Annotated in this window: 36 protein-coding genes and 1 pseudogene (2 of these 37 only partly in view); 8 read left to right on the plus strand and 29 right to left on the minus strand. The window is 54.6% G+C overall.

Annotation, left to right across the window (positions count from 1 at the left end; genetic code table 11):
- The 15 genes from opp4C to hepB (ACFQ88_RS33080) form a co-directional block, all read right to left on the minus strand.
- A protein-coding gene (opp4C, locus tag ACFQ88_RS33010) for an oligopeptide ABC transporter permease (RefSeq protein WP_379461271.1) crosses the window boundary here: on the minus strand, positions 1-690 show its 5' portion. Its footprint begins 252 nt before the window's first position; the window shows 690 of its 942 coding nt (coding positions 1-690); the start codon lies at positions 688-690; the stop codon falls past the left edge of the window.
- Between the two features lie 13 nt (positions 691-703).
- On the minus strand, positions 704-1,660 hold the full coding sequence (locus ACFQ88_RS33015) for an ABC transporter permease (protein ID WP_379461273.1): 957 nt from the start codon (positions 1,658-1,660) through the stop codon (positions 704-706).
- Positions 1,661-1,745: 85 nt separating this feature from the next.
- Positions 1,746-3,467 carry an ABC transporter substrate-binding protein gene (locus ACFQ88_RS33020; protein ID WP_379461275.1) on the minus strand — a complete coding sequence of 574 codons (1,722 nt, stop codon included), beginning with the start codon at positions 3,465-3,467 and terminating at the stop codon, positions 1,746-1,748.
- A 349-nt stretch (positions 3,468-3,816) separates the two neighbouring features.
- Positions 3,817-8,040 (minus strand): discoidin domain-containing protein, encoded by a 4,224-nt coding sequence (locus ACFQ88_RS33025; RefSeq protein ID WP_379461277.1) that lies wholly within the window; start codon positions 8,038-8,040, stop codon positions 3,817-3,819.
- Positions 8,041-8,172: 132 nt separating this feature from the next.
- Positions 8,173-9,504 carry an ABC transporter substrate-binding protein gene (locus ACFQ88_RS33030; RefSeq protein ID WP_379461279.1) on the minus strand — a complete coding sequence of 444 codons (1,332 nt, stop codon included), beginning with the start codon at positions 9,502-9,504 and terminating at the stop codon, positions 8,173-8,175.
- 59 nt (positions 9,505-9,563) lie between these two features.
- Positions 9,564-10,886 (minus strand): ABC transporter substrate-binding protein, encoded by a 1,323-nt coding sequence (locus ACFQ88_RS33035; protein ID WP_379461281.1) that lies wholly within the window; start codon positions 10,884-10,886, stop codon positions 9,564-9,566.
- Positions 10,887-11,013: 127 nt separating this feature from the next.
- Positions 11,014-12,417: a sulfatase family protein gene (locus ACFQ88_RS33040; RefSeq protein WP_379461283.1), complete on the minus strand. Its 1,404-nt coding sequence runs from the start codon at positions 12,415-12,417 to the stop codon at positions 11,014-11,016.
- 91 nt (positions 12,418-12,508) lie between these two features.
- The gene (locus ACFQ88_RS33045) at positions 12,509-14,014 is read right to left on the minus strand and encodes a PHP domain-containing protein (RefSeq protein WP_379461285.1); all 1,506 of its coding nucleotides are present in this window, start codon (positions 14,012-14,014) and stop codon (positions 12,509-12,511) included.
- A gap of 87 nt (positions 14,015-14,101) precedes the next feature.
- Complete coding sequence (locus ACFQ88_RS33050; protein ID WP_379461287.1) at positions 14,102-16,042, minus strand: heparinase II/III family protein; 1,941 nt, start codon at positions 16,040-16,042, stop codon at positions 14,102-14,104.
- 3 nt (positions 16,043-16,045) lie between these two features.
- Positions 16,046-18,352, minus strand: coding sequence for a heparin/heparin-sulfate lyase HepB (gene hepB / locus ACFQ88_RS33055; RefSeq protein WP_379461289.1), 2,307 nt, complete (start codon positions 18,350-18,352; stop codon positions 16,046-16,048).
- Between the two features lie 89 nt (positions 18,353-18,441).
- Positions 18,442-19,755 carry an ABC transporter substrate-binding protein gene (locus ACFQ88_RS33060; RefSeq protein ID WP_239629853.1) on the minus strand — a complete coding sequence of 438 codons (1,314 nt, stop codon included), beginning with the start codon at positions 19,753-19,755 and terminating at the stop codon, positions 18,442-18,444.
- An 88-nt stretch (positions 19,756-19,843) separates the two neighbouring features.
- On the minus strand, positions 19,844-21,889 hold the full coding sequence (locus tag ACFQ88_RS33065; RefSeq protein WP_379461291.1) for a heparinase II/III domain-containing protein: 2,046 nt from the start codon (positions 21,887-21,889) through the stop codon (positions 19,844-19,846).
- 156 nt (positions 21,890-22,045) lie between these two features.
- A complete protein-coding gene (locus tag ACFQ88_RS33070) occupies positions 22,046-23,182 on the minus strand; it encodes a glycoside hydrolase family 88 protein (protein ID WP_379461293.1) in 1,137 nt (378 codons plus the stop codon).
- Positions 23,183-23,327: 145 nt separating this feature from the next.
- Entirely contained in the window at positions 23,328-24,785 is a 1,458-nt protein-coding gene (locus ACFQ88_RS33075) for a sulfatase family protein (RefSeq protein ID WP_379461295.1), read from the minus strand.
- Positions 24,782-27,085 (minus strand): heparin/heparin-sulfate lyase HepB, encoded by a 2,304-nt coding sequence (hepB, locus tag ACFQ88_RS33080; RefSeq protein WP_379461297.1) that lies wholly within the window; start codon positions 27,083-27,085, stop codon positions 24,782-24,784. The genes ACFQ88_RS33075 and hepB (ACFQ88_RS33080) overlap by 4 nt, the downstream gene beginning before the upstream one ends.
- Before the next feature lie 500 nt (positions 27,086-27,585).
- Between hepB (ACFQ88_RS33080) and ACFQ88_RS33085 the strand changes: the two genes are divergently transcribed.
- From ACFQ88_RS33085 to ACFQ88_RS33095, 3 genes and pseudogenes are all read left to right on the plus strand, one after another.
- Positions 27,586-28,809, plus strand: coding sequence for an ROK family transcriptional regulator (locus ACFQ88_RS33085; RefSeq protein WP_379461299.1), 1,224 nt, complete (start codon positions 27,586-27,588; stop codon positions 28,807-28,809).
- 171 nt (positions 28,810-28,980) lie between these two features.
- A pseudogene (locus ACFQ88_RS33090) lies at positions 28,981-29,450 on the plus strand (formylglycine-generating enzyme family protein).
- 565 nt (positions 29,451-30,015) lie between these two features.
- On the plus strand, positions 30,016-30,507 hold the full coding sequence (locus ACFQ88_RS33095) for a DUF2798 domain-containing protein (protein WP_239629859.1): 492 nt from the start codon (positions 30,016-30,018) through the stop codon (positions 30,505-30,507).
- 77 nt (positions 30,508-30,584) lie between these two features.
- Here the strand turns inward: ACFQ88_RS33095 and ACFQ88_RS33100 are convergent, their stop codons facing one another.
- Together ACFQ88_RS33100 and ACFQ88_RS33105 are read right to left on the minus strand one after the other, a co-directional pair.
- Positions 30,585-31,100, minus strand: coding sequence for an SRPBCC domain-containing protein (locus ACFQ88_RS33100; protein ID WP_379461302.1), 516 nt, complete (start codon positions 31,098-31,100; stop codon positions 30,585-30,587).
- A gap of 28 nt (positions 31,101-31,128) precedes the next feature.
- The gene (locus ACFQ88_RS33105; RefSeq protein ID WP_239629861.1) at positions 31,129-31,473 is read right to left on the minus strand and encodes an ArsR/SmtB family transcription factor; all 345 of its coding nucleotides are present in this window, start codon (positions 31,471-31,473) and stop codon (positions 31,129-31,131) included.
- 275 nt (positions 31,474-31,748) lie between these two features.
- Here ACFQ88_RS33105 and ACFQ88_RS33110 point away from each other — a divergent pair, with 275 nt between their 5' ends.
- Together ACFQ88_RS33110 and ACFQ88_RS33115 are read left to right on the plus strand one after the other, a co-directional pair.
- Positions 31,749-32,402: a YdcF family protein gene (locus ACFQ88_RS33110; protein ID WP_379461305.1), complete on the plus strand. Its 654-nt coding sequence runs from the start codon at positions 31,749-31,751 to the stop codon at positions 32,400-32,402.
- Positions 32,403-32,458: 56 nt separating this feature from the next.
- Complete coding sequence (locus ACFQ88_RS33115) at positions 32,459-32,938, plus strand: hypothetical protein (protein ID WP_379461307.1); 480 nt, start codon at positions 32,459-32,461, stop codon at positions 32,936-32,938.
- Positions 32,939-32,956: 18 nt separating this feature from the next.
- Here the strand turns inward: ACFQ88_RS33115 and ACFQ88_RS33120 are convergent, their stop codons facing one another.
- The 4 genes from ACFQ88_RS33120 to ACFQ88_RS33135 form a co-directional block, all read right to left on the minus strand.
- Positions 32,957-33,310, minus strand: coding sequence for a hypothetical protein (locus tag ACFQ88_RS33120; RefSeq protein WP_379461309.1), 354 nt, complete (start codon positions 33,308-33,310; stop codon positions 32,957-32,959).
- A gap of 232 nt (positions 33,311-33,542) precedes the next feature.
- Positions 33,543-35,615 (minus strand): LamG-like jellyroll fold domain-containing protein, encoded by a 2,073-nt coding sequence (locus tag ACFQ88_RS33125; RefSeq protein ID WP_379461311.1) that lies wholly within the window; start codon positions 35,613-35,615, stop codon positions 33,543-33,545.
- Positions 35,616-35,853: 238 nt separating this feature from the next.
- Positions 35,854-36,510 carry a YheC/YheD family protein gene (locus ACFQ88_RS33130; RefSeq protein ID WP_379461313.1) on the minus strand — a complete coding sequence of 219 codons (657 nt, stop codon included), beginning with the start codon at positions 36,508-36,510 and terminating at the stop codon, positions 35,854-35,856.
- A 160-nt stretch (positions 36,511-36,670) separates the two neighbouring features.
- Positions 36,671-39,058, minus strand: a complete 2,388-nt coding sequence (locus ACFQ88_RS33135; protein WP_379461315.1) for a hypothetical protein — start codon at positions 39,056-39,058, stop codon at positions 36,671-36,673.
- Between the two features lie 220 nt (positions 39,059-39,278).
- On the opposite strand from ACFQ88_RS33135, the gene ACFQ88_RS33140 reads away from it, so the two are divergent.
- A complete protein-coding gene (locus ACFQ88_RS33140; protein WP_379461317.1) occupies positions 39,279-40,103 on the plus strand; it encodes an AraC family transcriptional regulator in 825 nt (274 codons plus the stop codon).
- Positions 40,104-40,346: 243 nt separating this feature from the next.
- Here the strand turns inward: ACFQ88_RS33140 and ACFQ88_RS33145 are convergent, their stop codons facing one another.
- On the minus strand, positions 40,347-41,261 hold the full coding sequence (locus tag ACFQ88_RS33145) for a LysR family transcriptional regulator (protein WP_379461319.1): 915 nt from the start codon (positions 41,259-41,261) through the stop codon (positions 40,347-40,349).
- 198 nt (positions 41,262-41,459) lie between these two features.
- Between ACFQ88_RS33145 and ACFQ88_RS33150 the strand changes: the two genes are divergently transcribed.
- Complete coding sequence (locus tag ACFQ88_RS33150) at positions 41,460-42,908, plus strand: MFS transporter (protein ID WP_379461378.1); 1,449 nt, start codon at positions 41,460-41,462, stop codon at positions 42,906-42,908.
- A 118-nt stretch (positions 42,909-43,026) separates the two neighbouring features.
- Positions 43,027-43,938: an NADP-dependent oxidoreductase gene (locus ACFQ88_RS33155; RefSeq protein WP_379461321.1), complete on the plus strand. Its 912-nt coding sequence runs from the start codon at positions 43,027-43,029 to the stop codon at positions 43,936-43,938.
- A gap of 95 nt (positions 43,939-44,033) precedes the next feature.
- Here the strand turns inward: ACFQ88_RS33155 and ACFQ88_RS33160 are convergent, their stop codons facing one another.
- The 7 genes from ACFQ88_RS33160 to ACFQ88_RS33190 form a co-directional block, all read right to left on the minus strand.
- Positions 44,034-46,946 carry a GAP1-N2 domain-containing protein gene (locus tag ACFQ88_RS33160; protein ID WP_379461323.1) on the minus strand — a complete coding sequence of 971 codons (2,913 nt, stop codon included), beginning with the start codon at positions 46,944-46,946 and terminating at the stop codon, positions 44,034-44,036.
- A complete protein-coding gene (locus ACFQ88_RS33165) occupies positions 46,943-48,211 on the minus strand; it encodes a TRAFAC clade GTPase domain-containing protein (RefSeq protein WP_239629871.1) in 1,269 nt (422 codons plus the stop codon). The genes ACFQ88_RS33160 and ACFQ88_RS33165 overlap by 4 nt, the downstream gene beginning before the upstream one ends.
- Before the next feature lie 302 nt (positions 48,212-48,513).
- A complete protein-coding gene (locus ACFQ88_RS33170; RefSeq protein ID WP_379461325.1) occupies positions 48,514-49,146 on the minus strand; it encodes a hypothetical protein in 633 nt (210 codons plus the stop codon).
- A 101-nt stretch (positions 49,147-49,247) separates the two neighbouring features.
- The gene (locus ACFQ88_RS33175) at positions 49,248-50,534 is read right to left on the minus strand and encodes a vWA domain-containing protein (RefSeq protein WP_379461327.1); all 1,287 of its coding nucleotides are present in this window, start codon (positions 50,532-50,534) and stop codon (positions 49,248-49,250) included.
- Positions 50,535-50,579: 45 nt separating this feature from the next.
- Positions 50,580-52,958 carry a hypothetical protein gene (locus tag ACFQ88_RS33180; RefSeq protein ID WP_379461329.1) on the minus strand — a complete coding sequence of 793 codons (2,379 nt, stop codon included), beginning with the start codon at positions 52,956-52,958 and terminating at the stop codon, positions 50,580-50,582.
- Between the two features lie 25 nt (positions 52,959-52,983).
- A complete protein-coding gene (locus ACFQ88_RS33185) occupies positions 52,984-56,373 on the minus strand; it encodes a tubulin-like doman-containing protein (protein WP_379461331.1) in 3,390 nt (1,129 codons plus the stop codon).
- A gap of 69 nt (positions 56,374-56,442) precedes the next feature.
- On the minus strand, positions 56,443-57,671 hold the 3' portion of the coding sequence (locus ACFQ88_RS33190; RefSeq protein ID WP_379461333.1) for a vWA domain-containing protein. 538 nt of this gene lie beyond the right edge of the window; the window shows 1,229 of its 1,767 coding nt (coding positions 539-1,767); its start codon lies off the right edge, out of view; it ends in the stop codon at positions 56,443-56,445.

A 57,671-nucleotide genomic window follows, 5' to 3' on the forward strand; every position in this document is an offset into this window, starting at 1 on the left:
GATGACCGGCACGGCGTTCAACACCAGATGGACGAGCTTGCGCCGGTCCCGCAGCCCGAGGCATTCGGCCGCCAGCATGTAAGGGCGCTCGCGGAAGGATAAAATCTGGCTTCGCACCATTCGCGCGAGCGACGGCCAAGACATGAAGCTGATCATCAGCATGACCATGTAGATCCGGTATTCGGACGGCACCTTCAAATCGGATAAAATGGCGCCGATAATAATCAAAATCGGGATTTCGGGCACGGCAAGCAAAATGTCGGCCGCCCGCATCACCACCGTGTCGACAACCCCGCGGTAAAAGCCTGCCAAAGCGCCAAGCAGCGAGCCAAGCGTGACGGACAATACCATAGACACAAGTCCGACCAGCAAGGAAATTCTCCCCGCCTGCATGAGCCGGGTAAGCACGTCTCTCCCGAGATTGTCGGTGCCGAACCAATGCGACAGGCTTGGCGGCTTGTTGATCAGCGATACGTTAACTCTGCCCTCGGTATGGCTGGAGAACAAGGGACCGATGAAGCAGAACAAGAACACGAGGAGCAAAAAGAACAATCCCGACATAGCCAGCTTGTTTCTTCCGAGCCGCCGGTACGCCGCTCTCCAAGGCGAAGAGGACACCGCTTTATCGCGCCGCTGCCGATTCAGCTCTTTCACCCCGCGCTGAAGCAGCTCCGTTGATTCCAATGCCATGAGAACACTTCCTTTACTTTAAACGGATACGCGGGTCTGCCACGGCATACAGCCAATCGGCCAGCAAATTTCCGACGACGGTCAGCAGCGCCAGAAACATCGTGAAGCCCATCAGAACCGTGTAATCGCGGTTGGATATAGCCTCCATGTGGATGTAGCCTACCCCCGGCCACGTAAATATCCGTTCCGTAATGATAGCCCCCGAGAACAAGCCGGGCAGCTCCAGTCCGAGCAGCGTTATCGCCGGAAGCAGTGCGTTACGAAGCGCATGCTTGTAAATGACGGCTCGCTCCTTCAAGCCTTTGGCTCTTGCCGTCCGTACGAAGTCCTGCTTGATGACGTCCATCATATTGGCGCGAAAATGTCTCGTCAGCGAACCGACGCTGAGCATCGTCAGCACCGTCGCAGGCAAAATCATATGCCGAGCGACTTCCCAAATACGCGCCCAGCCGGTCGTCTGGCTGCCCGTATCGAGAATGCCCCCGATGGGCAGCCAGCCCAGGTCGACGGCGAACCATTTGATCATCAAAAGCCCGATGAAGAACGACGGGAACGACATCGCCCCGAACACGGCGAGCGTAATAAGCGAATCGTACCAGGAGTACTGCCGTACCGCCGAGAACACGCCGATGAAGACGGCGATGATCCACGTCAGCACGAGAGATACGCTCGCAATAAGAAACGAGTTGACGACGTATTCTTTCAGCAGTGCCATGACCGGCTGCTGGTACTGCAGTGAATAACCGAAATCGCCGTGCAGCGCATTGCCGAGCCAGATGAAATACCGCTGCAGCATCGGCTTGTCGAGGCCGTAGATCGCCTTCAGCTCAGCCGCCCGCTCCGGCGTCAGCGTGACATCCGAATCGATGTAATCGCCGGGCGCAAGCGCAAAGACGAAGAAAATAAGGAGGGAAGCGCCGATCAGCGTTGGAATGAGATGCAGTATTCGTTTTACCATGTAATGACGCATGATGGCTTCCGCCTCCTTTTTTTACTTATGAACGACTTTCTATATAACTCTAGTCCGGGAGACCGCCTCCCTAGCCCTCTGGCGTTTATTGGATTTTGAGCTTAGGAATCGAGCGGTTCAAAATCGATACCGGGTCCGGATTGATCCCTTCGATTCGGGCATTGTGCGCCGATAAAATCTTCAAATACGACAGCAGCAGTACAGGCGGGTCGTCCTTCAGCTGTTTGTACAGATCGTGATAGATCGGGATCCGTTTGTTCGTATCGAGCGTCTCCGTTCCTTGATCGATTAATTTATCAATCGCCGGATTGGAATATCCGCTTACGTTGTACTTGCTGTGAAAGCTTTTGACGCCGTCATATGGATCGGAGAAGTTGGTCGATGTGAACGATGCGATGTCGAAGTCGCCTTTTTTCCGTTTGGCCAGAAGTGCGTTGAAATCGAGAATTTCCGCTTCCACGGCGATGCCGATATCCTTGAAATTTTCCTTGGCCAGAGGAATCAGCACATCGTCGATGTTGTAGCCTTTGCGCCCCAAGTATTGCAGCTTGAGCTTTTGCCCGTCCTTCTCGCGGATGCCGTCGGCGCCTACCTTCCAGCCGGCTTCATCCAACAGCTGCTTCGCCTTTTGCGGATCGAACGGATACGGGGTGACGTCCTTCGTATAAGCCCACGATGCGGGGGAGACGGGAACGTTCGCGACCTCGCCGAAGCCTTGGTACAAAATATCGGTGAACTTTTGCCGGTCGAGCCCGTAATACAACGCCTGCCGCACCCGCTTATCCTTCAAGAGCTTGCCTCCGCTGTTAAAATCGAGATACACGTAGGACGTAGCCGTAAACGTATTGATATTGGCAAAGCCGATCGCCTTCAGCTGATCGTAATTGTCGCGGTTCGCCGTAAAACGGTCGAAGTCGGTTTCGCCCACCTTCAAATATTGCAGGTTCGTCTCGTTATTCGTAATTTTGAAAATGAAGTTTTCCACCGCCGGCTTGCCCGCATAATAATTCGGATTGGCAACGAACCGGACTTCCTGGCCTTTGACGAACTTATCGAATTTGTACGGTCCGGCTCCCAGCGGCTTGTCGTGCAGCGTCTTGATATAATCGAGATTACCCTGCTTGTAATCTTTGCCGTAGTAAGCTTTGGACAGCACCTCGCCGCCGATCAGAGGAAGCGTCAGCGTGGACACCTTCTCCGTAACGATCTGAATCGTCTGCGGGTCGACCACCTTGATGCCTGCGACGCTGTCCGCCGTCTTTTCCTTATAGGCTTTGCCGCCCTTGATGTTCGCCTGCGCGATATCGACCCTCCCGTCATACGCAGGATCGTGAAGCAGGGTTAGCGTGAACGCAACGTCTTCCGCCGTCAACGGAGAGCCGTCGCTGAATTTCAAATTCGGCTTCAGCTTGAACGTATAGGTCAGCTGATCGGGCGAAGTCTCCCATTTCTCCGCCAGCTCGGGAATCGGCTTGCCGGTTTCGTCCTTTGTAACCAGCGATGCGAACAATACGCTCGTTACGTTGCCGTCCCAACCGTTTTGATAAAAGTAAGGGTTAAAAATGCCCTCCGGGGTCTGGGTCCCCGAGATAAACGTGTTTGTTCTCTTCTTGGCCGTTTCCGGATTTTTCGATAGATCGGACGCTTTGACGAGTCCATCCTGTACGCTGGTCAAGCCCGTGCTGCCGGCCGTTTCCGCTTTCGGTGCCGAATCGGGCTCCGTCGCTGCTTTATTGCCGCCGCACGCGGATAAAACCAGCGCTAAGGCCAGTACCGGTACGGTGATGCGCATCCATTGCTTGTTCATTGCAATCAGCCCCACTCTCTATGTAAGTCATGTTCATATTCAATACCATACTATACATACCTACTAAGTCGGATTAATGAGTGCGACAAACCCGTTTCTGTGTCCTCCGGCATATTTCCCGTGCCTCCGTGTCTCCATTCGTTATGGTTGACAAACCGTCTCCGGGAAAAAGGGACCCCCTCTCGCCTGAGTCTGAGCCCGAAACCACGGATGCAAATGCATCCTTCCTTTAAGCAGACAGCAAAAAAGGAGACCAACCACTTGCTCGTCAGTCTCCGTTTGTACGGTAGAAAGTATAGTATTCTTATGTGATTTATATGGTATCATCGCCAGGCAGGTGTGTCAACCGTTATTTTGCCGGTTCGTTTCCTTTGTCCTTCTTATCATCCTTGCTATCCTTATCGTGCTTATCGTCTTTATCTTTGTCTTTATCTTCCTTGTCTTTTTTATCGTCCTTATCCGTTTTATCTTCCTTATCCTTCTTGGGCTTGCCTTGGGAATCGCCCGCAGTAACAACAGCCGTAAAAGACGTGCTGGCGCTAAGGCCGCCAGCGTCGGCGGCGCGAACCGTAATCGCAGCCTGGCCTGCGGCCACCGGACTAAGCGTCAGCTGGCCGCCGTTCATCGACACGGTCACAACCGATGGATTGCTCGAAGCTGCCTCAAAGGTCAGCATCGGCACCGCATCGTCGACGTCGGCAAAGCTGCCGTATACGTCATAGGTTACGCTGCCCCCGCTCAATGGAAGCGAACGGTCGGGGAGCGGCGAGACAACGGATGGTGCGTGGTTCACCGTAAACACGGCCAGCTCGTTGTAGCTGTTCCAACCGTTGACCGAATTGCCGTAGCCGGTCACCCGGACATAGCGGGCCGGCTTCTCCGCAAACCCGAAATACTCCATATTCGAGGTCGTTCCGCTGCCGGTGCCGATAAGCACCTTCTCCCATGTCTGCCCGTCCTGGGATACCGCGATGTCGAACTTGGAAGTGCGAGTCGCCCCGTTATAAAACGCGATGCCGACGCCGTTGACCTGCTTGGAGCTTCCCAGATCGAGCTGGATCCATGGGGTATTATCCGCCGACCACCGCGTGCTCATGTCGCCGTCAATCGCATTGGCGGCAGGGTTGCCCTCCTGAGACGCACTGGCAGTCACTCCCTGTACAGGGAGCTGGATATAGGGGACCGGCTTCGTTAATACGGGCTGAGAAGCGAACTGCACTACGTACTGCTGCGTGCGCTCGGCATATACCCCATCGGTGACCGTTACGGTGGCCGGGTTCAAGGAATATACGTTTTGCACGACGCTTACGAGATCGCCCGGTTTGGCTGCAGAAGCTCCGACTACAGGAAAGCTTTGCGTTCCGAACGGCACGTTTACCGTGTAGCTGTATACGTTTTTGTTAAAGCCTGCAAGCGGCTGACCGTCTAACGTCAGCTGAGACAGCTGCGGAACCGTCTGAATGTCGCCGTCCGGAATGCTCCAGCCGCTTAACGGAACATAAGGAGCGGCTCCAGGCACAGTCTCGCCCGCTGCCAGAGGCGTCAGCTGAACCGCCATGCTCAGATCCTGCACGCCGGTCAGCTCTATGGCCAGCTTGCGGATGCCCGCGTTCGCGTCCTGCCCCGCCGGATTCGGCGATACCGGAAGCGGCTTCGCATCCATCACCTTGAACGCTGCGCCTGCGGGTGCCTGACCGGAGAAGCTCATGGTCACGCCAAGCCGTTTGCCGTCCTGCGTGAGCACGGCCGATTTGCCGTCGGCAGCTATGCTGATATCCGCCTTCGTATGCATGAACCACCATATCGTCGATGGCAACTTCGCGTGAATTTCATCCTGCACCGTCAGGGCTTTCCGGTCGCTGCCGAACAGGAGACCGCGTTTCGCCGACGCGGCATTCTTCGCGTAGGCCGGCGTCATATCGACGACGGCTAACCCGCCTCGCGGCTTCGAGTCATACCGCTCGATGCGGTTAAACGAGTACTGGTCCTGCTCAAAGGTGCCGTCAGGGTTAAGGACCAGCGTATTGTGCCCTTCCGGCATTAACCGGTAATATTTGAACCGCTGGTTGTCGTAGTCGAAGTAGTTCGGCAAGTTGTAATCGTCGCTGCCTAGATCGATGGCCCACTGCACGCCTTCGGCTTCGAAGACGAAATTGCCTACATCGGAATGGGCATGGCTCGAGTTGCCCTTACCGCCCATAATTCCGGCGAAATATGCCGAGGTGTCGTTCCACTTGCTGCGGAAGGCGGCAAGCTCCGTATTGCGGAAATACATATCGAGCGGGATCGATACGTTCAGGTTGACCAAATTCGGGTCATACCAGATCATGTCGTATACGCCCCCGGCCTGCTTGGCCTCCTGCATCAGCAGCATCCGTAATCCGGCCACATCGGGATTGTTCAGCTGCTTCGCCATCCAGAACAGCTCAGGTGCCCGCACCTTGAAGCTGGAGGAATCGCCGAAGTTGAACGCCCCTTTCGGGCTGAGCACGTAATTGATGAAATAGGCTGTTTTATAAAAGCCCGGCGTCTCCGAATGCCCGTACGTTTTACCGAGCGCGGTTTGCAGGGAAGACATGTAAGTAACCAAATATTCGACCGTATAGCGCCAGTAGCCCGGCCCTTCGCTCCAGCCTCCGTCGGGATTGAACTCAAGCAAAATGAAATCCTCCAGGGAACGCAGCGACTTCGCGGCGATGTCCCCCGCTATCGCCTCTTCTTCGTCCCCGATAGCCAATGCTCCGAGAAGAATGCCTCCGTTGCAGACGGCGTTCCAATTGCTGATCTTCTCATTGTCCGACAAGCTGACCCACCACGCGTTGGCATTGTGCGCTGCTACCGCTTTGGACAGCCCCTTGTCGCGGATTGCCGTACGAGCCAGGTCCCGCTGCTGCGGGGTCAAATAATCATACAACCAATCGTATCCTATGGCCATGCCCGCCGTCAGCTCCGACGTATTGAGGAACTCGTTCTGATCATTCCAGTCGGGGATGGAGGCGGCCTTCATCATTTCGTCGACGGCGCGCTGGGCGTATTTCGTTTCCCCGCTTAACAAGTACATGAGCGCCGTTCGCTCGATGAACGGACGCGCGTCCTTCGCCGACTCCATCCGTCTGCCGTCCGGAAGGTCGTACTGTCCGACCGGCGTCGCCACCACGGTATCGGCGCTCTTGCGGAGATCGCCGTACCATTTGGCCAAGGTGGCGTCGGTCTGGATTTGATTTTGCAGCGCAGCTACGCGATCGGACGTAATGAACAGCCTCGGATGCTGCTGGTTCGGATTGTGCTGCTTCAGGTCGGCGATAATGCTCGCCGCACTCGGACGGTCGTAGACGATGCGGCGGATCGCCTCCTTCGTCAGCTTCGCCAGCTCGCTGCCGTCAGGAAGCGGATTCGCCGTGCTGACGAGCACCAGGTCATCGTTCGCCAATACGTGCTGCCCCATCGTCTTGGCGAACAGATCCGGCGAGACGAAGAGCGTCGAGCCCGATAGGCGCAGCGGAGCATCCAGCGTGACCGCGCTCCCAGCGCCCGTCACCTCGGCGCTGCCGACGGTCAACGTGATCGCGCTGCCGAGCAAGCCCGCCTTTGGCCCCAGCGTGACCGTACCTGCCGCCTCATTGCGGCTGTGCGGAACGCCCAGCTGGTCCGCTGCAAACAGCAGCGGAATGAGCACGCGACCGTTGTCCGCCACCGGCTTGACGGTCGGATCGGCGGCATCGAGCGGCTTGCGCTGCAGGTAGGCGTACGCATTCGGGAAGCCGGCAAGAAAAGCCAGCGACTGCTTCAGCCTTGCCTGGGCATACGCGTCGTTGGCGTTGCCCGTCCCCGGACCGGGCGTCGTCGATTCGAAGTACGACTCGTCCAGCGGAACGAGGCTGTCGTACACTCTGGCATCGTCGAGCCAAAATTCGTTGGCCGTGCCGGTCTGCGCCTTCGTATAGCTGCGGAACGAAGCGATATCGTTGATTGTGGCGGCATTACTGTAGGTGCCGTCCGTAATCTTTTTCACCCCGTCGACGTAGACGTCCATCGTCTTGGATGCCGTCTTCACGATGACGGTCAGCCGGTACCATGTATCGGCCGCATAGGCGCCGCCGGCGATTTTTACGCCGCCTGCATACATATAGCCGTCCGCTTTGAATTCAACCAGCGCCGACTGCACATTCGTGCCCGACTTGATCTGAATGAGCGGAGTGTAAAATTTGGCGCCGTTATATTTCACTTTCAGCTCGATAGCCACGTTGCCCGTAAGAGGCGTGCCGAACGATTTGGTCATGACCAAATCGGATGCGGTTCCGCTGCGCAAGCGCAAGCTTTTGCCTTCCCGGCCCGACACCTCCTCGCCGACGATCATACCCCCGGACGTTAAGCCCGAAACCGACCAGCCCGCAGGCGCGCCGGAGACGTGAGCGTCGAACTTGTCATTAACGTAAATGGCCGGAGCATCCGCTGCCTCCGCATAGACTGTATTACCACCCGTCCATAAAATCATTGGCAAGCCGCTTAGCACTACGGCTGCTGCCAGCACAACGAGCAAACTCTTCCTCCATACCTCTTTAATACTTAACATGAATCGCACCCCGTTCCCCATCATATTAGGTTAAATTCCATCGTAGGGTGTTCTTCCTCCAATCCGAATACATTCGGTCCTGCAAAAAAAGGAGAGGTCTTCGTTCCGCCCCCTCCTTGCTGTCCGAATGCTTTATTTCTTTTTCGCCTTCTCGGCCTCGATATCTTTGGCCAGACCCTCGTTCGCTTCCCTGACTGCGGTTACGCTGTCCTTGGTGCCCCGGCCGATATCGCCGACGGCGGTGTTCAGACGCTTCCAGGCCAAGTCGTTATACTCCGTTAAAGGAGCAGGTGCCGCATACTTTTGCGGGAAAATGGCGTTGATGTTTTTGCCCTTGTATTTCGGCAAATCCTGTGCGAACGTTTTCTTGATTTCCGGATTTTTCAGCGCAGATTCGACGCCCATCTTGGAACGGATCGTCTGGAATTCGTCCGAAATGAGCGCCTGAATGACATCCATCGCTTCTTCTTTGTGCTTGCTTGTTTTGCTGATATAAATATATCCCGGATACGCCTGAGGCCCTACTTGGCCCAGCTCCTTGAAGTAGGGCAGCGTTGCGTAATCCCAGTTCAAATCGTCCGGGAAGTTGAGCGCCGCATTGGAGAAATGGGACCACATGGCCAACGTCCGGTCTTTGGCGAACATATTGGACTGAGCCGTGGATGCGAAAAATCCTCCGGCAAGCGGCTTGCCGTCCGGCGGCGGGATCAGCTGATAAAACCGTTTCAGGTTGTCCAGAAACGTCATCATCTTCGGATCGTCGAACATCGGTTTCGACGTTTTCGGATCGACGAACGGAGCAGAAAACTGGTTCGTCTTCAAAAAATGCTCCGGAGAAGCCAGGAAACCGTAATATTGGGTTCCGTTGTCGCTGCGCGTCACCTGCTTGGCGAGATCGTAAATCTCATCCCACGTCATGCCGTCCTTAGGATACGGTACGCCGAACTTATCAAAGATGTCCTTGTTGTACATAATGACCGGCGATGTATTCGATAGCGGAAGACCGTAAATGCCCCCGCCTGCAATCTCTTTCTGCTGCTCTATCGTGAACGGCTCGAAGCGGTTCAAATCGACGTTCTTCTTCTTGATCAGCTCCGTCATGTCATACTGGAACTCGTTGCGGAGCAAGTTGAGATGCGTATGGCCGATGGAGAAAATAAGAACGTCGAACTGCTGCCCCCCGGTGATCAGCGTATCCATCGATTTGTTGGACGGCACGGGGACGAATTTCGGCGTAATATTAGGAAACTTCTGCTTGATATAGCTGCCGTAGTTGTTCATGAAGTCTTCTTCTTTCCAATCGGCGTTGCCGGTTTGGTAGAAGACGAGCTCCACAGGCTCTTTGCTGCTTGCAGCGGAGTTTCCCGCCGTTTCCTGCTTGGCTCCGCCGCATCCGGCCAGCAAGCCGCCGGCCAGTGCGGTTACCGCCGCCACTTTTCCTGACGCTACAACCCACGATTTCATGTCATTACCCCACATTTCAATATATTTTTATATACCGTTCCGCTCATAACAAAGCAGCGTTATTTTTGCTTTTCGGCCAGTATTGCCTTGTTGATCGTTTCCTCCAGATCGCGCAGCGCGGTATTGACGTCTTTTTTGCCGGTCAGCACGTTGTTGAATTCCTTGTTGAGAGGCGTCGTAACCGGTACGGTAACCAGCTTCGAATCTCTTGCAGACACCGCCTTAACCGGCTTGTTGACGTACAAAGCCTCGGTATGCTTGCCCTTCAGCCTGGAGAACTCCTGACCGAACGCTTTCTGAATCGCCGGGTTGTTCAGCACCGTCGCTTTGCCCGACTTGCTTGCCTGCATCTGCACTTCATCGGACAATACGAACTCGAGCACCTTGAACGCTTCTTCCTTATGCTTGCTGGCGCTGAGGATATAATAAAACCGCGGATTGATCTGCGCGTTCGTTCCCGGCGCCTCCTTCATCACAGGCAAAGAGACCATATCCCAGTTCGTAAAATCGTCGGGGAAGCTCTCGGCCGCTGCCGTAACATCGGCGTGCATGGCGGATACGCGGTCCTTCGTAAAGCTTGCCACTTCCTTCACCCGGCTTCGCTCGTCCATCGGAACATTCATGGGCAGCCTGTAAAACTTTGTTAGCGTCGTAAAAATCGATTTCCAGGCATCGGTATTCACGGCCGACCGGTCCTCCGCCGGATGCAGGTACGGGGCGCCGAGCTGATTGTTGTCCAGCAAGTAGATAAAATTCATCGTCATGCCGCGATACTGGATTCCATCCTCGAACCGGGTAAGCTTTTGCGCCAAGGCATAAGCGTCGTCCCAAGTCATCCCGTCCTTCGGATACGGAATGCCGAACTTATCGAAAATATCCTTGTTGTAGTAAAGCACAGGCGTAAAGCTGTTGACGGGCAGTCCGTATAAGCCTGCGCCGTAGCCGGCCGATGCGTTCTTGATGATGTCGAGATAGGCGGGATCGATGCGGCTCAGATCGAATTGGTTTTTTCGGATCAGCTCCGTCAAGTCGTACTGCAAATTGAATTTGACCAATTTCTCGTTCAGAGCCGATATGCCTTGGTAATAAATGTCCGGACTCTCCCCGGCCAGCACCAGATCCTGAATTTCCTTGCCCTGCTCCGCCCCTTGGAACTCGAAGGAGATGTAGGGATATTTCTCCTTCACCTTCGCCTCCACCTCGGTGCGGAACTTTTCCTCGTAATCTTTGTCCCCGGTATAAAATTTGAGCGTTACCGGCTCGTGCTTCGCAGTATTGCCGGCCGGCGCATCCGGCGCCTTGGATCCGCTGCAAGCGGATACCATCGTCATGGCCATGATAGCGGACAGCGCAGCAAATCCGGTCCGTTTGCCAGTTGCCATGCCTCAATCTCCCCATTCGCGTCAGTCTCTTGATAAACCTCACATTGACTTCCTCTAAGTATGCAAGTTCACAAAATCCGCTGTTGGAACAGAAGGTAGGTGTTGAAAACTTGTCAGCGTATTATACTTATCTCGCCGCTTCTACATAAGGCGTGTCTTTGACTTCCAGCTGAAGCCGGTGCAATTCGTCCGTAAGCTGCCGCACCGTATCGGCATAGGCCGGATCGGAATACACGTTGCGCATCTCGGCCGAGTCCCGGCGCAGATCGAACAGCTCCCACTCCGGCGGCTTCGGATCGTCGATCGCACCCGTCGCTCCCAATGCTTCGGCATAATAATAAATGAGCTTGTAGTCGTGCGTCCGCAAGCCGTAGTGGGCGTACACTCCGTGCTCGGTCAGGTGCATCCAGTAGCGGTAGTACATGGAGGTGCGCCAGCCTTCCGGCAGCTCACCCTTCATCAGCGGTCGCAAGCTCAACCCCTGCATCCATTCCGGTACCGACAAACCCGCATAATCCAGGAAGGTCGGCGCGAAGTCGACGTTCAATGCCATCGCGTCCTGCACGGAGCCCGGCGCAATTTCGCGCGGATAGCGGACGATGAACGGCATACGCAGCGATTCCTCGTACATGAACCTTTTGTCGAACCAGCCGTGGTCCCCGAGGAAAAAGCCTTGATCGGACGTATAAATGACGATCGTATCGTCTGCGATGCCTTCAGCATCCAGCGTGTCGAGCAGACGTCCGACATTATCGTCAATGGAAGCGACGCAGCGCAAGTAGTCTTTAATATAGCGCTGGTACTTCCAGCTTTTCAACTCGCGGCTGGTTTTGCCCTCCGGCGGGTCGGCTTTCAAATCGCGGTGCTTCAGATCGCGGTCGATTCTCATGATCGCCGCCTCCGCCGCAGCCGCGCGGTTGCTGTAATCGTCGTCGAAGGTAGGAGGCTCCGGGATCACTTCGTCTTCATACAGGTGTGCGTGCTTCGCGTCCGGAATCCACGGGCGATGCGGTGCCTTGTGATGGCACATAAGGAAGAAAGGACGGTCCTTATCGCGCTTGCTTATCCAATCGATCGAATGATCGGTGATGATGTCCGTAACATAGCCTTCGTACTGCTTCTCCGTTCCCATCTCGATGAACGTCGGGTTGTTGTAATCTCCTTGGCCTGGCAGCACGCTCCAATAATCGAAGCCGGTAGGATCGCTGCTGCCGCCGTGGCCGAGATGCCATTTGCCGATAATCGCCGTCTGATAACCGTCCTGCTGCAGCAGCTTTGATACGGTCGGCTGGCTTCCGTCGAATTTGTCCGCCAGCGTTTGCACGCCGTTAAGATGATTGTACAGACCGGTCAGTATGGTAGCCCGGCTCGGCGCGCAAATGGCGTTCGTGCAAAAGCAATTGTCGTAGCGCATTCCTTCGTTCGCAATCCGGTCGAGATTCGGCGTCTTATTGATGCGGCTGCCGTAGCAGCTCATCGCATGAGCGGCATGGTCGTCGCTCATGATGAACACGATGTTCGGTCGGGTCATCGTTGGCATTCTCCTTTGCTAATTGGCTGATAGAATCACAATCGCGTGCAGCGTATGCTGTACTCCCCGAGATCCGGTCGGGTCGGTCGGGTCAAGCAAGCGCATAAATAGGCGAAATCCAGGCACACTGGCCGTTAACCTGCTTCACTTCCACATGATACACGTCGCAATCGGATTCGACATTCGTATCCGTCCAAGCTTCCTTTACCGTGTAAGCCTGCTGCGGAATCGCGCGATGCAGTACAATCGCCTCGGAGTTGTACGGATGCAGGTGCTTGGTGCGGTTGCCTTGGAGCAGCTCTCCTACGGTTGCCGTAACCTCGGTACCGTTCAACTGCACGCGAAGCTCCGTATCCGTCCCGCCTTCGATTTCCAAGATGAGCGCAGCGGTGTGCGAATGCATCGTCGTAGGGTTTTTGAACGTCATGCAGCTCCACTCCACGCCGGATTCCGTCTGCCCGATGAGCTTGTTGCCGAGCTCGTTCATCGCGGGGTCATCCTTCATTTCCGGTGTTGGAGCGAGCACGCTGCGGCCGCGGAAGCACGTCTCTACGGAGAGCAGCTTGCCGCAATTCAGTGCAGCTTCCCCATGCCAAGCGAAGCCGTTCTTGCTGTTGCCCCAGCCCATCTCGATTCTTACTTTATAAATGCCGCTTGCTGCGCCGTCGGTGCCGCCTGAAGCCAGCAGCGATTCGCCGTTAATGACTTTATGCGGCTGCAAATTTTTGTACACGACGATTTTGTCGATCTGATCGCAGCCTGTAACGTCCAATTCGAGATGGCGTTCGCGGGCTTGCACCTCGCTGCCCATAGGCTGGCCGTTCATTGTGAAGCGGCATTGGATTTTGTCGCCGGTCACCGCGTACGTTCTGCGGGCGAGAATCGCTTCCCAGATCGATTCCCTCGTCTTCGCATCGGCCAGAACCGCAAGCCGTCCGTCGCCGTAAGAGCCCGGATAGCCCGCATGATGGTCCGTCGAGCCGACGAAGCCGAACCGGTGCTTGCGCCGCAGCGCCTCGGATACGCTGCTGCGGGAATCGCGCGGTCCCATGTCGTGGTAGTACGGGTACATGCCTTGATCGGACATCCCGCTGCCGTGTTTGGAATATACCTCGACAATCGGGCTGATCGCCGTATTGAAGCTGTCCCAGTTGCCGCCGCGATAGCCCGGCGTATAGCCGACATGATGCGGCACGGCGATGACACGGCGAGGAGCGAGCTTCGCTACGATGGCTGCGGGCGACTCCCCTTCTACGAGAGGAAGATCGTCGTCCGGCGATACGAAATGGTGGTCGCCGTACTTGCTGGAATGCGCTTCGTAGCCTTGGAAGGTGACGAATTCCCCGGGAACGTTGAAGCTCCGCACCGTATCGCGAACCTGGTCCCAATGACCGCGCAGCTTGGCGAAGCCCTCCTTATGGAAATCGACCAAGTACTCTAGGCCCTCCGTGCGCTCCGGAATGTCGTACCAGGATGCGTGGCCGATGATCGCCACGAAGTCGAGCTGTCCTTTGGCCGCCAGCAAGGCGTTCTCCAAGCCTCCGAAGCCGTAGCTGATTCCGCAATGATTGTGTAAATCTCCCCAATATAATGGCATAAGTATGATCCTCTCCTATTTGTATGGTGGAAGTATGGTAATTTCTGAATGGCAGATCGTATGGCGTAATGCCTGCGAAAATCGGTCCTATCCCCGAGCCTGCCGGAAACGGAGCGTATGTCCTCCCTGCCGTCTGAGCTCTGTCGGAGCAAGGACAATCCGGTACAGCCGCTCGCCCCAGGCGTTGCGCAGCTTTTTGTCCTCCAGCGCAACCGTTTCGACAGCAACGGTGAATTGCGAGCCGTCGAATTCCATCTGCAGCGCTTCTTTCGCTTCCGCTGCCGCTCCTTGCCCCGTCCCGCGTACAAACGTCACAACGCCGTTCTCTTGCAGCTTAGGCTCGCAGCAGGTCATCAGGTTTAAGGTGAAGCGGCATTCGTCGGCTTTGGCGTTGAACGTATACTGCTCCTCCAGCTCCACAACAGCCTCTGCTCCGGTCCCGGAAGGATGAAGCAGCCTGCCGGTGCGAATCCATGAGGCTATCCCCGCCTCCGGCAAGTAAGCGGAAGCCAGGTCGAGCGTAAGCTGCGAGCATTCATCCGATGCCTCGTACTTGGCGTCCGTCGCGCGGTACTCGCTTCCGTCCTGCTGCATGAAGCCGTTGATGGTCGGAAGGCTGTGGTAGCCGGACTGCATCGTCCAAATTTCGTAGCGCTGGGCGCTGAACGTTTTGGCCGTATATTCCTCCACCCCGACATCGATCAGCACCGGCAGCCCGTCGGCATAGACGACGAAATGCCCTATGTCGTTATGGTTATGGCTCTCCAGATTGTGGCCGCCCTTCATGGCCACATATAGCCCGCGGTCGGATGCTTCGGTCTCGCGCGCCGCCATCACCTGAATCCCTTCCATCCACATGTCCTTACGGAAGGTGAGCGAGCGGGAATCGTCGTCGATATTCCGGTAGTTGAACAATGCAGGCAGGACGCGGAGGAACGATAAGAACTTCATGTTCTTCCATCCCCCGGTACCGAGCATTTGATGGAACGCCGTGCCGAGAGCCATCATATTCTCATTCCCGATCCTTTTGCCGTAGCGGTATACCAAATCCTCTTCTACCGTAATCCGGTGCGGACCGTCGGCAAAATTCAGGAAATACCGGTCATGGATATGTACCTTGTAAATGTACCTCGCGATGTTCTGAATAAGCGGCTCGTCGTAAACGTTGAACTTCCCTTCCGTAGCGGCGAACAGCAGCTCCAGGCAATCGAACAGCGAGCCGCCCGCTTTGTTCCAGTAGCCGGGGCCTTCGTCGCAGCCGCCGTCAGCCGGATGCATCGACAGGAACCGGTCGATGCTGCGCATCGCCTTCTGCACGGCCTGAAGCCGGCGGCCGGCATCCTCCTCCGCGAGGAGAAAGGCGCTTAGGCAGTTTGAGGTGCACCACGGCGTCCAGTTATTCAGACGCTTATCCCGTTCCTGCAAGCCCATCCACCAGCAATCGTCGCGCTGGAGGTAGGGGTCGAGAATGCGCCGGCGCAGCTCATCAAGGATCCGCCGGTCAATCAGCGGGTTGATTCTATCGAGCGCCGGACGGAGCAAGTAGTGCAGCCACGCAAACAGGTTGCCGGTTTCGGCGGCGAACAAGTCGATACCCGGCTGCTCCGCCACGTTCGGCAAATCCGCGTGCTCGCGCTGGAACATCCGGTTATGAGCGGAAATGACCCAGCCCGACTCCTCGCTGATAAGCCAAATGCCGTCGACGATATCCTTCAGAAATCGTCCCTTGTTCTCCACGCACTCGGCCAGGGCAAGGCTGGTAACCGCCCTTCTGCGCAGATGATACGGCCCGTCGTAGCGGGACCGGTTGCCGTTTTGCGCAAACTCTCCGTACATCGCTGCCGTAAGCATCGGCCACTGGTAATCCAAATACTTCTCGCCTTCGGCCACCACCGATTGCCGCAGCTCGGAGGGCAGCGCCTCCCATTCGTTCCTCTGCTCAATGATCGGAAACGGCTTGTAGTCTGCCTTCCCCAGCAGTCCGTCTGCAAGACCTTGAACGGAAAACCATTCGTATAAGCTCTTCATCGTTTATAATGACTCCTTCCGGTTCGCCTTGTCGGCAGGGGGGATCAGACGGATCGCTTCGCTTACTCCCGTCAAGTGAAGCACCCCTCCAGCCTCGGTTACCTCATGCCGCTCCGTAACGCCGCCCTGCTCGACGGTCCATATCCCTGCCGCCAGGTCGGCGATAACGATACTAATGCCGCCCGCTTCTGCGGCGCTGCCCTGTGCATCGACAGCGCCTTGCTCTTCGCTCAAACTGCTTAGACTACTACCGCCTAACACATCCGGATCGAGCGTCAGCTCCTCGCAAAGCCGATGTCCGCTTTTGCTGAACAGTACGAGCCAGTTATTGATTTTTGCTCCGGCCAGCGCCCCGGTGTCCACCTTCACGGACGGCAGCGCTGCCGGGCCGTCGATATCTTTTACCTGCATGACATGGAGGAAATAATCCTGCTCCGCCGGATTCATTGGACTCACCTCGATCCGCCAGGCTCCCTGCTCCTTAGTGCTCGGGAAGTCGTTGATGTAGTTGGCGCCAAACACCCAAAATTCCTTGCCCGCTCCGCCGACGGGGACGATCTGCTGATTATCGGGCTCCGGCAGCAGCGTATCGCAGATCAGCTGGCCGTTGTAGCCGTCCTCGGTGCGCGAGATGACCGTGCGGCTTCCCGAAATTTGCGGCTCCTCTACGCTGTGCAGCAGCCAATATTTCTTGAAATCGGCATTCGCCGACACGACCCGGTCGAATACAATCAATGCCGCCGGATGCTCCGAATCCTTGAAGTTCAGGAACAGGAACGAGCGCTGGAACTGCTTCATTTTGCTAGAATAAGCCTCCGTAATGTCCCCTTTAAGATAGGAGAAGTCAGGCTCCATCGGATCCGGTCCGAACGCATGCGCCAGCACCTCGCCCCGCTTGAAATCTTTGCCGAGCAAATCGTCCAGCGTCAGGGGCGGACGGCCTTCGTTCGGCCAGCGCTGCCCGCCGTCGTTCACGTTCGGCCAGACAAGACCGCCGTCTTTGACGTAAGGATACTGCTCCAGCTCGTTGGGGTCGTATACCAGCACCGAATTGTGCGCAATCGTCCTTTTGAAATAATATTTGTTATGCGGCGAGTGGTATTTGCCTGAAGACCCTTTGTATATACCGGAGTCAATCGCCAGGTAGCCTTTGTAATACAGCTGGAACGCGCCTGCATCGAGATGTTGATGATTGTTGTATTGATACTCGCCGATCCGCATTTCGGCAACGACGGTAGGGGAACCGCGGTCGATCCCTTCGTCCCAGCCGGTGCGGGCGATCATAATCCCTGTCGGCTTGCCGAAATAACGGGTCAGCGGCAGCTCCCGGATCGACTTGGGCTCTACGTCCGGGTTGTAGAACAAGTAGGCATGAAAGACGTACATGTCCGGTATCGTCTGAAATTCCCGGAACTGCTGATCCATGAAATACGGATTGCCGTAATAGCTGCCCGCCATCAAATAAACAAGCGGAAACAGCCGAATATACTGATGCTCCGCATATACCGGGTTGTCACTGTCTCCGTCGCGAAGCAGCTTTCCGTCCGGACGGCGGGTATAAATCCACTGGTAGCCGACCTCGCCTTGCGACGGGTCGTAAGGATTGCCCGCTCCCATCCGGTCCATGATCCAAGTCGCATACAGCTCGGCCTGGTACCGGTATGTGCCGTAATTATCGCCTTGATGATGCCAGCCGGACGGATAGAAAAAATTGCGCGCCGGCACCATTTCGGCATAAAATCTCCCTGCAGCCACATCATAGATCTCCGGGTCCTCGTCATAAATGGCGATACCGGTTCCGATCAAATCGCGCATGAGCATCCATTCGCTCGTATGGCCAACGATCGAGCCTTCCTTTTTCGGAGGAAAGCCGCACTCCAGCATATGGGCCAGCCGTTTGAAGTGGCCGATCATAAACTGCCGTTCCTCGTCGCTGATCAGCTCTCGGCACCAGTCGTAGGCGACGGAGGCCGACAGCATCAGCCTTCCTATAGCCCGGGAAATATCCTGGAAGTTAGGATTGAACGACTTCGTAATGCTGCTGAGCGCGAGCGCTTTGGCACGCAGCCCGGCTTCTCGGTCTCCGTCCAGCACGTACATGAGCGCATTGGCTTCGATAAGATACACATCATCCGGATTGTCGCAGGATAGAGCATCCTTGATATCCACTTGGCTGAAATAAACCAGCCGCTCCCATACCTGCTTCATCTCGGGTCTCGACCGTTTCTCCCGCAAGCCGGGCAAGTCCTTGCTTCTAAGCATTAATCGCGGATGCTCCTGCGGCGGAGTATACGGCGGTTGTGGGTACATTGTCGGCGCCTCCCTTAGCCATATTGGGGTCAACTTTCGTATCGTTTTGACCGGTAATTCGTTCGGTATTTCGCTCGCTATTTCACCTGCTATTTCGATCGCTTGATGTCCAGCATCGCTTTTTCCGCTTTATCCTGTATTTCCCGCAGCACGGTGTTGACGTCCTTATTGTTTTGCGCCATATCCTTGGCACCCTCACGGATCAGCTGCTTGAACGGCAGGTCGTAATCGGTAGGCTTCACAATTTCTGCCTGCTTGGATTTGAACACCGACTGTACGTTTTTGCCTTGGAAGCCTTTCAGCTCGGAAGCGTACGTTTTTTTGACCGCATCGTTGTTGAGCACCGTCATGCGCCCCGTTTTGTTCATCGTAATCTGCGCCTCTTCGGAAATAAGCGTAGACATGACTTGGAACGCCTCCTGCTGGTGCTTGCTTTTCGGGGAAAGCATCATCAAATGCAAATCGACGGGCTTGCCGATTCCCGGACGGTCTTCGAAGCTCGGATACGTCACCATATCCCAGTTGAGCGGCTTGCCCTCTTGAGCCATATCCTCGAACGTGCCTACGACCCCGTCGCCCCACACCGGATACATGGCCAAAATGCGGTCCTTGAAAAACCCGTTCGACGTATACATGAATTTGTTCTTCTCGCCGATAAAGCCGGGAATCTCGTACATCGCTTTCAGCTTGGAAAACGCGGTCTTGTACCCTTGCGTATTGATAAGCGGCTTTTCTTCCTTCTCGTCGACGTACGGCAAGGAATATTGCCTCGTCAAATTTTCGGGATAATCCGGATCGATACCGATGTATTGGATACCTTCCTCCTTGCGAGTCAGCTTCTTGGCCAGCTCGATCGTTTGATCCCATGTCATGCCGTCCGTCGGATACGGAACCCCGAATTTATCGAAAATGTCCTTGTTGTAAATCATCATGCCGTAGTTCATCGAGAACGGAAGGGCGTACACTTCGCCTTTATCCCCGAACTGCTTGATCGCGCCCATGCCTATCGGATCGAAGCGATTGAAATCGACGTTGTTTTTCTTCGCCAGCTCAGTCAGGTCCATGCCCAGTCCGAGCTTGTTGAACATGCCGATGTAGACATTGCTCGTCAAAATCAAATCGGGCAGGTTGCCGGAGGCGATAATCTGCTCAGGCGTATCCTTATCCCCGTTGCGGGAGATGAGCTGCATCGATATGTTCGGGTATTTCTTCTGCACCGGCTCGACAAAAAACTTCTGGAACTCCGAATCCTGAATGCCGGAGCTGTAGCTGTACACGACAAGCTTCACCGGCTCCTTGCTCTCCGCCGGCTTGGGCGGCGCTTCACTCGCCTTCTCTTGACTGCAGCCGGACAACGCCACGGCCAAACCAACCAAACATGGTACCATTGCACGTTTCTTCATCACGGAAAAGACCCCCTCAGTATGATTCCAAAGTGAGAAAAATGGCTATAAGCAATTCATATCGGTTCACGGTTTAGGACGTTGACGTCTAAGGCAGCTTCCATTCGGATAAAGGCACATATTCCTGCCCTGTCTTAGGGACGGCCTCGCCCTTGGCAAGCGGGATCAGCTCTACCGCCAGGCGCACGTCCTTCACGCCTTCGAGCCGGATCGCCAGCTTGCGGATGCCGTTATTGGCAATTTGTCCTTGCGGATTCGGAGACTCCGGCAGCGGCTTCGCCTCCATAACCTGGAAAACCGCCTGCGGTATCGGCGCATCCTTGGGATAGGACATCGTAACCCACAGCCGCTGTCCGTTCTGAGTCAGCAGCGCCGATTTGCCGTCCTCCGCTAGTTGCACGTCGGCTTTCGTATGCATAAACCACCAGAAAGCGGACGGAGCCTTCAGCTGCATTTCGTCTTCGACAATAAGACGCTTACGGTCGGCGAACAGAACGCCCCGCTTCGCCGACTCAGCCTGTCTGGCATAGGCAGGCTGCATATCGGCTATGGCATAAGCTCCCTGAGGCTTGGAGACGTATCCGGTGATGCGGCTCATCGAGGCCTGATCCTGCTGAAACTGCGGATCCGGATTGATCACCAGCGTATTGTGTCCTTCCGGCTTCAACCGATAATAGGTGTAACGTTCCTTGTCGTAATTGAAGTAGCCTTTCAAGTTGTAATCGTCCTTGCCGGGATCGATAGCCCACTGCTCGCCGTTGGCATGAAATACGAACTGGCCGATATCGGAATGCGAGTGGCTCGCTATCGCCGTTCCCGCCTTGAATCCGGCAAAAGCGGCTGCAGGGTCGTTCCATTTGCTGCGCATGGTCACGAGCTCCGCTTCGCGGTAGTACACGTCCGTTGGCAGCGTCATGTTCGCGTCGACAAGCTTCGGATCGTACCAGAGCAAATCATATACGCCGCCGTTTTGCTTCGCATCGTCCATCATCGCGATCCGCTGTCCTGCGAGCTTCGGATCGTTCGTCGCTTTGGCCAGCCAGAACAGCTCGGGAATTTTCATTTTGCCGCTGTCGCTGTCGGCAAAGTTGAACGTCCCTTGCGGCCCCGTCGTATACACCGGGAAAAAGGCCGTTTTATGCAAGCCCGGCGCCTGCGCATGCCCGTACGTCGTCCCGAGCGAGGTTTGCATCGCCGCCATGTAGCTGACCGCGTACTCCATCATGTAGCGCCAGTAGCCGGGGCCTTCGCTCCAGCCCCCGTCCGGCTCCCAGTGGCTGACAATGATGCTGCGAGCCGATTGCAGCGACCTCGCGATGATGTCTCCGGCAATCGCCTTGACCGGCTCCTCGTCGCCGATAGCGAGCGCCCCGACAATGATGCCGCCGTTACAGACGGCGCTCCAATTGTTGACCGGATCGGTCCGGACGGTCCACCACGCTTTGTTGTTGTGGGCGTCGACCGCCTTTTGCAGCCCTTTCTCCACCATCGCCTTGCGTACGGCCTCGCGATGCTCCGGAGTCAAATAGTCATACAGCCAGTCGTAGCCGATGCCCATTCCCGCCGTAATTTCGGCGGTGTTGAGAAACTCCTTCTTGTCGTTCCAGTCGGGAAAAGCGGTGAGCGCCGTCATTTCCTGCACGGCCCGCTTCGCGTACTTCTCTTCCCCGCTCAGCCGGTACATCATTGCGTTCTGCTCGATGACCGGCCTTGCATCCCGCGCCGACAGCATTCTTCGGCCGTCGGGCGTGGCGTATTCGCCGACCGGCTTCGTCAGCGTCTTGTCGGCCGCTTTGCGCAGATCGGCGTACCATTTGCGCAGCCGGGGCTCGCTCTTGACCTCCTCCTTGAGCCTCGCAAACGTATCGGCCGTCGCAAACAACCGCGGATGCTGCTGCTTCGGGTTGTTTCGCTGCAAATCGCCGATGATTTGCTCCGCATTCGGAGGCGCGCCCGTGTACGGCGCAAACGCCTGCGACGGTGGCGGCTCGACGGCGGCCGGCTTCGGAGCCGCTTCCGCCGGATCCGCCGTTTGGCCTGCTGTGCCGGTGCAGGCGGTCAGCATGGCGAAGCTCAGCAGAAGCGGCAGCGCGAGCCTTGTTTTCCATGGGTTGAATCGGTTCAGCACCTGCATGTTCCATCTCTCCCAGCTTGACGCTACTTGGTTACCACATAGGAAAGTTTAAGTTCGGTAAAGCGATAGAGCGTACCGAAGAGCTTTTCTATTGGCGATAAAACCTACCATTGAACGCGGTCGCTCATCTTTGAAAGGCCTCGGGTAGAGGTTTTCTCACCAGAACAGCTCCGTCTGTCCGCGCAGCTTCGCCAGCGCTTCGACGAAATAATAGTCGCCGTAGATCAAGCCGACATCAATGTTTTTGTTGGCTGGCCAGTGGCCCGTGCCGTGAGGCAGTATCGCTTCGTCGCTCGCGTCCCAGATCGCGTATTGCTCCGCCATCGATCGCAAGATGCGTCTCGCCGACGTTCCGTACAATCGGCCTTCCTCTGCAGGCAGAAGCTCTTCCAGCAGCAGCAGGCCGCTCGCCGCAATCGCCGCAGCCGAAGAGTCTCTAGGCGCTCCCTCCTGCGTCGTCAGGCGGAAGTCCCAGTAAGGCACCAGGTCTTCCGGCAAATTAGCCAGGAAGAAGTGCGCCACCTTCTTGCTGCCCTGCAAGTACTTGTCGTCCTGTGTATACTTGTAGCACAGCGCCAAGCCGTACAGCGCCCATGCTGCACCTCTCGCCCACGCCGATTCCGGCGCGAAGCCTTGGCCGCCCAATGCGCCGACGCGCTCCCCGGTCTCGGGGTCGAATTGGACGATGTGATAGACGGAGCCGTCTTCACGGACAAACTCCCGCAGTACGGTGTTCGCATGCTCCATCGCAATATGCTTGAACCGCGGGTCCCTTATTTCCTCGGAAGCCCAGAACAGCAGGCTCAGATTCATCATGCAGTCGATAATGGCCCAGCCGGCATTGCCGTTCTCGCTCTTCCAGTTGCTGTCGTTCCAAGCACGGATGTAATTGCCCCGGATATTGAACCGGCTTGCAAGCCACGCCGCCACCTTCAAGGCGCGCAGCTTCGACTCGTCACTTCCCGTCAGCTTGTAGTTGGCTACCGACGTCAGACTCCACATGAAGCCGACATCGTGATGCAGCTTCGTATATTCGTCGATGCACACGTCCATCTTGCTCTCGCATTCTTCGGCTAACCGCTTCAGCTCTTCATTGTTCGTATCGCGGTATACGAGCCACAAGAGCCCCGGCCAGAAGCCGGATGTCCACCCGTTCGGCTCCGTGCAATCATATTTGCCTTCCTTGGACACGTGCGGAAATCCCGCTCCGATCGTCCGGCTCGTTTGATCGATTTTGGCAATTACTTTGCCCCATGCTTCCTCAACCCATCGTTCGTTCGGTTGTACGCTCATTCCCATGTTCTCTCCTTAAGATCGGTATAAGTCCGTTTAATCGTCGATTCGTGCCGCTTAAGCTGCAGTCCGGCGAACGAATCTGCAGCTTAGGCGATCGCCCATACAGCGGTAGGTGTCATGCTATGCTGTAATTGCTTGATCCTTATGCTTTAAATGCCTCGTAATCGGCCAAAAATTGCTCGTATAACCCGTCAGGCAATTCCAACAAATCGTTCGTATCGCACATGTACTGCCTTAAGGCTTCCAGCATGCTTTCGATGCGGCGGCCATGCTCCTCCGACCGAAATGCCAAATTGGTCATTTCCTGCGGATCGTTCGTCACATCGTACAGCTCGATAAACATTTCATCCTTAAAAATGTCAACGATCAGCTTGTAGTCTCCCTCGATCACGCACCGCTGGAAGTTGCTCCGCGCCCCGTTTCCATCGAACTGGATGAAGATCCGTTCGCGCTCGAGCGTCGCCCGCTCTCCGCGTAGAAGCGGCATCAAGGATCGGCCCGATACCCCCTCCGGCGTCTCGATGCCGAGATAATCGCAGAGCGTAGGAAGCACGTCGACGCTACTGACGGGCTCATCGGACCAGGTTATCGCCGGAGTAAACCCGGACGGAAACTTCATGTACAGCGGCGTCTTCACCGACTCCTCGTACATGCACATCTTTTGCCAAAGCCGGTGCGAGCCGAGCATTTCCCCGTGGTCGCTGGTGAACACAATCAGCGTGTTGTCGTACAAGCCCTCCTGCTTCAGCTCGGCAACGAGCTTCCCTACGCAGTGATCGAGCAGCGCGACAAGTCCGGTGTACACCTTCCATATGCGCTCCCATTCCTCGCGCGTGTAGGACGAGCCGAGCATTCCCGTCAGGTTATACAGCTGAAGCGGCGATTGATTGTCGGCCCATACGCCGACGTTATCCGGCAGCTTCACGTCCCGGATCATCGAATACCACGGCTCCGGAATGTCGAGCGGAGGATGCGGCGCGAGAAACATCGCGTTCAGCGCGAACGGCTTGCTGCGATCTCGGCTGCGTATCGCCTTGAGCGAATCGTTGAGGATGAAGCCGTCGTAGAAGTAGTCGAGCTCCTCCTCATACCGGCCTACGGTTGGGATCGAGTATTTGCGCTTTCGCGTAATTTTGCCGAAGGCGAGCTCGGGTACGAGCCCTTGAAAGGCAGGTCCACCCGGTTTCTTTTTGCCGTTCGCCTTCAAGAACGCTTCATACCGCTGCTCCAGCTGCAGCCAATGGGTTTTGCTGTCTGCGCTATGCTCCAGCTTCGGCTCGGTGAACAAATGCTGCTTGCCGGTATGCCAGCTGTCCCATTGCTCCTCCAGCAGTTCGTACCAGTGCTCATGCTCGGGACGAACCATGCCGTGCTGCTTCTCCTGCTCCGTCCACGGGTTGATCAGCGAGCCCGTTACATTCGGATATTTGCCGGTAAAAAAAGCTCCGCGAGCCGGGACGCATAACGGCGAGGCGCAGTAAGCCCGGTCGAAGACAACGCTCTCCGCCTTCAGCTGATTGATGTTCGGCGTATGCTCCCCGAACGCATCCCAGCGAAGCTGGTCGGCCATGATGATGACGACATTCGGCTTCTCGCTCATTGTGCTTTCCCTCCTTCGCCGAACCGGGCTTGATCAGCGTCTCCGCGTCCGCGGCAGCTCAGCCGGATTCGTCCGGCGGCCGCCGTCCACGTCCAGTGCAGCACGCCGCCCTCACCGGTCACCGTTTCCGTGGCCAGATGCCGCCGCTCCCATTCGGCTCCTTGCGAAGCCGGCGATTCCAGCTCCGCCGTCCATACTCCCGGCGCCAGATCGGCGACCCAATAATGCCATTCGCGTCCCAATTCGTCCGCATTGCCGGACAGCTCCGGAAGCACGATGTCCTCCTGCAGCTTTTCTCCGCTTTTGCTGAACAAGACGACCCAATCGTTGATCTTCGCTCCGACCACCGACTCCGTCTCCACCTTAACCGTCGGCAGCGCCGCCGGTCCGTCGATATCCTTCACCTGCATGACGTTCAGGAACAAATCTTCGCTCGCCGGTTCGCGCGGACTAACCTCGATGCGCCACTCTCCCTGCTCCTTCGTGCCGGGGAAGTCGTTCACATAGTTGGTGCCGAACACCCAATACTCCTTGCCCGGGCCGCCGACCTTCTCAATCTGCTGGTTGCCTTGTGCGGGAAGCAGCGTATCGTTAACGAGTTGGCCGTTGTATCCGTCCTCGCTGCGGGAGACCGTCGTCCGGCTGCCTTCGATGTGCGGCTCCTCGATGCTGTGGAGCAGCCAATATTTCTTGAAATCGGCGCTCGCGGACACGACCCGATCAAACACGATAAGAGCCGCAGGATGGCTGTCGTCCTTGAAGTTCAGGAACAGGAACGAGCGCTGGAACTGCTTCATTTTGTTCGAGTAAGCTGCCGTAATATCGCCTTTGATGTACGAGAAATCCGGACGGATCGGGTCCGGTCCGATAGCATGAGCGAGCACGTCGGCGCGCTTGAAATCTTTATTCAACAAATCGTCCAGCGTCAAAGGCGGACGCCCCTCGTTCGGCCAGCGCTGGCCTCCGTCGTTCACGTTAGGCCACACCAGGCCCCCGTCCTTGACGTAAGGATATTGCTGAAGCTCGTCGGGATCGTAAACCAGCATCGTGTTGTGCGCGATCGTCCGCTTGAAATAGTACTTGTTGTGCGGGGAATGGTATTTTCCCGAAGAGCCTTTGTACGAGCCGGAATCGATGGCCAGGTTGCCTTTGTAATACAGCTGGAACGCGCCTGCATCCAAATGCTGGTGGTTGTTGTACTGGTACATGCCGACCTTCATTTCGGCCACGACCGTTTTGGAATCGATACCGTCCTCCCAGCCCGTACGCGCTACCATCACTCCGGTCGGAGCCCCGAAATACCGGGTCAGCGGCAGCTCCTCGAGCGGCTTCGCCTGAACGTCCGGGTCCGCAAACAGGAAGGCGAACAGCACGTCTTTATCCTGGAACCGCCCCTCGTCCTTTTGCGACTGGGTTATAAAATACGGATCCTTGTAGTACCCGCCGAGTATCGAATAAATGAAATGAAGCCGCGTATACTTCGTCTGCTTCAGCATGACCGGCGTCGTATCGCCGTCCCGCAGCAGCTTGCCGTCCGGCCTCCGGGTGTAGATCCACTGGTAGCCGACCTCGCTCTGCGCCGGATCGTATACGTTGCCGAAGCCCATCCGGTCGAAGATGAACGTCGGGTACAGCTCGCACTGAAACCGCACGCCGCCGTAACCGTCTCCCTGGTGATGCCAGCCGGAAGGATAAAAGAAATTGCGCGCCGGCACCATCTGGTGCAGCACTCTGCCTGCCGATACCTCATACATCTCCGGGTCCTCGTCGTAGATCGCAATGCCCGTGCCCAGCATGTCGCGCTGAACCATCCACTCGCAGCTATGCCCGACGAACGCGCCTTCCTTGACCGGCGGATATCCGCATTCGAGCAGCTCAGCCAGCCGCTTGAAATGGCGGACGAAGAACGCCCGCTCTTCCTCCGTCACCAGCTCGTAGCACCAGTCATATACAATTGCACCCGCCAGCATCAGACGGCCGATATCCCGCGAAATGTCCTGAAAGTTCGGGTTGAAATTTTTCGTAATGCTGGTCAGCGCCAATGTCTTGGCCTTCCATCCCGCTTCGCGGTCTTCCTTGAGCAAATACATCAGTGCATTCGCCTCAATGACGTACACATCTCCCGGACAGTGCTCGGAATGGGCTTCCTCCAAGCTGTATTCGCTGTACTTTACAAGCCGCTCCCATGCCTGCTTCAGCTCAGGCCGTTCCATGTATTCCCGCAGCTTCGGCAAATGCTGTTTACGCAAAAACAACCGTGGATGCTCCGGCGGCGGTGTCATTATCGGTTTAGGGTTCATCCGTATTTCCTCCTGTCAGGGGTATAAGATATTGAAGCTAATCATTAACTATTTGATCCTAGCTTAGGTTGAAATGCAGATGTTCCGTCTATTAAAACGTTTCAATTTCAATTGATGCCCATTCACAGCTTCGACGTCTACGAGCACGCGTTTCTGTAAACGCTGTCAACCTTCCTTGATAAAAACACATTTATCCGTGCTCGACTCTAAGTCTTCTGCGTTCATTCCAAAGCGGCTGCGATCGAACCGGCGGCTCTCCACCGCTGCCTATTCTTTCCTGCCATTCTCATCTTGATCATACGTCCGTCCGCCACTTATGTCAATAACTAAACTTATATCTAACAATAAAAGTTATTCTAATTTCATTTCCATCTATTTTTTTGATTTATTTTGTCAAATAGTTTACGTTAGTTCCGACTCCCCCATTGCTAACTTCCGGTAATTTTGGTATGGTAAATGCAAAACTATTTTGAGATCGAAATGAATGGCGAGGGAACCTTATGGAAAATATTCGTAAAGTTTGGGACCAAAAAGGCAGCAAAACCGCTATTCTCCAAATGCTGAGAGTACACGGCCCGATGTCCCGCATTGAGCTTACCCAATCGACCGATTTAAGCCGCGCTACGATTTCCGTCACGATTAATGAACTGATTGAGCTTGGGCTTGTCCATGAAACGGTGCTGCGGCAATCGACAGGTGGCCGCCCTGCCACGAATCTGGAGCTCGTGCCCTATTCCCATACGATTCTTGGCGCCGATCTGAATCATCAGACCTGGACATTAGGCGCATTCGACCTGCTGGGCCATACGATAGATAAAGTTCGCATTCCGTTCAGTCCTCTGACCCCGGAGGCCGCCATACAAGCGCTGGTCACGGAAATCCCCAACTTTATAAAGAAAATCAACAAAAGTCCCATCCCGATCCTGGGTATCGGCGTTCCGGGCTTGGTGGACACGCACAACGGGCTGCTGCGCAGCTCGGCTGTCATGGGCTGGCAGCAGGTCGAGCTCGGTTCCCTGCTGGAGCAAGCGCTCGGCTGGCCTACCGTCGTACTGAACCGGAGCCGTGCGCGCGGGCTGTCCGAATGCCGTTATGGCGCTGGCAAAGACTATCGCCATATGGTCTATATAGGCATCGATTCCGGGATCGGTGCCGGCATTTACGTGAATCGCGAGCTGATTCACGGCGCCTTGGGGGGCGCAGGCGAAATCGGCCATACGACGGTCGATGCCGAAGGCCCCCTCTGTCCGTGCGGCAACCACGGCTGCCTGCAAATGCTGTCCGCGGCGCCGGCGATGGAGCTGGAGGCGCGCAGGCTGCTGCGCATGGGAGCGCACTCGTCGCTCCATCTGCAGCCCGGCTTTGATCTGCAAATGCTCAAAGCCGAAGAAATATGCCAAGCCGCCGAGCAAGGAGACGAGCTGTCCAGCCAGGTGATCACCCGCGCGGCGACCTATCTCGGCATTACGATGGCTAACCTGGTGAACCTGCTCAACCCCGAAGCGATCATCTTGGGCGGGACGATTCCAAAGGAATGCCCTAGCTATGTGCAAACAGCCGTCAAAGTGATGCGCCAGCGCGCCATGAGCCAGCTGTCGACGGCTACTGTCGTCCATATCGGCGAATTCAAGGAAATCGGCGGCGCATTGGGCGCGGCCAATATGGCGCTCGACCGCCATATGTCGTTTTCTTTCTTCACCCAGCAGTCCAGCTTGGCCAAATAATGACAAAGGAGGCGCAACGGAAACGGAGGCGCACTCCTTTTTTTGTTGCCTCCAGAGCTTCGGATCTTGATACGAATTCGTTGAGACCAACGTCGTATGGTGTTGATTTCGCAGTACCCCGTGGGGTAAGATTGGTAAAATTATACGGCTGCTCATTGGGAGGACGACAGGGTGTCGAATGACATGGACATGAATTATCCCATGGTATTGATCCCGGCGGGAGAAGTGGCATTGCGGGACGATAGAAAGAAGACCGAATGGAGCGTACAAATCCAACCGTTCCTTCTTGCCCGTTACCCTGTAACTGCGGATTTCTACTATGCTGTTACTAATCAATCGCCTCATTCCATTGACGGAAACCGGAAACCGGCGGTTAACATTTCCTGGAATGATGCCATCCGCTTTTGCAATCTGCTGTCAAGGAAAGCCGGGCTGAAGGAGTGCTACTCCATAAGCAACGGCGGCGAATCTATACGGTGTGCTGGGATTTATATGATGAACAAGAGTACGGCTCTTACCGGATTTTTCGGGGAGGCAGCTGGGCCGAGGAGGCCCGGGGCTGCGGGGCTACGGTTCGTCGCCGCAGCCATCCGACCTTTTGCATAGAGGACCTTGGCTTCCACCTTGCCCGGTCGGTTTAAAGTTTATTTCGGTCAGCCGATAAGTAAAGAAAAAGCCCATGCTCCATAGAGGAGCATGGGCATAGGCCAATCAATTAAATAAAGCAGGAACGAAGAACAATGACTAGCAGAATAAAAAGAACCAAAATAATGGCACTGTTTGTAAACAATCCGCCTACTCCTACTCCACAGCCGCTCATAGTTGATATCTCCCTCCAATTTGACTTGAGGTGTTTACCTCAAAATCAAGTTATGCCGGATCCATGAATAATGTATGGACGTTTGCCATGGGGTTATATTTGTCATGCAGGAAAATCCTCACAGATTTTACTTTTTTCAGTTGCATCGGCACCCATCCTATAGGGAGTGGATATATTACATTGTACCGAAACCACACCTTCGCTTTTTGATTCCCCATATGAAGTGAAATGAAGCATTCTGCATCGGGCGGGTGCTTCGTTTTTTTTGAGATGATTTGCTTCGTTTGAAACGCTGGATGACGAAGCATTAAAATGTTCACAGACTGTTCACTTATGAGAAATTTCCGCCATCTCTATAATTACTAGAGTAGAAAGGATGATGGAAATTGCCGACAACGAAGAAAGAACAGGTTTATTTTGGACTGATGATGTGCTCCGGGATGGTCGTATTCATGACATTGTACAACCTCTATACCAACGGCTTGATAGGCACGATCACCTTGAAGGAAGTGTTGCTGCAGCTTATTCTTGTCTTTATCATTGCTTCCGTAGTGGAACTCTTTCTTGTCGGGCCGGTAGCCAAGAAACTCGCTTTTTCGTTACCGTACGACAAGTCCAGGAAGGGGCTGGTCATTGTGTCCCTTGCGTTTTTCATGGTGAGCGGAATGGTGCTCGTTATGTCCCTGTATGGATTGGGGACTGCATATGTTACCGGCAACTTGCATGGAGATTCTTTACTCGCGAGCTACTTTTCTTTTGTATTAAAAAATTTTGTATTTGCGTTCCCGCTTCAGCTCATCGTTGTGGGACCGACTATACGGTATGTATTTAATAGATTTGTTAAACATAGCGGACCGACTGCAGCCTTCAACGAGTAGTCCAACCTAACAGGTACAAAGATGCTGCAAAAATAAAACAGCCGCCGGCTTCAAAAAGCCGGACGGCTGTACATATCTTACTTGAGCTCGTTCAAGCGCTCTTCCAAACGGTCCCAAGTTTCGGTGATGCCCTGCAGCATGCCCATGTCCATAACCGTCTTAAGTGCTTCCGCGGATACATATTCCCCACGGTTAATCAGCTTCGTTTGGCCGCCCAGATCGACGAATTCCAGCGTAACATCGGTCGACGGCATTTCTTCGTTGGAATTGCCTTCGGCATCCGAGAAATAATCGGTGTAGGCGATTTTCTCCGGCTCTACAATGTCTTTGTAAACGCCTTTGCCCCAAGATTCCATACCGTAAAAATCGCCTTGGTTTTGGTCGACACACTTCATGCAGTAGTGCCAAACGCCGCCCGGACGGAAATCGATAGTACAAACCGGAATATCCCAGCCTCTTGGTCCCCACCAGTGCTTCAGATGCTCAGGCTCTTTAAACATCTTGAACACCAGCTCGCGCGGTGCATTGAACACACGCTCCAGTACCAGCACCCGATCGTTCTCTACTCTCGAAACCATTGCATTGTTAGACATTGTAAATCCTCCTCTTATTTGAATGATCTTATAATTTATCTTTACTCTGCAGCTCGTGCAAGTAACGTTCCAAACTTTCAAATCGGTCTTCCATATCAAGCCGAAAGGACTTCACCCATGAATCGAGTGCTTGGAAAGGCTCGGGTCGGAGCTTGTAAATTCGGCGGTTGGCTTCCGCCTTCACTTCCACAATTCCACTGTCGCCAAGCACCTTCAAGTGCTTCGAAACCTGGGGCTGGCGAAGTCCCAGCCGGTCTGCGATTTCCCCTACGGTCAAGGGACCGTTGCGCAAGAGCTCGACGATTTCTAACCGATTCGGTTCGGCTAAAGCGCTCAGCGTCGTCATATCCATGCCCGGATTCTTCCCTGACATGTCATTCACCTCGTTAAATTATGGTCTCTTGGTAAAACCATCTCCTTTATCTTTAGTTTATCTTCCTTTCGTTAACAATATACCCCAAAAGGAATATTCCTGTCAAGGAATATTGAAAAAAGTTTTTGTTCCGCCAATTTATCCCTACATGGTTCCTTGTTTATCATTTATTTATCAGCGCTAAAATATGGTAGATACAGGAAGACGGATGTATAATGATTCTGTTCGTGATGTACATATTCGAACCCTGAAAGATAGAAAGTCGAGGTGGATTCATGAAGCAAAAGCCGCAAATTCCCAAGGAACCTGAGGTTCCCAACCTGACTCAACAGCAAGTCGATAAGCTGACTGCTATTGTCTTTCTCGAACAACAGGAGCCTGTTCCTTGCGATGCCATTTTTGTATTTGGCGGCACCCATCCGGGGCACTGGGAAAAAGCAACCGAAGCCTACCATGCCGGTCTTGGAAAGACCATTATAGTAACCGGCGGAGTTAGTCCGACAGCTGTCAGGCATTCCGAATGGGAGAACGCCGCGTCTCCGGAATCCCATGTAATCGTCTCCAAGCTCCTGCAAGCCGGAATTCCTGAGAATGCTATCGTATATGAAGACCGTTCGAGAAACACCCTGGAAAATGTAAAATTCGCCAGAGATGTTTTCGACTTTAGCGCTATCCAAAGCTTGTTGTTTATATGCAAGGCGCACGGGGCCGGCCGTCAGTACCGTACCTTGACAAACTATTTGCCGCAGACTGTACATTGCGTCCCGTATGTTTTCGATACTGTCTATCAAAACGACCTGATAACAAGAAACAACTGGATGAACCTTGAAAAAGGCCGCTCTCGTGTATATGGAGAATATATTAGAATATGTACTTACGGCGATCGCGGGGATATAGCAGCCCTAACCGAAAAAATTGAAGGACTGTGACATGATACGGCCACTACAATGCCGGTTATAGCCGTTCGTACATACAGGGGGAGATAATGAAAGAAAAGTGGAATCCCGCATACGCGATCGCGTTCAGCTTACTGGTGTATCCCGTACTTTTTCTCATCAGTTATTTGCTTGTTCTGTTTCTATGGCTTCAATGGACTAAAATCCCTCTCGGGCCCATCAAATTCTACTTTCATTTAGTTCCGGAAATCGGGTTCTCAATTATCCCCCACTGGTTTATTGCCTGGATGATTTATAAGTCGGAATATTGCAAGCGCTTGAGGGCGGCAGGCATCCAGATGATAACCGGTGCCTTCTTAGTCGAGAAAGTCCTTCCCATTGTCCTCCTTACCCAAGTGTTCGCTGATGATGTTTACGTGGATACGATGGATGAAGCTTTCCTATTTCTGGCCCGGTTTATCCCTTCCTACGATTATCCTTATTACTACATCGTTATAAGCACTCTGATTTCCTTCATCCCTTATTACGTGTACAGCAATAAAGTAAAGTCTCAACTGCAGCCACGGTAGCTGCCTTCACTCCCGTCGCTATCGCCGGCGAAGTGCCAATAAGGTCCAAGCCGCTCCAGCCAGGTCCATCAACGATAACCCGAAAAACAATGAAGGCATGAGCCCCATGAATACGAAGCTGACGATGCTCAAAAAAACAAGGATCCGCAGCACGACGGAGACATAAAAAAATTCCGTCCACCGTTTCCAAGCAGCCAAAACATAATACACCCCCAAGAAAAAAAGCAGCTCCCCGATAAACCGCAGCCAAACGGTCGGCAAATCGGCCAAACGAAGCAGCTCCCGGAGAAATCCGGGGATAAGAAAGAGCGCTATGCCAAGCAAAGCAAGATAAGCCCCAAACACTCTCACACTCCTCGAAGCTTGAAACATCCATGATCCTCTCCCTTCCGTTTTAAAAAATGCTCTCATTAGGTAAGGTTTGACATGGCTCCATTGTAAACCTGCTCTCGTAAATTTTTATTTCTTTTTGTTGAAAGCGACTGAAACAGGGAAAAAGGGGACATTAAGAAAGCCCAGTCTTTTTCCAAACGCAGCACAAAGAAAACAGGTACCGACCTCTCAAAAGAGGTCCGTACCTGCCTTGTTGCAGCGTATGCTTATGTTATTCTTTCTCGTCGAACAGCCCTGCAGGGATTTTGGCATCCCAATTGGACGGGATATCCAGGCGCAATGCGTGAGCTACGACAGCCGCCGTGTCGATGTTTCTCACTTCACCTGCCAGCACGGTACCGGGCTTGATCGAATTTCCTTTCGCCGCCCAGAATATCGTCTGCTCTTGCGGGGTGCTGCCGCCATGGCCTGTCCCTTTACCGCCGTGATCCGCAGTAATGACAACCAGCGTATCCTCCGTCAGCCCTTTTTCTTCCAGTGCCTTAAGGATCCGGCCGACATATTGGTCCGCTTTTTGAACTTGCTCATAAAACTTCGGGGTGTAGTACCCATACGTATGGCCGGCGCCGTCCACCTCATCCAAATGGACAAAAATACTGCGTGCGTTCAAGCCTTCCGACTGGATGTAGTCCACTGTCTTTTGCGTTGTCGTCTCGTCTTTGCCGCCGTTGACCTTATAAGCGCCTGCCGAATCCTCGATGATCCCTTTGTTAATCGGCGACCATGTAGCGAACGAGGCCTGCTGGAGCATCGGACGCTCCTGCTTTAATAGCTTCATGAACGACGGGTAGTCGTTAACCTCCGGATAAGGAACGGCATCGGCGATTTCATTGGTCAGCTTATGCTTGGACGGATCGACGCCATGGAACATGGAGCCCCAGTTTTGCCCACTGATGGTCGGAAGCATCGCTTTCGCCTCATAAGTTGCAGCGCCTTCACTGATCAGCTTCTTGATGTTCGTTGCGTTGGCTTGCGGATCCTTGACTGCATTCCCGGCGCCATCGATTCCGATGAACACGACCCGCTTATACAGGAAATCCTTTTTATAAGGCTCCAGCTTGTCCTCCATGATTTTAACATCGGCGTGATCGACTTTTTTATCATCGTTCAGATCGGCCGTTTGCGCTTTGTCCCACCGTTTGTCGCCTTCGCTGCTGTTTTGATTTTTCAGCACTTCTTTCAAATCGTCTTTCGTTAACAAGCCGTCTCCGTCCACATCGATAGAGTTCGATACATGAACCTTTACGGAAGCGGTTTTGCCGCCGTCGGTCGTTTGCACCGTGATGGTTGCGTCGCCAGGCTTGCCCGCGATAACCGTCGGTCGGCCGTTGATCATCTCCACCTTCGCTACCGCTTCGTTGCTGGAGGTCCATTTTACGTCCTTCACCGTCGCATCAGTTGGAGAAATCGTCACATTCAGCGGCATGGGAGCCCCGGTTTTCAAGTTGAGCGCAGTACGATCCAACGTAACGGATTGAACCGGAGTCGGCGGCAGCGGAGGCGCGCTATCGAATAAGCCGCGAACCTCCGAATCGCTAAGAGCCTTTCGGTACATTTGCAGCTCGTCCACCTGTGCGGTCAACGTAGAGCCGTATTTGCCGGTGCCGTCCTGACCGATTTTGGTCGTATAAGGGGAATCCAGCGTTCCCTTCATTGCGGAAATATCGATGGTATTAATAAGGACGCCGTCTTTGTAAAAGCGGGCTTTCCCGTTGATCCGGTCATGCGAGACAACGATGTGATGCCACTTATTGTCGGCAACATTCGGCATGCTGTAATCCATCCGGCTGCTCTGCGACGTTTTGTAATTCCAAATCAGCGAACCCGAGCCGTTGACAGCCAAAATCCAACCGGTGTTACTTCCCGAATTCCAGTCTTTGTTGGAAATAACCGACGGATCGCCGACGATTCCTTCGGATTTAATCCAGAAGGCAACCGAAAAATCAGTGCTGTCCCCAAAACGGAACTCGCTGCGATTTCCCAAATCAACATACTGTCCCTTCGTTTTAAAGCGAATGGCTTGTCCGATACGTCCCTGCACAAACTCAGGATTTCCATAAACCGCAGCAGATACCGCGCTTGCTGAGCTGTCGACCGCATTATTGTCGAATTTCAGGTCCAACACGGCATTGGACAGGACGGCCGGCGCGACGGCCGTACCGGACAGGCTTCCTTGTACCGATGCCTCTTGCGCTTGTACGGTAGGTAAAGAGAGTGGTGCCGATGTGACGAGCGTAGCGGCGGAGATGGACGAAATGACCAACAGCTTCAGATGGTGCTTCATGATTTTCCTCCTTATTAGTTCAAATGTCCCAATAAAAAGCAATTAATTTCATTTCAATTTATACTTTTTACGTGGGATTAATTTCATCTTACAATACACTTGTAAAATGGAATCCATCATTTGGTGAAGATTTTATTAAGGAGGATGCAAAAAAAGAGCCCCGTTTAAGACCGCACCCCATATGGAGGTTCATAGGTCCTTCCCGAGCTCGCGTCGATACCTGATAATGCAATAACCTTTAACTAGGCTTCGTATTCACTTCCAGCATCCATATTCTCCCTCTCGTATCTACACCGTAGTCGAAGCCCAGCTTGTCGATACCGGGAAAGGAGGCGGAAAGTATCCGCATGCTCCGATAAGATAATGCTCTCAGCTTCCGTACCTTCTCCTCGGGAGCAACGGATAACGATCGGCGAATCGCATCGCGTGCTTTAAGCAGAGTTCCTCCCTGGCATATGTTCGTGACGATCAAGCCGGGTCTGGCCCATTTGGCCACGATGGCTTTCGTAATCCACCGCCCATTGCGCACGATCAGCTTCACCCGAAAATCAATGGGACGGCCGTCGATTTGGGCCAGGCTGATGCCCCGCTGCACCAGATACGCCCTGCCTCGCCGCAGCCGGTTAATTTCTTTAAGCATTCCCCGAAGGGTCCGTTTCCTCGTAACGGATTGCTTATGATGAATCATATAGGATGTTCCTTGCTTGTATATGAGAATCACGCCGTGTCCTCCGGTCCCCAAGCTGGGCTTGATGACCACTCTGCCGTATTTGTTCAGCATGCGGGCCAGCTGCGGGCCGGTAAACTTTCTCGTTTCGGGAATATGTCTTGCTATTCCTTGGTGCTTGAGCAGCACATTCGTTTTCAGCCATTTGTCAGGAACCAATCTTGACATGGTGGAGCCCCCTTAACAGCCAGGAATGAAAATACTCTTCTTCTGCTGTTATAGTATTCATCCGGCCAAGACAACTCCTGTACCTTTGTCCTAAAAGGGCTAGTATTCAGGGAGGCCGTCTGCCCTCAAGTACGGACCGGCAGTATCGTCCTGCCGTCCGTTAAGACTTTGTCCACTGCAGCTCGATTTCTCGCTGCCCCCGGTACACCGTCAGCTTCCAGGCTTCCCCGGCCGTAATTCCCTCATACAGCTCCATCATCTGATCTACATGCTCGATTCGCCAGCCGTTGATAGTCCACAGGACATCGCCGACCTGTAGTCCCGCTTCAAGCTGCCAGCTGCCCCAAGAAATGGCTTCCATAACGACTCCCGACTCCTCGGGAAGTCCTGCTGCCGATACTTCGCCTAAGCCGACGATGTTCTTGGCCATCGCCTTGCCCCACCGCACCAGCTTCGCATCCCGGCCCGATCCCGACGATGCTGCGGGCGCCGCATAGGAAGGCAGCTTCGGCGTACGGGCCACAGCCTTCAGCTCCGGCTTGCGAACGCCGAACCGGCCCATGTCAAAATTGACGAAGCCGGTGCGCATCGCTGCGGAGTCCGGCGCCACCCGGTAATCCCCCGCCGCAGGGTCGATGAACCCGGCATCCCCTCTGACGGAATGCTCGTCTCTGCCGGATAGCTGCTGCAGCCGAGAAGCCGGCTGTGCACACCCAAGCCCCGGCACGTGCAGGAAGTTCCCGTCACATTTGAGCCCCCATGGCTGAGGAACGCGAATAGGCAAATAATCGGCGAATACGATGTTATGCCGGAACACATCCCGGCTCCCCTTGTACCACACATGGGGATGAAATGAATTGTTCACCATGATGTTGTTCTCGCATATACGGTAAAAGCCTTCTCGCAGCTTGATGCCGCCGGCGAGGCACAGATTGTTGTAAATGTGGTAGTTCGACGATCCGTCGTCCAGATCGATATCCCATCCGTTATCGCATCGCCATCGGTTATTGCGGATGATCGTCGTCTTCACCGCGTCCAGCAGAGGTAGCGAGCTGCGCTCCCTCTCCCGTTCCTCCTCCGCAGCATCCGCATTCAACTCGTTCAGGTCGTTCAGGTCGACATCGGTCAGCCCCCAATAGCGGTCTCTGCCCCATGAATTGAACGAGCCGTGATCTCCGGTTTCGAGCACGGTATCGAATATGTCGCAATGCTCGATCAGATGCCCGCCCCATGTCCCTTCGGATATGTTAATGCCGGCTCGGGGAGCATCATATATCGAGCAATGGCGCACCGTGATGTCCATCGCCATAGACAGCTGCACGGGTGCGGACTGCTTCTCCACCGTTCCGCAGCGGGTGATGAGGCAGTCCTCGACGAGACAATCCGCCGGATAGTCGTCCGAGAGCGGGCCCGGCTCCATGTCGAGCTGTCCGATGCTCTGGCGCTCCTCGTACTCGAACAGCGGGCTTCGAACTGCTTCGGCGCGTCCGACAAAAGCAACCCCGCTCGCTCCGATCCGGTCCAGATGGCAGCCTTGCACCGTCAAGCGGCGGTTGTATCCGTCGGCGAAGATGGCATTGCCTCCCAGCTGCTCCAGCCGGCAGTCCGCTATCGCGCAGTCCTCGCTCCCCTGCACCGTGACGGCGCCGCCCCGGTAAATCGTCCAGTCGCTGCGCAGAAGCGGCTCCCGGTTGTCCATGAACGTCCGCGCCGCAAGGCGAAACGTAATCCCGCGCAGCTCGACGTGACGTACTGGCTCCTGCCTGCTTCCTGCGAACTCCACCAAATGAGGCAGCCGGACCGCCTCAATGACTGCGCCTGCCAAGTCCGTCGCTTCATCGGGGAAGACGTACAGCATTCCTTCCTTGCTGTTCCAATACCATTCGCGTGGGGCATCCAGCTCCTCGAAAATATGCTCGACAAAACGGTATTTGTCGTGCATTCCTTTTTGCCGGTTATTTTGCCAGCCGCCTTCGTACAGCAAGCTCCCTTGCTCGTCCTTTCCCGTGATACGGTAATGATGGTCTCCCCATAGATGCTTGTGCATCACATGGAGATATCCTCCCTCCGGATCGTTCCATCGGCCCGCCCGCTCGGGGCTCACACAATCCGCCGCATAGCCGTTAAAGATCCGCACATCCGGGTTGGCGTTAGGGTAGCGCGCCATATTCCACTTTTCTCCGTTCACAAACAGCTGATCGATAGGCAAGCCACGGGGCACACGTGCTTTGAGTAGGCTGCCCTCATGAGCCCCCCACTGCAAATCAAGGCGGATGCCTCCGCTGAGGACGACTTCCCCGCCATGCACCGCTTCATAGACGACAGGGGCTTCGGCGCTGCCTGAATCTTCCGCCGTAAATCGCAGCGGCTCCTCCAAATAGTAGACGCCTGGCTGAATGCGGACGTTCACCGCCGCACCGCCGGCTGAAGCCAGCCTGGCCGCTTGCTGCGCCCTTACCAATGCAGAGAACGGGTTCCTCTCGCTCCCGTCACTGTTGTCGTCTCCTCCATTCGAGACGTATATCGTTACCCCTTCCGACCGATTCATTCGCAATCGAGCTCCTTTCCTGATTCGCTTGACGTACATTCTGTCTACATTGTAAGTCAGCGGCCGGCAAGGAACCATGCACATTCCTCCGTCAACTATGCACAATTCTACGATTGCGATTGCAAACAAACCGCTTGGTTACATCCCGAAATGCACTTATGCTATGCTATACTGGACTCGGCGTCGTAACGCCCATTACGATCAAAAGCAGGGATATCCGATGAATGACGCATGGCTTGGGAACTACTTGAAGAAGCTGCAGCTGGAGGTCCTCACCGTAGGCCACAGCAGCGTCACGCCGCAATGGAGAAATTGGAACGTGGCGCCGCCCTTCAGCTGCCTGTACTATATCGAGGAAGGGAATGGGTGGTTTAAAATCAAGGGCCGGGAGCATGCACCCGAGGCCGGATATGTCGTACTGCTGCCCGCAGGCGTCGTCCATTCCTACTCTACTTCATCCGAACGGCCGTACACGAAATATTGGTGCCATTTTCAAGCGAAGGTCGGTGAAATGCATCTGTTTCATTTGATTTCCATGCCGATCAGCTTCCCGGTTCGTCATGCCGGGCGCTTTGCCGATACATTCAAAGAGCTGCTGCAAGCTTACCGGAGCACGGATGTACTTGCGCCCCTTCGCGCCAAAACGGCTCTAGCGGTGCTGGTTACGCACTTGCTCGACGAATGCTTGCCGGATGGGATCGAGCCCGCCTCCAATCCTTCGCTGCAAAAGCTGAACGAAATCATAAGCTATATCGAGGATCATCTGTCCGAGGACTTGTCGGTGGAAAAGCTGGCAGCCGTCGTCAATTACAGCCCCAATTATTTCATCCATTTTTTCAAATCGATGCAAGGCGTCTCGCCTATCCAGTACATCAACAACAGCCGGATCGAAAAAGCGAAACGGCTTCTCATGACGACGGATCGGAGTCTGGCGCAAATCGCTTCCGAGCTTGGAATGGAGCCGCATTACTTGTCGCGGATGTTCAAGCGGCACGAGCAGTTTTCCCCGCAGCATTACCGCAATATGAACCGGGAGAAGGAGTAGTCACTTTAAACTACCGTTCCGCTGTACAAGCTCCGTGGCTCCACACTCTAGCTATCACTATAGGAATGGAGTGTAAAATTATGGTATATTATTCTTTGAAAAGGATGTTAAAGGGGTAATGACCATGATTACTCAGGTAGTAGTGACCATTCTGTTCGCAATACTATTGAGCTGCTTCACGATAAAATACCGTTTATGGAAGCGGCTTTGATGAGAACACACGGTCTGGTTCACAATCCCTCATCATAGCGCCAAGCGAGGCTGCTTCCCTTCACTTGGAGCCCCATTGTCCGTCCGGGCAAAATATTCCGCGACGAAGTCTCTGAACTTGCGGGCTGCAAGGGACAAATACCTTTTTTCATGCCATCCCAGCTGAAAGCTGCGCTGACAAACCGGCGCTTCAATATGAAGCATGTGGAACGGAGTGTTCGGCCCTCCGCAGTTGCCTACCAGCGCAACGCCAAGCCCTGCGCGCACCAGGCTCGCAATGGCCGAAGGCTCGTCGACCCGGCACACAAAGTTAGGCGTAAACCCCGCCTCACGGAAAAATGAGTCGTTCAGCTGCTGGAACAGCGCCGTCTCCTTGTAGCCGATGAACGGCTCCTCCGCCACTTCGCTTAACGCCGCGCTCTTGCGGTCCGCTAATCGGTGCCCCGGCGGAACGGCGAGATACACTTCTTCGTTCAGCACGGGCATTGCGCAAATACCGGGACGATCGATCGGAAGCGCCGTAAAGCACAAATCGACGTCCCCGTTCTCGACAAGCCGCTCCATCTCATCCATTTGCACCTGCGTTATGCGAAAGTTGACGTCCGGATGGAGTTCGAGGAACTCCCCCAACGGCTCGGACAGCCGGTCCAAGGTCGACGTCGCCAGATGAACGCTTCCATGCTCCATGCCTGCCAGCTCCGCAACTTCCTTTTGCCCCTCCTCCAGCAGCGTTAAGGCTGCCTCCACTTTGTCCAAGAACGTTTTGCCGAACGTATTCAGCCGAATATGTCTTCCTTGCCGGTCAAACAACGGCACCCCTACATGCTCCTCCAGCCTCGCAATTGTTTTGCTAAGCGCAGGCTGCGCGATATGCAGCTGCTGAGCCGCCTTCGTCATATGCTCCAGCTTGGCAACCGTCCGAAAATATTGCAATTGCAGAAGCTCCATAGTGCAGCCCCTCCTATTCATATACTCAAGTATATATATTGTATGCTTTAAAATATATTTTTGTTTATAATAATTCGATTATAAAATAAAGCACATAAGGAAAACAATCGCCTTCCCGGGAAGAGGGTTTGCCGTTTCGCGCCGTTCCGACGGCTGAAAAGAAGGGAGATGTATGCTGCTATGGAGACAAAAGCAACAATGGATGCGGTCAGCTCACAGCATGCCGGAGAAAAACTAATACGCATTTTAGCGTTTACGCTGGTCATTTCCGTGATGAGCGCAACGATGTTCAATATCGTATTGCCTGAAATCCGCGACGACTTTCAGCTTTCCTTCGCACAGGTCAGCTGGGTATCGTCCGCATTTCTTCTGATTTACGCACTCGGAACCGTTATATACGGGAAACTGGCGGACACCTTTAAGCTGAAGCACTTGCTTACGTTCGGGTTGATCTTTTTTGCCGCCGGCTCCATGATCGGTCTGGCCGCTCAAGCGTACTGGATGGTTATAGTCGGGAGAGTATTGCAGGCTGTGGGAGCTGCCGTCATTCCCGCATCATCGGCTTTGATTCCGATTCGTTATTTTCCGCCTGAACGCAGAGGGAGGGCGCTGGGAATAGCAATGACCGGCTTGGCCATCGGCAGTGCGATAGGGCCTGTCGTCGCGGCTCTGGTCGTCAGTCTCGTTCATTGGCGGTGGCTGTTCTGCATGCCTCTGTTCACGCTAATTGCGCTGCCTTATTACCGCAAATATTTGAACGACGAGCATCAAGCAGCCGGCCGCATCGATTGGCTTGGGTGCGGCTTGCTGGCGGCAGCCGTCGCCGCGCTATTGCTCTCGATTACTTACGAGATCTGGCTGCTTGGCGCAGCTTTCGTTCTGCTGACGCTCCTGTTTGCCATAAGGATTCGATCGGCGGCGGAGCCATTCATCAAGCCCGGCCTGTTCGCCAACAGGAGCTTCTCGTTTGGACTCGTCATTGCCTTTGCGGCAACCGGGATCGGCTACTCCCTCGTGTTTCTGAGTCCGCAATTGTTAACCGAGGTCAATCGGCTGGCTCCGGGCCTTGTAGGCTTTGTCATGGTTCCCGCGGCCGTTACAACGGCAATCTTGGGCAGAAAAGGCGGCAAATTGGCGGATGCAAAAGGCAATTCGTTTCTGTTTTACTCGGCCTCCGCCCTGCTATTGAGCTGTTTCCTGCTCTTATCTTCCTTTGCCGGCACGTCACCAATATGGATTGCTTTGATTCTTATCTTCGGCAACGTCGGACAATCGTTCTTATATATCGCCTTGTCCAATGCGATTTCGCGGACATTACCTCAGGAGCAGAGCGGAGTAGGCATGGGGCTGCTTTCGATGCTGAATTTTATTGCCGGTGCGGTCTCCGCGAGCTTATATAGCAAAACGGTCGATCAAGGCTCCGGCTCCAGCTGGAATCCGCTTCATCTGCACCCCGACGCCGCCGTGTTCAGCAATATTTATCTCGTGCTTGCAGCCTTATTCGGGATCGTCCTGCTGGTTTATACGGTTCAATTCGGCAAAATCCGGCGAAGGAATCGCAGCACAGAAGCGTTCGATGCCGCACTTGTTCCGGTTGTAGGCAGCAAAAGCATGGAGATGGAATCGGAATCACCAAACGGGAGCTGAAATGAACGCTTCTTATATTACCAGCTCCTAAAGGACGAAATGAATAACAACTTAGATCTGCCGGGAAAAGGATCAGGATTTCTTCCTTCATCCCGCAGCTAAAAGGGAGGATTACACTATGAAAGCTGCAGGTGTTTATACCTTTGGACCGCCGGAGGTGCTGCAAACCATCGAAGTCGATACACCCGAAGCAGAGGCCGGAGAGGTGCGGGTTCGTGTGAAGGCAGCCGGAGTTCAGCCGGCCGACCTCGCTGTTCGGAGCGGATGGACGCCGCCCGGAGGTTCGATACGCATTCCGCAAATTCCCGGGAATGAATTCGCCGGAATCATCGACCAAGTCGGAGAAGGTGTTACTTCGTTCTCTGTCGGAGACGAGGTACTCGGCTTCCGCATTCTGCAATGCTATGCCGAGTATGTGACGATTCCGGCCGGGCAGGTCGCCCATAAGCCGCGGCATATGCCCTGGGAGGTGGCGGGCTCCTTATCCGCTTCCGGACAAACGGCGCATACCGCCTTAAAGGAGCTTGGCGTCGCGAGCGGGGACACCGTATTGATTCATGCGGCTGCCGGAGGCGTCGGCTCGATGGCCGTCCAGCTGGCGCATGCTTGGGGCGCCAAGGTCATCGGAACCGCGAGCGAGAGAAACCACGATTACCTCCGTTCGCTCGGTGCGATCCCCGTCAGTTACGGTGACGGGATGACGGAACGAATCCGTGCCCTCGCGCCGAACGGCATAGACGCCGCCCTGGATGCGGCGGGCAGCGATGCGCTTCGCGCCTCGGTCGAGCTGGTTGCGGACCGAAGCCGCATCGGCACGATTGTCTCCTTCGATATCGCGGAGGAGCTGGGGGTCCGCTCTATCCGCAGCCAGCGGTCGGCAGCGCGGCTCGCCGAGCTCATCGACTTATACGAGCAAGGAAAGCTAAGCATTCATATCCGCAAATTATTTTCCCTTGATCGGGCTGCCGATGCCCATCGGGAAATCGAACAAGGTCACGGCCGGGGGAAAGTCGTCCTGACAATCGATTGAGGCAGCATGGTATACGCCTGGCTCAATAGCAAAAGAGCTGTCCTGCAGAAGATCTTCTCTTCATCGGACAGCTCTATTTTTTGCGTTCAAACTATTTATCTTTTCACCGATGTATTGGTGACTGTAGGATTGTACTTGACCGTCTTCTTGATCGTCTCGCTCATTTTGCCGTATTTGTTCCCCGCCTTCAGCTCAATGACGTTGTCCCCGGCCACGAGATTCACCATCGTTGTGACGGAGCCTTGCCCTACCGCCTGATCGTTAACATAAATCGTCGGGCTCGGATCGTTCGTATCCTTCGCAGTCGCCGTGATCGTAACGGTAGCCATCTTCGACGTTTCGGCAATGGGGCCGTGCGTCAACGTGGGCGTTGGCATGCTGTACATGACTTTTTTGGTAATTACCTCGGAGACGACACCGCCACGGTTTTCCGCCTTAAATTCAAACACATTCTCCCCGTCATGCAGCGAGACCGTCGTCTCGATAGCTCCGTTCGCAACGTACTGGCCGTTCAAGTACATTTTGACCGATGCGCGCTTGCTCTCCTCGCCTTTGACGCTCGCCTTCAACTGCACATTCATCGTAGTCGACGTCGCCGGCAAATCGCCCACTTCGATCTCAGGCGGCGGTCCAAAGCTGGCGAACCAGTTCAGCAACGGATTCCACAGCAGGAACAAGAGCAGAGCAAGGACAGGCACGGCAACCAGCCCCGATCTTATGAGCTTGCGCTTATTTCGGACGAAAAAACGGATCAGGCTTCCCGACTGCTTCAGCTTCATCGCTTTGAACAAGACGGCGAAAGACTCGTTATCCGTTGCCAGCAGCTTCTCGCGGACCGCTTTATTGCGGAACGCACGTGTGTCGTAATGATCGAAGTAACGGCTGAGCGCCGCTTTATAATTCGGGTCTATATTGCCTTTGCCGTCCAGGAAGCGGCTGTTCTCCGCCGTCCATAAGATGAAATCGTAAATGGTTTCCGTTCCCGAGGTGTTCGTGAACACGTACTCCAAGATCCGGTGGTAATCAAAGTCCGAGGAATAGCCCGCGCCTGAACCCGAGGACGGAAGATAAAAGCCGAACGGAATCAACCGGAACCGGCTTTCATCGATCCGATCCCTTAACAGCCGTCTCAACGCTTCCTGCACCTGCTCCAAATCGACGGGCCCAAGGTCCCGCAGCGCCTCAAGCGCCTGCTCCTCTTCCTCCGGCTCCAGCTTGAGCACTCTGTACAGCAGACCGACGACGATCAGCGTCTGCCTCTTCGCTTTATCCGCACTTTGGAACAGCTCCCGGTCTATCGGATCGACCATGAAGCCGAGGCGAACCGTATCCTCGTAGCTCAAGCCGGCTGCATCCAGCCCGTTCAGCAGCTCCAGCTCGATTTCGAGCTTCCATTGCCGGCAAACCTCGTCATACCCGCCTTGCTCGAAGAGGTCGGACAAGCTTTCAAAATAAGCGAACAGCGCTTCCGCCGTCTCCACTCGCTTATGAGCGGATTTTTGCAGCAGTATCTTGCATTTTTTGGATATTTCCTTAATGAAAAATGGAATAAGGACGATCGAACCGGCATGCGTCAGCCAAAAATCGATTTCGGCCTGCAGACTGTCCGCCGAGTTGGCTCTGCTCATCCGATACGCAATGTATTGCTCCGCGGACGATGCATTTTGCTTATAGAGCTGCTTCATAACCAGCCCAAACACGTCTTGCTGCTGCAGCAGCAGCTCGAACAGCTGCACCGCGTCGTTGTTCCCTTCGCCCGTACGGCCCGCCGTCCGATTTATGAAAATAACAAAGCATTGAATAAGCAGCGCCTTAGCGCCCTCATCCGCTATAGGATAGTACGCCAGCAAGCTTTTCACGTAATCTCCCGACGGCGAGCCGCCGGTTTCGGACGCTTCCTTGCGCAGCATGCGGATGAACAGCTCCTTGAATCGCGGCTTCTTGTCGATGGTCTCCGCATTCAAGTACGTCAATATACCGTGCATAATGCCCGCAGGGTTGTTGTCATACAGCGCCTCGCTGCCTTGATCGATCTCATACAGCATGCACAGCTGATAGTAGGTCGGTATGGACAGAGCCGCCTGGGCAGGCATGCTCTGCAGCCCTTCCTCGCAAAAATCGAACAGCTTCTGGAGCTGCTCCGGCTCGTTCCTGAGCTTCCATATCGTATCGAACAACAGGTGCTCTTGACCCGGTAGCTCCGTATTCACAAACTTGCCGTTCGGGAAATCGAACAGCATGTCCTTCTCCAGCCTGCGGTCCGGCAGACGGAGACTTCCTTTTTCTACAAAAACGGCATGCAGATTCTGCTTCCCTTCCGGCTCGCTGTTGAAGGTCATGAATCCCAGCTGGCGGCGGAAAGCGTAAGGAATGCAGCGGTATATGACCTCAAGCAGCCGCTTTGCCTTGTCCGAGCTAACGGATACATCCGTATCCAATGCGATATACACCTTCCGTTTGCTCGTAACCGAAGACATTACGGCGTGAAGCAGCTGCTGAAACAGACGGGAATCGATACCGAGCTCCGTCAGCAGAAGATCCTGATCCGCAACCGGATAGGCCGGGTCATAGTCTATCTCATCAAGCTCCGGAATCGCCTTTCCATCCCGAATATCATAGCTGCTGCGGAAGCCGCGGATACGAAACATCCGGTTCGGCTCCCGCAGGAACGACTCTTTTCTATCCTTAGGAACAATGTACTGATGGGTGAACGATGCGCTGCGCTGTCCCGTAAAATCGGTTCCTATGTAAATGCTGCGCCCGATCACCATATCGCCGTTGTCCGCATGGAAGACCACGAACGACTCGGGATACAGCTCCTCGTCCGATTCATCCCGAGAGAGCAATTCTTGCGGCGCCTTGTAGACGCAGTAAGGATGCAGCACCGCTTTGATAAACGTATTGTCGAGCGCCGCCGATTTGGCTACCGTATCGAAGCCCTCGCTGGTGCGGAAGATCCCTTCCCGGTCACGGGTAAAATATTGCTGCTGTATGGCTCTTGTAATCATCGCGGCGCCTCTTTCCTGGCCACGTAATCGAGCTTGTGCAGAAGCCATATGAACGGCTCATCCACACGGGTCGGATTAATGACCCCTGTAATTTGCTTGTTGACCGGGTTGGCGCCTAACGCCGAAACGGCAAAATAGGCCGTATTCGTGAAGTAGACGTCAATCGCATCCTTGAACGGCCGATCGACCTTCTGAATGAAACGGCTGATTTCGCCGTTAATATTTTCGAATTCGGTTTGGTTCAGGTAGCCTTTATGGACGACATTGCTGAACACATTGCTGTTCGGCTGGATGTACTCGCTGTCTTCCTCTTTCAAATATTGCAGCATATCGCTCTTCGTTAATACGATAGCCGTAGGGATATCCGTCTTGCTGTTGTGCTGATGGGCGATGAAATTTTCAAACAGGCTTATTACGACCTCGCGCGGCTCATCGTACCGGTTGGCGAACTCGCCCTCTTCCTCACCCAGGTTAATATGGATGCGGTCGCGGATGGTGCGGATTTGCAGCGGATCGACCAAAAACAGAATACCGGAGGAATTCTTGATGTGCGAGGCATAAATGTCCAAATAATCCCGCTCGACCATTCCCTCGCCTGCTACGTCGAAGAAGACGAGCGTTAACGGCGCCTGCTCCGGGTCCTTGAACACGAATTGAAAAATAAACGGCTCCTGCTGCTCGTTCGGATTCGTCGATTGCAGCATGCTGCCCCGCTCGAAGATCGGCTCATGGTAATTTTGCCGGAATTTGCGGCTGATCTCGGCGCTTAACGGCATGCATGCCGCATCGAAGTTCGAAGCGGTAGACTGCTGCAGCGTATGGATGAGCGATGTCATATAGACGGATTTGCCGACCTGGGAGGCGCCTACAATCGAGATGATGTTGCTCGGCACCTTGCCGGCGGAAATCGGCAGCTCGTTATGGCAATTCGGGCACAGACGCCGTTTGGTCGTCTCGCCGTATCGGTCGGTAACCGCTACGAGCACGTTTTGGGAGTAGATTTTGTTCTCCTCCGGGATGGTGTGCGGCTCGATCACCGCTTCCATATCGACCTCGGACAGGTGAAACTTGCGGCGCCAATCGTTAAGCCTGCGGTCTTCCTGCAGCATAAAGTCGTCGTCGTTGTCTTTAATATGGCTGGCGCGGAATTGAACGTCCTCCGGCTCGAATTTGCTGAAGCAGTACGGGCATACGATGCTGTAGTAGGGAGGCTTTTCTTTGACCGGCGCTTTCGGTGCAAACCATTTTTTCAGGTTTCCTAACATGCTTATCCCTCCTAAAACATTTTCAAAATAAAGCCACGGTCTAACCGGTGGGGTATCCCCTTCCCTTTCCCCACAAAGTGAAGCTTGCCTCTGAAGCTTATTCCGATTACTTTGCGTGGACCCCGGATCCCGGGAAATGAATAGAGCGGTTAGTTCCCGATGACAAAGGCGGGCGCTATCGCTCCTCCAGGGGACACCCCACCTTCGCCAGGTGGCATCGGTTAAAAGAACAACTACCATTTTGAGGTTTTCCTCCATAGTTGGGAAACCGACTAAAACCAATGGGAACACTCATTAAACATTCATTCCATACTAAGAGAAAACAACTCGCTGTACTTTTTATCCGTAAAAAAGATCCGGATAAAATCGTTCTTGCCTATCTCAATTTCCTGCAAAACACTGCGTCCGACCGGAAAATCACTCATAAAAGGATAAGCGATACCGTCGTCCTTGTTAGACGGATTGGCCCCTTCTTTCTTAACATAGCAAAGAGCGTCCTGCGGAACCGCAATTTCGCAAAACAGCTGAATGCGCGCCGTCTTGAACTTGCTGAACAGCTTGCTGCCGTATTTAAGCGAGTAAACGATGCGCGCCCTGCCCCCGTTCATAAGGACCAGGTTGCTCTCATCCGCCTGCATCAGCAGCACGAGCCTGCCGTCCCGCCGCACACACGGGAATATACGGTAGCCGCGCAGGCCGATATAATCCACCTTGTCCCGGTACCCGGATTTGGACTTGTACTCCTCCCGGGTGAACAGCTTGAGCTGCTGCGGGCTCAAGTCCTCCGGGTGGCGCTCGGCCCCCGCTTCGAAGCTGTATATATAGACGTATTCGACATCCTTCGGCCACTGCCAGGTCAAAATGCACTCGCCATCCTGACGTTGGCTCACGACTTTCGTAATACGGTAACCGTCGCTAGGCTGTTCCCACTGCAAACAACATCATCTCCCTGAATCCATACATTCCGTTCATGGGGCTTGTCTAAACCTCCAGCGTCCGCATCCGATTCGGAACCGGAAGCTTCCGTAAAGCTTGCTTACCGGAATCGTTTGCCGACAGGGCCGTCGCCCCGGCTTCCGAATCGGCTCTTATTCGGTAAAGCGACATCCCTTCGGCTGCTGCGGAAGCCGCTATGGCCGCCTGAATCGCTCTGTACCGCAACGATCAGCGTAGAAAGCGAGAGCGCCAAGGCAAGCACCACATCGGCATAAGCCCGGTAAAGGGAAGGATAGAGCGCTCCATGCAGCCCGGTTTCCAGAATCAATCCGGCCAGCAAGCCGGAGATCGTCCCTCCGATGGTGAAGCTTTTGGCCAAAAAGCGGTTGTCGAAGACGATGCCGAGCGACAAGCCGATCAGCGTTCCGATGAGCATGATCAGAACGACTCGGAGCAAGCCGTATGCGCCTTCGGACGATAAAGCGTCGAAACGCTCGTTAACCAAATGACGGTGGTTCGTCTGCTCGTAAATTTGCTCGAACGCTCCGGCGATCCGGTCCGCCCGCCCCACATCCTGGAACATGCCTCCGGTCTCGTTGGCAATGCGTTGAAGCACGGCGTTGCCCTTCTCTTCCGTCGAGACGATCCCGACGGTATGTATGCGTATCTGCTTCTGAATATAAGGAGAAAGCACGCGGGAATAGTCTACGTCGCTGTAACCGTCCGAGATGAGAATAACCGCCACATTGCGGCCCGGATCTCCCTCTTTGTTCAAATAATCCATAACCGTGCTCAGCGCTTTGCCGATATCGGTCGTTCCTACAGGCGGCTCAATGGAGTCCAGCTTCGCCGTCAGCTGCTCCCTGCTCCCTGTTCCGGCCACCGGGGTTAGCGGAAACACCTGCTTCGACTGCTCATTGAACGTAAACAGCGCCGCGCGTTTCGTATTGTCCATCCTACGGATCAAGGCTTGCGCCGCCTGGATGCTTTGCTTGCCGGGATCGGTTTCCTTCATGCTCTCCGACATGTCGAGCAGCAGCACGTAGTCCTGCGGCGCCTTTTTCCCGAGCGAGAAGCCGTACACGAATTGAAACAGCGCTCCCGCAGCGAATAAGAGCACCAGGGTTGCGGGAACGAGAAGCTTCCAGCCGTCGCCTGCATAGCGAAGCCTCCAGCTCTGGCCATTCAGCTTGGGAGAAATCATCTCCGCCAGCAAACAGAATAAGCCGATCCATAACGCGAGCTGTCCGAAATATATTCCCATCAGCAGCGTCTCGTGCATGCTTCCTTCCCACCGGTTCAGGATGATTTCTCCTATGAAAAAGCCAAGCAAACCGCCGATTACGCTAAAAAGCGTCAGCAGTGCGTTCCATTTTCGCTGCTTCACCTTGTTCCCCTCTTTCTGCTTTCAAGCCGTACTGCTCAAGCCTTCCTACGCCTTCTCCGCCGCATCCGCCGAAACCAGGTCGATTCCGTGGAATTGGTATCCGTTCTGTACGTATGTGTCGTAATACAGCTTGCCGTTACGGTAATACATCAAATCCTCCAGACGGAATCCGCCCATCAAGTTCAGCTTTTCAATACCGCTCGCCTTTTTCTCATGAACGCAGCCCAGCTTGTAGGTCCGGCTGCCATGGTCGACGGCAAACGCGTACTGCACGAATTCGCTTTGAAAATCGCCGAATATATATTTTTCCTCATATCGGTGACGATGCGTAGAGCGGTAGACGTCCGCCCGGATGGCCGCTTCGTTCTCCAGCGTCGCGTACAAGTCGCGGAACAAATCCTCTTTGGACAGCACATTGCGGTTGTCGTAGCTGGCCACGACATTCGCTCTCTCCAGCAGCTCGCGCTCGAACGCTTGATCGAACAACGGATGAGGGAACACATCCTTGCTTACCGCCTCCATCAACCGGTGGAGCAGCTTGTCCTCGCCTTGACCGAGCAGTTGAGACACATGGCCGACACACCGTTCGTCCCAATAAAATTGCTCGCCGCGTCGTTCCTCGAGCTCAGCAGTGATCTTATTCACCACATACTCGTAATACTCGTTAATATTGCGCCCCAAATATTCATTGGCGTAGGAAATGCTGCTCCGGCTTGCGTCGCGCAGCTGCCGTTCCAGCTGATGAAGGCGTTCCGTCTGCACCTTCATCCGCGAGTGAAGCTCGTCGAGCTTGTAGACATACTGCTCCAACAGCCGCCGCTTCGTCTCCAAATACAGGAGATCCAGCTTGAGGCCGTAGATCTCATCGATCACGTGCTTGACGACCTGCTTCAACGGAATCTGATTCGTGAGCCGGTTCCATAACGATCCCCGCTCCACGGATTGCAGCTCGATTCGCTCCTCGTACTTCGACTCAAGCTCCGCTCTGCACTGCGCAAGATTCGCCGCCGTCTCCTTCAGCTGCGCACGCAGCTCGGAGGCCAAGCTATCCGGCCGCTCGACCGGCGATGTCCAAGCCTCGCCGCTCACGTAGCCGTACAGCGGGTTCGCGATAACCCGCTCCTCGAAGCGCCGCTCGAGTTCGCGGGCCGGCTCTTGCCCGGCGAGAGCCGCTTCGACGCGGCGGGCTACGTTCGTTTCGAAGAACGAACGTGCATTGGCTCCGTAGAACGCTTCCTCCGCTTCGCGCAGCGTCATCGATTTCCACTGCGCGGGAGATACGGTATGATACAGCAGCCCGTACATCCCATCCAGCGCCTTCGCCGGCTCCGCCATCAGCGAGCGGACGGTTTGATCCGATTGCCGGGCATCGAGCTCCAGCATGTCCAGAAGGTCGTTAAGCAAAACCGTGCCGCTGTTATGCTGCAGCTTGCGAGTGACCGAGCGGTACCAATGGTACAGCACGGTCAGCGCTATGGCTTGATTCGGCCGCTTTACCTTGGACATTCCGGCCGACACATACCCTCTGCCGTCACTTTCCGGCGGCGTTATATTCTGCTTGAACTGCTGATTGTTATATGTGCCGTGCTGCGGATCGAGCTCGTTAAGCACTTTGCGGTTTTTCAGCAGATTCAGGCTGCAGATCATCTCGCTTGCGCCGTGCATGCCGCTCTCGGCAAAAATGCCTCTTTCGTCTTTATCGCTCAGCAGATATACCATATCGAATAACGGCGCCGGACCGTGCTGGACCGGCAGACGAATGCCTTCGCCGGTTACCTGCAGCAGCTCGCTAAACTGGTAATTTCTGGTTTGATATACATCCACTTCTCGCAAAAAGCCGACCCCTAACGAAGAGGAGAAGGCATAAGTCTCTCCGACCTGCTTCTCCTCCATAAGCCCGTAAAGATCGATCATTACGGAGCGGAACTGCTCGCCGAAGACGGTCTTGAGCAGCACCGTCAGCTCCGGCAGCAGCACATTGCACGGGTCGTCCACTCTTGTGACCACCGCAATGTTCAACCGCTGCAGATTCGAGTACATGCGGCCGAATTCGGCAATACGGCTGTTCATCCGGCGCAGCGTGACATTGAGCTCAAGCAGCTTCTCCTCATCCCGGTAAAACTGCTTGTACATGTCGGTCCGCAAGCTCTTCTTATCTTCCACAGGCCGGGGCGCCGTCCAGGAATACACGCTGTCTCCGGCCTCGGCCGGCCTTGTCCCGACATGCAGATATACGACGCCGGCGCTGTTGTTCCACTTTTTCTTGTTTATCTCGTAAACCTGCTTGAGGGCCTCCTCGGTCCTATCGCCAAGAAACAGGAACACGAGCGGATGGTTAATGCTGCGCAGCTCGTCGTCAGCATGTCCGATGTGGTCCATCCGCGCGTCGTATTCATTTGCAAAGGCGAGCAATGCTTCCCTCATGCTTTCCTACCCCACTTTCTTGTTCTTAACGCAAGCTCCGTACCATATCGCTCACTTTGCCGGAAACCTGCTTATAGAACTGGTACATGTCCTCGCCGTTCTCCCACTCGATACGGTCGTAGTCTAGAGCCGATTTCGCTTCCGCATACGTCTCCGCCATTTGCTTGAGCGTATCGACGAGCACGCTGATATCGGCGGAAGCCGTCAGCTGCTGCACGCGTTTGGCGGCTTTGCGCTGGAGCAGGCTGCGTTTTTTCTCATCGAGGCTGCGGATTTTGCCGTACATCTCGTACTCAGGGAACTTGGTCGTCTGCATCAGGTTGACGAACGGCTCCCAAGGATCTTCCTCCGCATCGTGATCGTAGACGTACAGAGCGCCTTTTTTGGCAATCGTGCCCGTGTAGATCGCTTCGATGAACAGCTGCATCAGCTTCTCTTCGTCCTTATGGGAGCCGAGCAGCGTTTCCAGCTCCGCAATCTTCCTTACAATGGCGTCGTATTTGGCCGCCTCTTCCTTCACCCGCTTCAGCAGCTCGGGAGAGCGAATCAGGTTATCCTTCGCCATATCCTCGCTCACGCTGCCGAAGATGTCCTTGGTGCTCTCGACCGGAAGTCCTTGCTCCAGCAGTCCCTTCAGCTCGCTCACGCAGCGCTGCAGCTCACCCAGGTTCGGCTTTTGCAAGCCCAGCTGCAGGTTGTACGAATCAAGCACCCGCTGCAGATCGAACGGCTTCGTAAATACGCATTCGTAGCGGTTGATCGTACCGCTGTCGGCACCTTTGACCCGAATGACGCGATAGGCTGCCGCCTGCTCGAACAGCCCGCGGACTTCCGCATTATATCGTTTCACGCGCCGGTTATCGTACGTATCGCCCCATGATTTCTCCGGGATCGGCGACGGCAAATAGGTCCAGTTGATCTTATCCGTCTGCACGAGATGGCGTCCGATGCCTTCCGGCTCCAGAATCGTGTTTTCGTAGCTTGTTTCATATACTTTCAGCGGCGTATACAGGAACAGCGGAATGCCGTTTTGCGTGTTCAGCCAGAAAATCCGGTTTTTCACCTGGCTCTCCTTGATCGTAAACCGCGAGTTCGCGATGGCGTTATCCTGGAAATTGCGAATGCCCTTAAAGATGTTCGGCGCCTTGACCGGAACCGACACGAAGCCCCACGAAGGGAAGTTAAAGTGGCCGGAGCTGTTGCTCAAATGGAATACCGGCTTCGCCTCCTCATACAGGCGGCTCGCGATTTTCTGCTCCACCAGCTTCTCCATCGAATCGTCGTTGCCGTATTTGATGACCAGATAGTCTTCCATCGACTTCGTAATCAAATCGCCGAAATGATCGGTCAAAAACTCCGATATCGAGCTGATCACATCGACCTCCTGCTCCTTGATCCATTGGTTCGACTTGTTCAGCAGCTCGTTCGTAAAATCGCGGATCAGATCGTTCACGTTTTTCTCGTCCGTCACTTGACCGATCAGCTTCGCGATATCCGGTACGCTTACCACATTCCAGTAGTAGGTGCGATTCCCCTTATGATCCACCTCTTCCTGGCCGTTCGTCAGGATGTCCCCGTTTTTCTCGAATATTTTGTTCAGCTCGTTCAGCACTTCCGTGAACACCTGATAAATGCGGGAATTCTCCTGGTTGATCAAATGATACAGCTCTTCGTAAAATTCGATCATTTGCTCCATACGCTCGCGATCGGCGTGAAGCAAGTACTCCTGGATTTTGGCTTCGATGTACGCATCCTTCTTTTTGTCTTTGGATATGAATGCGCTTCGCGCCTCGGTCATCTTTTGCTCCGAGCTTTCTTCGGCCGATTCAATGTCGCGAGGGATGCGGTAGATGCTCTCCTTGAGCGCTTCGATATACGAAGAAATCAGCTTGAGCAGGCAAAAGCCCTTGTCCTGCAAAATAATCCGCGAAACATAGAACGGCCCCTGCTCGGGATTGCGGAAAATCTTAGTTACCTGCTCGGAGAACAGCTCCTTCTTCTCTCCCGGCAGCTGTCTGCGGCACTTGATGTATTCCTCGCGCGCCCGTGACAGGAACGTTTGCTCCAGCTCCGTATCAATGTTGACCGTCTGCTGCTTGACCACGTTGGCGTAGCTTAGGCGCTCGCTGTTTTGGTAGCCCGCCATCGGCTCCGGCACTCTCTGTCCAAATTCGCGATGAATGGAATCGGGATCGATCCCAAGCTTATGGGCCAGCTTCTCCACGTCCTCCTGGGACGGGCCCGCATCGAACATTTTCTCCATCCGCTGGAACACCTTGAACGCCAAATACGTCGTCATTTCCTCGATCGGCAGCACGGCCGACGAAGCGCCCAGGATATTGTATTGATAGTTGGCCGCATACGCCTTCGGCATCTGGTTGATGTTCGTGCGGATGTTGCTTATATAGTCGTGTATCGCGAATTCCTCGCCGGAGCTCTTATCCTCGCTCGCCATGAAGTTCGTAATATTCTCCGCCGTCACGTTCATGCAGTAATCGTAGGCATTCTCGAGCAGCTTGCCTTCCAGATTCGTGGCCGAAATCAGATGCGCCAGGTTGAACGGAGGCATAGGCGAGTTGACGTTCAAAATGCTCGCGTACTGCTGCTTGAACCGCTCGTTCCGCTCGTCCACGTTCATCCAATAGTCGAGCTCCTTGAGCGCCGCGTACCCGTTCTTCTTGATATATTCCCGGGAATGCTCGGTCAAGCTCTTGTTCGCGAGATTCACGTCCGGCGTAAACAAATAGCCGAGCAGGTTCACCTTGTCCACTCCTGCGGAGCCGTAATCGCGCTCGATGATGCCGCGAACGATGTAGGCGATGTCGAGGAAGCAGCCGCTGCCGGTACCGCCGGACAAGCCGGTCAGAAGGAACACCATCAGCTTCTTGTTCGTGCCGACGGACAGCGTCTTGATCTTCCGCTCGATCGTTTGCACGACCTGCACGATCTTCGTGAACAGCAGCAGGCGCCCGGCTTGCCTTACGCCCGATGCTCCGTTGATGCCGTCGGTGATCGTGAGCTCCGGCGACAGCCATTCCTTTATGTACTCCTCGAGCACGCTGCGGTTTTGCAGCACGCTGCCGATTTCCGCATTGGACAGCAGCACGAACTCGGTCAAAGGATCGAGTCCGATCCCTTTATACTTCTTGTTGCGGTCGTGCTCGTTCGTCTCCAGAGCGAGAAACTCAACGTTGTTCGGCTTCTCTTTCTTTTTCTTCGTAAAAGGATCCTCCGGCAGCTTGAACCGGCGGTTGATCTGATATTTCAGCCGGAGCAGCGCATCGATGCCCGTGCCGCCGAGTCCGATGATCAGCATCGGATTGTCGATCGTATCGACGCGGATTTTTTCGCTTATAATGCCGCCGCCCAGTGACACATCCAGCTGCTGTATATGTTCTCTGACTACTGCTTTCATGGGATAGCCTCCATTTACCGTTGCAGCCGTTGCACCGGGTTCGCCGATGCAGGCCGGCTGTCAACTGACTTATTTTATATACTCGATATGGATGGATTTGTTTACGTTTTGCAGCGTTACCTTGATTCGGTCGTTGCTCTTGAGCTCCTTGCCGTTCGCTGCGTCAAACACACGGCCGCCCTTCTCAATTACACAGCCCGACTCGTTGAGCAGCACGACCGTGTCACCCGCCCCCGGTTTGAATACGATCTGCTTCGTCTCCGCGAATTCCGGAGCCAGCTGAAGCAGCTGGTGAAGCTGAAACTTGCCTTTGAATGCGTTCAGCTTCTTATATTGCGGATGCGTACGTTCCCCCGTATCTTCATCCTTGATTTCAATGACCATTTGCCCTACAAAGCCTTTGTTCGCTTTGTTCCAGGAGGTCCACGCAAACCATGCGGCAGCCAGAAGCACCAGCACTCCTGCTATCGACCCGCCTGTCACAGCCCAATTGACCGGTGCGGCGGGCTCCGCTTCGTTGTTACCTTCTGTAGCAGGCTTCGCCCCCGTTTTTGCGGAAATGTTGGCAGGCGGCGATTCGCGGACAAAGCTGGCGTTCTCGAATCTTACCTTCAGCTCGTAATCGTGAGCTTCCGCGATCTTCATCGAGCCTTCGATGCCCTGCGCCGACGTAGTCAGCGGGATTTGCTCCGTCTTGCTCGTATCCAGGTCGGTCACGATCAGCGTCGACTTCGCGTTTTTGTACAGCTCGGCATCGGTCGCCTTCTGTCCGTTCGACTGCAAGTACGCCTTGACCGGAACGGTCGCGCCAGGCCCATAAGATATAGACGACGAAAGTTCCATCGACACCTGCAAATCGTAGTTATAAATTAAATTGATATCGATTTTTTCCTTGGCAACGCCTTTCACCTTCAGCTTCCAGTCGCCCTGCACCGGACTCAATATCTTGATCAGCGAGTAGGCGTTCGACGTGGAATAGACGATTTTGTCCGAAGGGATGGTCTGCTCCTGCCCTGCCGGATTCAACAGCTTCACCTCGACCGGCTTGTTGGACATGATCGAAATGTTCGCCTCTTGAACGCTCGAGTTCGGAATCGTTACGGTCACATCCTGAAAATCCCCGTTAGCCGTAATCCCGGTCAGCGGCACGACCTTCAGCTTCAGATGGCTCGCATATATTTCGCTCAAAATTTGCGGCAAATTGTCCGCCGTGCTCGTAATGAACAGCTTGCCGTTCGTCTCTTTGGAAATTCGTTCGAGCGTATCCTTATTCAGCTTCCCGTCCGCATTCAAGCCGA

Source organism: Paenibacillus sp. NPDC056579 (assembly GCF_042793215.1).
Classification (GTDB): Bacteria; Bacillota; Bacilli; order Paenibacillales; family NBRC-103111; genus Paenibacillus_S.

Bases quoted from the DNA above. Each gene is read 5' to 3' on its own strand.
- ACFQ88_RS33015 (WP_379461273.1), bottom strand. From the start codon at position 1,660: ATGCGTCATTACATGGTAAAACGAATACTGCATCTCATTCCAACGCTG.
- ACFQ88_RS33020 (WP_379461275.1), bottom strand. From the start codon at position 3,467: ATGAACAAGCAATGGATGCGCATCACCGTACCGGTACTGGCCTTAGCG.
- ACFQ88_RS33025 (WP_379461277.1), bottom strand. From the start codon at position 8,040: ATGTTAAGTATTAAAGAGGTATGGAGGAAGAGTTTGCTCGTTGTGCTG.
- ACFQ88_RS33030 (WP_379461279.1), bottom strand. From the start codon at position 9,504: ATGAAATCGTGGGTTGTAGCGTCAGGAAAAGTGGCGGCGGTAACCGCA.
- ACFQ88_RS33035 (WP_379461281.1), bottom strand. From the start codon at position 10,886: ATGGCAACTGGCAAACGGACCGGATTTGCTGCGCTGTCCGCTATCATG.
- ACFQ88_RS33040 (WP_379461283.1), bottom strand. From the start codon at position 12,417: ATGACCCGACCGAACATCGTGTTCATCATGAGCGACGACCATGCCGCT.
- ACFQ88_RS33045 (WP_379461285.1), bottom strand. From the start codon at position 14,014: ATGCCATTATATTGGGGAGATTTACACAATCATTGCGGAATCAGCTAC.
- ACFQ88_RS33050 (WP_379461287.1), bottom strand. From the start codon at position 16,042: ATGAAGAGCTTATACGAATGGTTTTCCGTTCAAGGTCTTGCAGACGGA.
- hepB (WP_379461289.1), bottom strand. From the start codon at position 18,352: ATGTACCCACAACCGCCGTATACTCCGCCGCAGGAGCATCCGCGATTA.
- ACFQ88_RS33060 (WP_239629853.1), bottom strand. From the start codon at position 19,755: ATGAAGAAACGTGCAATGGTACCATGTTTGGTTGGTTTGGCCGTGGCG.
- ACFQ88_RS33065 (WP_379461291.1), bottom strand. From the start codon at position 21,889: ATGCAGGTGCTGAACCGATTCAACCCATGGAAAACAAGGCTCGCGCTG.
- ACFQ88_RS33070 (WP_379461293.1), bottom strand. From the start codon at position 23,182: ATGAGCGTACAACCGAACGAACGATGGGTTGAGGAAGCATGGGGCAAA.
- ACFQ88_RS33075 (WP_379461295.1), bottom strand. From the start codon at position 24,785: ATGAGCGAGAAGCCGAATGTCGTCATCATCATGGCCGACCAGCTTCGC.
- hepB (WP_379461297.1), bottom strand. From the start codon at position 27,085: ATGAACCCTAAACCGATAATGACACCGCCGCCGGAGCATCCACGGTTG.
- ACFQ88_RS33085 (WP_379461299.1), top strand. From the start codon at position 27,586: ATGGAAAATATTCGTAAAGTTTGGGACCAAAAAGGCAGCAAAACCGCT.
- ACFQ88_RS33100 (WP_379461302.1), bottom strand. From the start codon at position 31,100: ATGTCTAACAATGCAATGGTTTCGAGAGTAGAGAACGATCGGGTGCTG.
- ACFQ88_RS33105 (WP_239629861.1), bottom strand. From the start codon at position 31,473: ATGTCAGGGAAGAATCCGGGCATGGATATGACGACGCTGAGCGCTTTA.
- ACFQ88_RS33110 (WP_379461305.1), top strand. From the start codon at position 31,749: ATGAAGCAAAAGCCGCAAATTCCCAAGGAACCTGAGGTTCCCAACCTG.
- ACFQ88_RS33115 (WP_379461307.1), top strand. From the start codon at position 32,459: ATGAAAGAAAAGTGGAATCCCGCATACGCGATCGCGTTCAGCTTACTG.
- ACFQ88_RS33120 (WP_379461309.1), bottom strand. From the start codon at position 33,310: ATGTTTCAAGCTTCGAGGAGTGTGAGAGTGTTTGGGGCTTATCTTGCT.
- ACFQ88_RS33125 (WP_379461311.1), bottom strand. From the start codon at position 35,615: ATGAAGCACCATCTGAAGCTGTTGGTCATTTCGTCCATCTCCGCCGCT.
- ACFQ88_RS33130 (WP_379461313.1), bottom strand. From the start codon at position 36,510: ATGTCAAGATTGGTTCCTGACAAATGGCTGAAAACGAATGTGCTGCTC.
- ACFQ88_RS33135 (WP_379461315.1), bottom strand. From the start codon at position 39,058: ATGAATCGGTCGGAAGGGGTAACGATATACGTCTCGAATGGAGGAGAC.
- ACFQ88_RS33140 (WP_379461317.1), top strand. From the start codon at position 39,279: ATGAATGACGCATGGCTTGGGAACTACTTGAAGAAGCTGCAGCTGGAG.
- ACFQ88_RS33145 (WP_379461319.1), bottom strand. From the start codon at position 41,261: ATGGAGCTTCTGCAATTGCAATATTTTCGGACGGTTGCCAAGCTGGAG.
- ACFQ88_RS33150 (WP_379461378.1), top strand. From the start codon at position 41,460: ATGGATGCGGTCAGCTCACAGCATGCCGGAGAAAAACTAATACGCATT.
- ACFQ88_RS33155 (WP_379461321.1), top strand. From the start codon at position 43,027: ATGAAAGCTGCAGGTGTTTATACCTTTGGACCGCCGGAGGTGCTGCAA.
- ACFQ88_RS33160 (WP_379461323.1), bottom strand. From the start codon at position 46,946: ATGATTACAAGAGCCATACAGCAGCAATATTTTACCCGTGACCGGGAA.
- ACFQ88_RS33165 (WP_239629871.1), bottom strand. From the start codon at position 48,211: ATGTTAGGAAACCTGAAAAAATGGTTTGCACCGAAAGCGCCGGTCAAA.
- ACFQ88_RS33180 (WP_379461329.1), bottom strand. From the start codon at position 52,958: ATGAGGGAAGCATTGCTCGCCTTTGCAAATGAATACGACGCGCGGATG.
- ACFQ88_RS33185 (WP_379461331.1), bottom strand. From the start codon at position 56,373: ATGAAAGCAGTAGTCAGAGAACATATACAGCAGCTGGATGTGTCACTG.